This window comes from Bacillus sp. JCM 19034, from assembly GCF_001310635.1.
Lineage (GTDB): Bacteria > Bacillota > Bacilli > Bacillales > Bacillaceae_D > Halalkalibacter.
Genome location: NZ_BAXR01000002.1, coordinates 1 through 57,671, shown reverse-complemented (window position 1 = coordinate 57,671; position 57,671 = coordinate 1). Strand labels below are relative to the sequence as shown.

Annotated in this window: 54 protein-coding genes and 10 pseudogenes (1 of these 64 running past the window's edge); 20 read left to right on the top strand and 44 right to left on the bottom strand. The window is 36.3% G+C overall.

Annotation, left to right across the window (positions count from 1 at the left end):
• From JCM19034_RS03760 to JCM19034_RS03700, 12 genes are all read right to left on the bottom strand, one after another.
• On the bottom strand, positions 1 to 290 hold the start of the coding sequence (locus JCM19034_RS03760) for a hypothetical protein (RefSeq protein ID WP_062047441.1). It extends 1,765 nt beyond the left edge of the window; 290 of the gene's 2,055 nt are visible here — the first part of the coding sequence; it begins with the start codon at positions 288 to 290; its stop codon lies off the left edge, out of view.
• 134 nt (positions 291 to 424) lie between these two features.
• Positions 425 to 1,804, bottom strand: a complete 1,380-nt coding sequence (locus JCM19034_RS03755) for a metallophosphoesterase (protein ID WP_062047439.1) — start codon at positions 1,802 to 1,804, stop codon at positions 425 to 427.
• A complete protein-coding gene (locus tag JCM19034_RS03750; protein ID WP_062047437.1) occupies positions 1,795 to 2,619 on the bottom strand; it encodes a fibronectin type III domain-containing protein in 825 nt (274 codons plus the stop codon). The genes JCM19034_RS03755 and JCM19034_RS03750 overlap by 10 nt, the downstream gene beginning before the upstream one ends.
• A 627-nt stretch (positions 2,620 to 3,246) precedes the next feature.
• Positions 3,247 to 4,809: an Ig-like domain-containing protein gene (locus JCM19034_RS03740; protein WP_062047433.1), complete on the bottom strand. Its 1,563-nt coding sequence runs from the start codon at positions 4,807 to 4,809 to the stop codon at positions 3,247 to 3,249.
• Entirely contained in the window at positions 4,806 to 5,897 is a 1,092-nt protein-coding gene (locus JCM19034_RS03735) for an Ig-like domain-containing protein (protein ID WP_062047432.1), read from the bottom strand. The genes JCM19034_RS03740 and JCM19034_RS03735 overlap by 4 nt, the downstream gene beginning before the upstream one ends.
• A complete protein-coding gene (locus JCM19034_RS03730; RefSeq protein ID WP_231686823.1) occupies positions 5,864 to 6,268 on the bottom strand; it encodes an Ig-like domain-containing protein in 405 nt (134 codons plus the stop codon). The genes JCM19034_RS03735 and JCM19034_RS03730 overlap by 34 nt, the downstream gene beginning before the upstream one ends.
• A 38-nt stretch (positions 6,269 to 6,306) precedes the next feature.
• Positions 6,307 to 10,542 (bottom strand): Ig-like domain-containing protein, encoded by a 4,236-nt coding sequence (locus JCM19034_RS03725; protein WP_062047430.1) that lies wholly within the window; start codon positions 10,540 to 10,542, stop codon positions 6,307 to 6,309.
• Between the two features lie 74 nt (positions 10,543 to 10,616).
• Positions 10,617 to 11,903, bottom strand: a complete 1,287-nt coding sequence (locus JCM19034_RS03720) for a hypothetical protein (protein WP_062047429.1) — start codon at positions 11,901 to 11,903, stop codon at positions 10,617 to 10,619.
• Between the two features lie 66 nt (positions 11,904 to 11,969).
• Positions 11,970 to 12,392, bottom strand: coding sequence for a hypothetical protein (locus JCM19034_RS03715; protein WP_062047428.1), 423 nt, complete (start codon positions 12,390 to 12,392; stop codon positions 11,970 to 11,972).
• Positions 12,393 to 12,445: 53 nt separating this feature from the next.
• On the bottom strand, positions 12,446 to 12,649 hold the full coding sequence (locus JCM19034_RS03710) for a hypothetical protein (protein WP_062047427.1): 204 nt from the start codon (positions 12,647 to 12,649) through the stop codon (positions 12,446 to 12,448).
• A gap of 343 nt (positions 12,650 to 12,992) precedes the next feature.
• Complete coding sequence (locus tag JCM19034_RS03705; RefSeq protein ID WP_062047425.1) at positions 12,993 to 13,787, bottom strand: DUF2935 domain-containing protein; 795 nt, start codon at positions 13,785 to 13,787, stop codon at positions 12,993 to 12,995.
• Positions 13,788 to 13,985: 198 nt separating this feature from the next.
• The gene (locus tag JCM19034_RS03700; protein ID WP_062047423.1) at positions 13,986 to 14,543 is read right to left on the bottom strand and encodes a dihydrofolate reductase family protein; all 558 of its coding nucleotides are present in this window, start codon (positions 14,541 to 14,543) and stop codon (positions 13,986 to 13,988) included.
• Between the two features lie 148 nt (positions 14,544 to 14,691).
• Between JCM19034_RS03700 and JCM19034_RS03695 the strand changes: the two genes are divergently transcribed.
• The 3 genes from JCM19034_RS03695 to JCM19034_RS03685 are packed head-to-tail and all read left to right on the top strand — an operon-like array spanning position 14,692 to position 16,519.
• Complete coding sequence (locus JCM19034_RS03695; protein WP_197276338.1) at positions 14,692 to 15,108, top strand: VOC family protein; 417 nt, start codon at positions 14,692 to 14,694, stop codon at positions 15,106 to 15,108.
• On the top strand, positions 15,109 to 15,891 hold the full coding sequence (locus JCM19034_RS03690; protein WP_062047419.1) for a DNA alkylation repair protein: 783 nt from the start codon (positions 15,109 to 15,111) through the stop codon (positions 15,889 to 15,891).
• A 34-nt stretch (positions 15,892 to 15,925) separates the two neighbouring features.
• A complete protein-coding gene (locus JCM19034_RS03685) occupies positions 15,926 to 16,519 on the top strand; it encodes a TetR/AcrR family transcriptional regulator (RefSeq protein ID WP_062047417.1) in 594 nt (197 codons plus the stop codon).
• 4 nt (positions 16,520 to 16,523) lie between these two features.
• Here JCM19034_RS03685 and JCM19034_RS23920 read toward each other — a convergent pair whose 3' ends face one another.
• The 12 genes and pseudogenes from JCM19034_RS23920 to JCM19034_RS03635 form a co-directional block, all read right to left on the bottom strand.
• A complete protein-coding gene (locus JCM19034_RS23920; protein ID WP_062047415.1) occupies positions 16,524 to 16,874 on the bottom strand; it encodes a dihydrofolate reductase family protein in 351 nt (116 codons plus the stop codon).
• Positions 16,826 to 17,116 (bottom strand): dihydrofolate reductase family protein, encoded by a 291-nt coding sequence (locus JCM19034_RS23915; RefSeq protein ID WP_062047412.1) that lies wholly within the window; start codon positions 17,114 to 17,116, stop codon positions 16,826 to 16,828. Before JCM19034_RS23915 ends, JCM19034_RS23920 begins: the two co-directional genes overlap by 49 nt.
• A gap of 33 nt (positions 17,117 to 17,149) precedes the next feature.
• Positions 17,150 to 17,485 carry a nuclear transport factor 2 family protein gene (locus tag JCM19034_RS03670; RefSeq protein ID WP_156323865.1) on the bottom strand — a complete coding sequence of 112 codons (336 nt, stop codon included), beginning with the start codon at positions 17,483 to 17,485 and terminating at the stop codon, positions 17,150 to 17,152.
• Between the two features lie 310 nt (positions 17,486 to 17,795).
• The gene (locus JCM19034_RS03665; RefSeq protein ID WP_062047408.1) at positions 17,796 to 18,515 is read right to left on the bottom strand and encodes a 3-ketoacyl-ACP reductase; all 720 of its coding nucleotides are present in this window, start codon (positions 18,513 to 18,515) and stop codon (positions 17,796 to 17,798) included.
• A 193-nt stretch (positions 18,516 to 18,708) separates the two neighbouring features.
• Positions 18,709 to 20,067: a hypothetical protein gene (locus JCM19034_RS03660; RefSeq protein WP_156323864.1), complete on the bottom strand. Its 1,359-nt coding sequence runs from the start codon at positions 20,065 to 20,067 to the stop codon at positions 18,709 to 18,711.
• A gap of 573 nt (positions 20,068 to 20,640) precedes the next feature.
• Positions 20,641 to 21,683 (bottom strand): annotated as a pseudogene (locus JCM19034_RS03655) (glycoside hydrolase family 105 protein).
• 67 nt (positions 21,684 to 21,750) lie between these two features.
• A pseudogene (locus JCM19034_RS03650) lies at positions 21,751 to 23,738 on the bottom strand (beta-galactosidase).
• 251 nt (positions 23,739 to 23,989) lie between these two features.
• Positions 23,990 to 24,922, bottom strand: a complete 933-nt coding sequence (locus tag JCM19034_RS03645) for a glycoside hydrolase family 43 protein (protein ID WP_062047405.1) — start codon at positions 24,920 to 24,922, stop codon at positions 23,990 to 23,992.
• 115 nt (positions 24,923 to 25,037) lie between these two features.
• Positions 25,038 to 25,427, bottom strand: a complete 390-nt coding sequence (locus tag JCM19034_RS22795) for an alpha-L-rhamnosidase C-terminal domain-containing protein (protein ID WP_231686800.1) — start codon at positions 25,425 to 25,427, stop codon at positions 25,038 to 25,040.
• 26 nt (positions 25,428 to 25,453) lie between these two features.
• Positions 25,454 to 26,110, bottom strand: coding sequence for a hypothetical protein (locus tag JCM19034_RS22790; protein WP_231686799.1), 657 nt, complete (start codon positions 26,108 to 26,110; stop codon positions 25,454 to 25,456).
• A complete protein-coding gene (locus tag JCM19034_RS22785; protein ID WP_231686798.1) occupies positions 26,083 to 26,724 on the bottom strand; it encodes a hypothetical protein in 642 nt (213 codons plus the stop codon). The genes JCM19034_RS22790 and JCM19034_RS22785 overlap by 28 nt, the downstream gene beginning before the upstream one ends.
• Before the next feature lie 846 nt (positions 26,725 to 27,570).
• Positions 27,571 to 27,861 carry a hypothetical protein gene (locus JCM19034_RS03635; RefSeq protein WP_062047403.1) on the bottom strand — a complete coding sequence of 97 codons (291 nt, stop codon included), beginning with the start codon at positions 27,859 to 27,861 and terminating at the stop codon, positions 27,571 to 27,573.
• A 726-nt stretch (positions 27,862 to 28,587) separates the two neighbouring features.
• Between JCM19034_RS03635 and JCM19034_RS22780 the strand changes: the two are divergent.
• Positions 28,588 to 28,947: pseudogene (locus JCM19034_RS22780) on the top strand (IS110 family transposase); the annotation flags it as partial.
• A gap of 390 nt (positions 28,948 to 29,337) precedes the next feature.
• On the opposite strand, the pseudogene JCM19034_RS03625 reads toward JCM19034_RS22780, so the two are convergent.
• Positions 29,338 to 29,831: pseudogene (locus JCM19034_RS03625) on the bottom strand (hypothetical protein).
• A 141-nt stretch (positions 29,832 to 29,972) separates the two neighbouring features.
• On the opposite strand from JCM19034_RS03625, the gene JCM19034_RS21525 reads away from it, so the two are divergent.
• Positions 29,973 to 30,134, top strand: a complete 162-nt coding sequence (locus JCM19034_RS21525) for a hypothetical protein (RefSeq protein WP_156323863.1) — start codon at positions 29,973 to 29,975, stop codon at positions 30,132 to 30,134.
• Between the two features lie 442 nt (positions 30,135 to 30,576).
• Entirely contained in the window at positions 30,577 to 31,068 is a 492-nt protein-coding gene (locus JCM19034_RS24365) for a CBO0543 family protein (protein WP_062047399.1), read from the top strand.
• Between the two features lie 73 nt (positions 31,069 to 31,141).
• Here JCM19034_RS24365 and JCM19034_RS03615 read toward each other — a convergent pair whose 3' ends face one another.
• The 3 genes from JCM19034_RS03615 to JCM19034_RS03610 form a co-directional block, all read right to left on the bottom strand.
• Positions 31,142 to 32,164, bottom strand: coding sequence for a serine hydrolase (locus JCM19034_RS03615; RefSeq protein WP_062047397.1), 1,023 nt, complete (start codon positions 32,162 to 32,164; stop codon positions 31,142 to 31,144).
• Between the two features lie 63 nt (positions 32,165 to 32,227).
• Positions 32,228 to 32,350, bottom strand: coding sequence for a hypothetical protein (locus JCM19034_RS23910; protein WP_269431658.1), 123 nt, complete (start codon positions 32,348 to 32,350; stop codon positions 32,228 to 32,230).
• Positions 32,351 to 32,388: 38 nt separating this feature from the next.
• Positions 32,389 to 32,982, bottom strand: a complete 594-nt coding sequence (locus tag JCM19034_RS03610; protein ID WP_062047395.1) for a bifunctional 2-polyprenyl-6-hydroxyphenol methylase/3-demethylubiquinol 3-O-methyltransferase UbiG — start codon at positions 32,980 to 32,982, stop codon at positions 32,389 to 32,391.
• Between the two features lie 490 nt (positions 32,983 to 33,472).
• Here JCM19034_RS03610 and JCM19034_RS03605 point away from each other — a divergent pair, with 490 nt between their 5' ends.
• The 6 genes and pseudogenes from JCM19034_RS03605 (at position 33,473) to JCM19034_RS03580 (ending at position 37,884) form a co-directional block, all read left to right on the top strand.
• On the top strand, positions 33,473 to 34,285 hold the full coding sequence (locus JCM19034_RS03605; protein WP_062047393.1) for an alpha/beta fold hydrolase: 813 nt from the start codon (positions 33,473 to 33,475) through the stop codon (positions 34,283 to 34,285).
• 128 nt (positions 34,286 to 34,413) lie between these two features.
• The gene (locus JCM19034_RS03600; protein ID WP_062047391.1) at positions 34,414 to 34,839 is read left to right on the top strand and encodes a YciI family protein; all 426 of its coding nucleotides are present in this window, start codon (positions 34,414 to 34,416) and stop codon (positions 34,837 to 34,839) included.
• Positions 34,836 to 36,101 carry an RNA polymerase sigma factor gene (locus JCM19034_RS03595; protein WP_062047389.1) on the top strand — a complete coding sequence of 422 codons (1,266 nt, stop codon included), beginning with the start codon at positions 34,836 to 34,838 and terminating at the stop codon, positions 36,099 to 36,101. Before JCM19034_RS03600 ends, JCM19034_RS03595 begins: the two co-directional genes overlap by 4 nt.
• Positions 36,102 to 36,341: 240 nt before the next feature.
• A complete protein-coding gene (locus JCM19034_RS03590; RefSeq protein WP_062047388.1) occupies positions 36,342 to 36,776 on the top strand; it encodes a YciI family protein in 435 nt (144 codons plus the stop codon).
• 63 nt (positions 36,777 to 36,839) lie between these two features.
• A pseudogene (locus tag JCM19034_RS03585) lies at positions 36,840 to 37,180 on the top strand (DUF1801 domain-containing protein).
• Between the two features lie 251 nt (positions 37,181 to 37,431).
• Entirely contained in the window at positions 37,432 to 37,884 is a 453-nt protein-coding gene (locus tag JCM19034_RS03580; protein ID WP_062047387.1) for a GNAT family N-acetyltransferase, read from the top strand.
• 136 nt (positions 37,885 to 38,020) lie between these two features.
• On the opposite strand, the gene JCM19034_RS03575 is transcribed toward JCM19034_RS03580, so the two are convergent.
• Both JCM19034_RS03575 and JCM19034_RS03570 read right to left on the bottom strand, forming a co-directional pair.
• Positions 38,021 to 38,566 (bottom strand): cysteine hydrolase family protein, encoded by a 546-nt coding sequence (locus JCM19034_RS03575; RefSeq protein ID WP_062047386.1) that lies wholly within the window; start codon positions 38,564 to 38,566, stop codon positions 38,021 to 38,023.
• Complete coding sequence (locus JCM19034_RS03570) at positions 38,563 to 38,733, bottom strand: DUF1272 domain-containing protein (protein WP_062047385.1); 171 nt, start codon at positions 38,731 to 38,733, stop codon at positions 38,563 to 38,565. Before JCM19034_RS03570 ends, JCM19034_RS03575 begins: the two co-directional genes overlap by 4 nt.
• Before the next feature lie 144 nt (positions 38,734 to 38,877).
• On the opposite strand from JCM19034_RS03570, the gene JCM19034_RS03565 reads away from it, so the two are divergent.
• Complete coding sequence (locus tag JCM19034_RS03565) at positions 38,878 to 39,297, top strand: Lrp/AsnC family transcriptional regulator (RefSeq protein ID WP_062047383.1); 420 nt, start codon at positions 38,878 to 38,880, stop codon at positions 39,295 to 39,297.
• 225 nt (positions 39,298 to 39,522) lie between these two features.
• Here the strand turns inward: JCM19034_RS03565 and arsC are convergent, their stop codons facing one another.
• From arsC to JCM19034_RS03550, 3 genes are read right to left on the bottom strand one after another with little or no spacing between them, the layout of a single operon-like run.
• On the bottom strand, positions 39,523 to 39,942 hold the full coding sequence (gene arsC / locus JCM19034_RS03560) for an arsenate reductase (thioredoxin) (protein ID WP_062047381.1): 420 nt from the start codon (positions 39,940 to 39,942) through the stop codon (positions 39,523 to 39,525).
• Positions 39,943 to 39,963: 21 nt separating this feature from the next.
• Positions 39,964 to 41,262 carry an arsenical efflux pump membrane protein ArsB gene (locus JCM19034_RS03555; RefSeq protein WP_062047379.1) on the bottom strand — a complete coding sequence of 433 codons (1,299 nt, stop codon included), beginning with the start codon at positions 41,260 to 41,262 and terminating at the stop codon, positions 39,964 to 39,966.
• A 15-nt stretch (positions 41,263 to 41,277) separates the two neighbouring features.
• Positions 41,278 to 41,622 (bottom strand): metalloregulator ArsR/SmtB family transcription factor, encoded by a 345-nt coding sequence (locus tag JCM19034_RS03550; RefSeq protein WP_062048110.1) that lies wholly within the window; start codon positions 41,620 to 41,622, stop codon positions 41,278 to 41,280.
• Between the two features lie 647 nt (positions 41,623 to 42,269).
• On the opposite strand from JCM19034_RS03550, the gene JCM19034_RS03545 reads away from it, so the two are divergent.
• The 5 genes and pseudogenes from JCM19034_RS03545 to JCM19034_RS03530 all read left to right on the top strand — a co-directional run bounded on the left by JCM19034_RS03545 (position 42,270) and on the right by JCM19034_RS03530 (position 44,909).
• Entirely contained in the window at positions 42,270 to 42,533 is a 264-nt protein-coding gene (locus JCM19034_RS03545) for a metalloregulator ArsR/SmtB family transcription factor (RefSeq protein WP_062048108.1), read from the top strand.
• Between the two features lie 54 nt (positions 42,534 to 42,587).
• Positions 42,588 to 42,985 (top strand): annotated as a pseudogene (locus JCM19034_RS03540) (ArsI/CadI family heavy metal resistance metalloenzyme).
• 348 nt (positions 42,986 to 43,333) lie between these two features.
• Positions 43,334 to 43,842, top strand: a pseudogene (locus tag JCM19034_RS24585) (DUF3231 family protein); the annotation flags it as partial.
• A gap of 102 nt (positions 43,843 to 43,944) precedes the next feature.
• Entirely contained in the window at positions 43,945 to 44,433 is a 489-nt protein-coding gene (locus JCM19034_RS24580; protein ID WP_370621822.1) for a DUF3231 family protein, read from the top strand.
• Between the two features lie 11 nt (positions 44,434 to 44,444).
• On the top strand, positions 44,445 to 44,909 hold the full coding sequence (locus JCM19034_RS03530) for a hypothetical protein (protein ID WP_062047377.1): 465 nt from the start codon (positions 44,445 to 44,447) through the stop codon (positions 44,907 to 44,909).
• 294 nt (positions 44,910 to 45,203) lie between these two features.
• Here the strand turns inward: JCM19034_RS03530 and JCM19034_RS23905 are convergent, their stop codons facing one another.
• From JCM19034_RS23905 to JCM19034_RS03510, 4 genes are read right to left on the bottom strand one after another with little or no spacing between them, the layout of a single operon-like run.
• Positions 45,204 to 45,518, bottom strand: coding sequence for a nuclease domain-containing protein (locus tag JCM19034_RS23905; protein ID WP_197276337.1), 315 nt, complete (start codon positions 45,516 to 45,518; stop codon positions 45,204 to 45,206).
• Positions 45,515 to 46,684 carry a DUF2357 domain-containing protein gene (locus JCM19034_RS03520; RefSeq protein ID WP_062047372.1) on the bottom strand — a complete coding sequence of 390 codons (1,170 nt, stop codon included), beginning with the start codon at positions 46,682 to 46,684 and terminating at the stop codon, positions 45,515 to 45,517. Before JCM19034_RS03520 ends, JCM19034_RS23905 begins: the two co-directional genes overlap by 4 nt.
• On the bottom strand, positions 46,659 to 48,497 hold the full coding sequence (locus JCM19034_RS03515) for an McrB family protein (RefSeq protein WP_062047370.1): 1,839 nt from the start codon (positions 48,495 to 48,497) through the stop codon (positions 46,659 to 46,661). The genes JCM19034_RS03520 and JCM19034_RS03515 overlap by 26 nt, the downstream gene beginning before the upstream one ends.
• Positions 48,457 to 48,909 carry a hypothetical protein gene (locus JCM19034_RS03510; RefSeq protein WP_062047368.1) on the bottom strand — a complete coding sequence of 151 codons (453 nt, stop codon included), beginning with the start codon at positions 48,907 to 48,909 and terminating at the stop codon, positions 48,457 to 48,459. Before JCM19034_RS03510 ends, JCM19034_RS03515 begins: the two co-directional genes overlap by 41 nt.
• A 992-nt stretch (positions 48,910 to 49,901) precedes the next feature.
• Here JCM19034_RS03510 and JCM19034_RS03500 point away from each other — a divergent pair.
• Positions 49,902 to 50,989: pseudogene (locus JCM19034_RS03500) on the top strand (NAD(P)-dependent alcohol dehydrogenase).
• Positions 50,990 to 51,158: 169 nt separating this feature from the next.
• Here the strand turns inward: JCM19034_RS03500 and JCM19034_RS03495 are convergent.
• The 7 genes and pseudogenes from JCM19034_RS03495 to JCM19034_RS03465 all read right to left on the bottom strand — a co-directional run bounded on the left by JCM19034_RS03495 (position 51,159) and on the right by JCM19034_RS03465 (position 56,856).
• Entirely contained in the window at positions 51,159 to 51,671 is a 513-nt protein-coding gene (locus tag JCM19034_RS03495; RefSeq protein WP_231686795.1) for a GNAT family N-acetyltransferase, read from the bottom strand.
• A 150-nt stretch (positions 51,672 to 51,821) separates the two neighbouring features.
• Positions 51,822 to 52,255 (bottom strand): annotated as a pseudogene (locus JCM19034_RS03490) (GNAT family N-acetyltransferase).
• Between the two features lie 93 nt (positions 52,256 to 52,348).
• A pseudogene (locus tag JCM19034_RS03485) lies at positions 52,349 to 52,737 on the bottom strand (tautomerase family protein).
• A 407-nt stretch (positions 52,738 to 53,144) separates the two neighbouring features.
• Positions 53,145 to 54,029, bottom strand: a complete 885-nt coding sequence (locus JCM19034_RS03480) for a helix-turn-helix domain-containing protein (protein ID WP_062047362.1) — start codon at positions 54,027 to 54,029, stop codon at positions 53,145 to 53,147.
• A 344-nt stretch (positions 54,030 to 54,373) separates the two neighbouring features.
• Entirely contained in the window at positions 54,374 to 55,639 is a 1,266-nt protein-coding gene (locus JCM19034_RS03475) for an FAD-binding protein (protein ID WP_062047360.1), read from the bottom strand.
• Between the two features lie 413 nt (positions 55,640 to 56,052).
• Entirely contained in the window at positions 56,053 to 56,481 is a 429-nt protein-coding gene (locus JCM19034_RS21520; RefSeq protein ID WP_062047358.1) for a hypothetical protein, read from the bottom strand.
• Between the two features lie 114 nt (positions 56,482 to 56,595).
• The gene (locus tag JCM19034_RS03465) at positions 56,596 to 56,856 is read right to left on the bottom strand and encodes a hypothetical protein (protein WP_062047356.1); all 261 of its coding nucleotides are present in this window, start codon (positions 56,854 to 56,856) and stop codon (positions 56,596 to 56,598) included.
• Positions 56,857 to 57,128: 272 nt separating this feature from the next.
• Between JCM19034_RS03465 and JCM19034_RS03460 the strand changes: the two genes are divergently transcribed.
• Complete coding sequence (locus JCM19034_RS03460) at positions 57,129 to 57,488, top strand: hypothetical protein (RefSeq protein WP_062047353.1); 360 nt, start codon at positions 57,129 to 57,131, stop codon at positions 57,486 to 57,488.
• The last annotated feature ends 183 nt before the right edge of the window (positions 57,489 to 57,671 follow it).

The window sequence follows — 57,671 nt, the reverse complement described above, 5'->3', positions numbered from 1 at the left end:
TCAACAATTTCATTCGTAAACACCATTGTACGATATGGTGATGGGAAAGAAACTGGCGAACCTGTTTCAATATCAAAAAGCGTATTACCATCTTTTGTCGTTATTTTAGCAACATCGTTCGCATGACCATGACCAGTAAACACATAACGAAGACCCGCATCTGCTAATTCTTCTGCAGGGGTTTTTCCAGTAATAGGATCAACTACATCCCAATTATCAATAATGTAATCAGAAAATAATGTCTGTTGTCCATCATAATGTAAAATTACCCCATGATGTGCTAATAACATAACGGAATCTAAACGCTCGTTCGCTGCTTCAATTTCCTTTATTGCCCAATCTAATAAAGGTCTTGTAATGACGCCACCCGTCTCTTGAATATTCTGACCACTATCGGTAACATCAGCACTATGCTTGGTCGTATCTAACCAATGATCGTTAAGCCCTTTTTCCCTTCATTTTCACCAATGTCAACCCGGTAGGAATAAGATAAACTACCATGAACAAATTCCTGATTAGGCATAATTTGTTGTATATCAGCTAAATACTTTTGATATAAATGTGATTCTGCATAGTAGTTAATTTCCCCATTTCCCATTAATCCACTTTCATAATAAAGCTCTCTAAACTGAGATGGAGTAGCTGTTTCTACAGTTGGAGCTTCCCTCCAGTTATCTACATCGTCTGCTTGTGAAAAGTCCCTACCATTTAAATTAAGTAAATCATGGTTTCCTGGAACGACAAAAACGTGGAAATCTTTACCTTCTGCTTCAATTTCTTCTTGTAGCTTTGTTAATTCCTCAGCAACGTATTGATGGCCTTGTAATTCTCCATCTTTCGTTAAATCACCAGGCATCAATAAGATCGATGAATTACTTTCCTTTACATTTATTAAAGAGGCATCAAAAATCGCTTGAGACTCCGCAAACATTTTTCGGTCAGTATTTAAAGCGGATTCAAAGGCAGCATTATTGCCAACCATGCTTTCTATTAATACATGCGAATCCGAGATAACATTGATCTTTACTTGAGAGTTTGAATCAAGCTCTGTCGGTAACTCCACATTCGGAACTACCTCTCCCATTGTCCCATTTTGTTTTGAATTATCTTCTGGAGTTTCTGGTTGTTCTGGTTGTTCTGGTTGTTCTGGTTGTTCTGGTTGTTCTGGTTGTTCTGGTTGTTCCGGTTGTTCCGGTTGTTCCGGTTGTTCCGGCTGTTCCGGCTGTTCTGTTTCTCCGTCATCACCTGAATTAGGATCTTCTTGTTCTTCTTCAGGTGGTTGGAAAGAAGGATCCTTTACAATTGTATACGTATCGAAAACTTCCATCGTATCGGTTATATAAGCTGTTATAGTGAACGTATTATCTGTTACTTCTACATGTGAAAAAGTAGGAACTCTTAACTGTGAAACAAATGCTTCGTGTGGAGCAGGTGGCTTTAAAGTATAATATTTACTGCCACTAGCGGAGTTGTTCGTAATATATAACGTGCCTGTTGGATTCACAACTCTTCCCAATGAATCGTAATTTTGGTCAATCTGAGGTTGATCGCCTAACATATGATGAGATCGCGTATAGGAATGGTCATGCCCCCCTAAAACAACATCAATTTCAAGCTCATCAAAAATAGGAAACAAATTAGCTCTTAAGTCTGCTGTTGAACTTCTAGTTGAATGACTAGCAGAGCTATAAATTGACTGGTGGTTAATAACGATTTTCCAATCAGTATCTGGATGGGCTGCAATCGCTTCTTCCATAAAAGCTTTATGGCCTGCACCACTTCGTGCATTTGTATTCAAAGCCATAAATAGTGTATTTCCGTAAGTATAGTAGTAATTCCTCCAGCAACAGTAGAAATGTACTCTGGTTTATGATTAGGGGTATTAAAATGATACTGATAGTTTATAGAATTGTCATGATTTCCTTGAACCGTAGCAACTGCATAATTTTTTAATGGCTCTGGTGTAAAATAACCATCATAATGTCTTTCATTTGTCGCTACTTCTACCTGATCACCTACAGATACTAAGAAATTCGCATTTGGAAATTCTCTCACTGCTGTAGTTACAGTTTTATTCCAACCAATCGTATCTGCGGTTACATTCCCTGCACCAATTTGTGGATCCCCGAACATAAGGAAATCAAAGCCACCCTCAGTAGAATGTGTCTGAAAGTCATACACCGGGCTCCAATTCTCTTCGTTCCCATCACCTAAACGATACACATACTGTTCATTTGGAACAAGATCTGTAACGGTTACTTTATTCGAGGAAAAACCTGCTACAGCATCTGTTGCGGTGCCAGTATATGTACTTGCTGCTTCTACAGGAAACTCGTCCCCTGTCATTTCAGTTTTCGTAGCAAATTGTACAACAGTTGCCTCTGGATCTTTTGGAGAATACCATGCAAAATTAAGCTCCGACTCATTACGGCCAGGTGTAATAGCTATTCCAGAAATAGTATACTCACTAGCCTCTGATTCCGTACTTTGCACCACTATTTCTTCATCTTCTTGGCTAAATTCTATTTCTTCATTTGCTGAAACATTTAAACCACTAAAGAAAGAACTAAAGAGAATAATTAATGTTAAAAATAGGGCACTTAACTTCTTCGTCCTCATGTTTATGAACCTCCAACTTAGTTTTTGACAGAATCTAAACATTCAAATTGATAGATTTGTCTATACAATTGTAAGGTGATTCTATTAAGGGAAAATTAAACAAATGTAAATACTATGTTGAAAATTGCTAGGTACTGTCAAAATTGTGTGTATTCTTCATAATAATGAGGTAAATCCTTATCATGTAGATTATTTTCCGATGATAATACTTCTATTTGATCCTTTTTGAACAAAAATACTATTCCTGTTTCTATCGTATTACATAGTTTTTAAATTTTTTACTTCCTCTTATTGATATTTAAAAGTTGTTGTTTCTTAAACCTAAATATAATAAATTACAAAAGCCATCGTATTCCTAAAATTAGGCGACTTTCGCTTTTAAGGAGGATGATTTATATGAATATAAATCACTCAGACCGAAGACAAAACGCCTATGAGAAGTTGATTCTCAAAGGCGTTTTTACGTTAATTCGTCTATTTACTGTTCGTGATACTGGTGGATGTGTGTTTCCTCAGTGCCAGTTGGATCATAAACAAGCATCGCCTGCATTGAACTTTTTCCCTTCGGTCCACTGCAGCAAGCTGCCCTTTCTTGAGCCCCCATAACTAATCATAATAATATTGAGTCTATTCCTGTTTCGATCCCATTCGTTGCTTTCTTTTCCATAAAAGCATAACTTTACTTGCCAAGACTAAAAATAATCCGATTACTAAAAATGAGAAATATGGAGTTGCTGTTTTTGGTAATGTATCGTTATCTTCATTAAAACTCGGCAATCTATTATCCTCATTGTCTCTTCTGACAAACTCTTGATCTTTAATAGTAGGTTTATCCCCATCAGGAATAGGATCTACAGGATCAGGATCAGGATCAAGATCCTGATCACGTTCAATTGGATCGTCCTTTTCGGAAACGATAACAGTTTGTATCGCCTGAACATTATAAAGGTTCAATATTCCAGTCAACTGTTGAACGACTCCAGTGAATTGATACGAACCTGCTCTCGTTCCATCATACAGAGGCTCACCATCGTTCCACGTTACTCCTAAGTCGATTGTCTCGCCGTTGCTTAAAACGACTTCAATCTGCAATGGTAACTCTAACTCCGATCGTTGCGTTCCATTTTTCACTTGTAAATCGTCTAATTCACTTATTTCCAAGATATAAGGTTGATTAACTTCCACCTCGACGATCGCGTTCATATTTTGTGGATTTTTTATACCATTAATCTGTTCCAATGTACCTTTAAATGTATACGTACCAGCTTGCATACCATCGTATGGTGGTTCACTTTCCTCCCATGTAACTTCTACATCCAACACTCCACCGTTATTTAATATGACCTTTGCCTTCCTCGGCAATAGTAGATCTGAAATTGTTGTTCCGTTCTCAACCGTAATAACCCCCATTTTCTCTACTTCAATAATATGAGGTTCGCCAACAACGACCTCTACGATTGGTTGAAGCTGATTCAAATTCGTTACGCCATCGACCAGTTCGAATGTTCCCGTAAATCGATATGCTCCTTCCTTCCTACTTTCGTACTTAGGTTCACTTTCATTCCATTCCACAAATAATTGCAATGTTTCACCGTTGTTTAAAATAACGTCAACCGACTCTGGTAATGGCACTTCACTCTTCTCTGTTCCATTATCAACATGAATTCGGTCTAAACTTTCTACTTCTATAAGGTATGGTTCTTGAACTTCCACATCAAGCGATACCGTTAATTGATGCGGATTCTGGATTTCGTGTGATGGCTTTAATTCACTTGTAAAGATAGATGCAATTGAAGCTGTCATCATACTGAACATACCTTGTTGCTGCGATAACAGTAATGTTCCTGTAAATGTGTACGTTCCGGCTTTTTTCTCATCATATGGAGGATTTCCGTCATCCCACGTTACATCAACTTCTGTCGTTTCACCATTGTTTAATACAACTTTTACCTTTTCCGGTAAACCAAGCTCAGAACGCTTTGTACCGTTCGCCACTTCGATTATTAATGGAATTCCTAATTCCTCTAGATCAGCTACTTCGACAATGATTGGAGAATCTACAATAACATCCATTTCTGCTTGCTTATTAGTAGGGTTTTGAATTTCACCTAGCTGTTCAAGCGTTCCTGTAAATTGATAAGTTCCAGCCACCTTTTCATTATATTCTGGTTTACCGTCATCCCAGTTCACATTAACATGGCTTTCTCGCCATTGTTCAAAAGAACTTCAATCATTTCTGGTAATTCTAGCTCTGATCGTTTCGTTCCGTTTTCTACTTGTATAGGAGCTAATGCTTCTATTTCGGCAATAACAGGTTGATCAACTTCTACCTCGACAGTTGCTTGTAAGTTGTTCGGATTTACTATTTGTAACTCGCTTGACCATTCAAGCGTTCCGATAAATGGATAGGTTCCAGCCTGCATTCCATCATACTGCGGGTCACCTTCATTCCACGTCACATCGACTTTCACCACTTCGCCATTATTTAACGTAATCTCAACCTGCTCTGGTAGCTCTAGTTCAGTACGTTTTGTACCATTTACAACTGTCACTTTTTCTAAGCGTTCAACCGTTGTAATAATCGGGTCACCTACTAGTACCTTAATAGTCGCATGCTTATCATGTATATTTTCAATCTCTCCTAACTGTTCGAGCATCCCTGTGAAATGATAGGCTCCAGCCACCTTTTCATTATAGATAGGTACACCCTCATCCCAATTCACATAAATATTCGCTTTGTCACCATTGTTTAGCATAACCTCAACATACTCTGGTAAATCAAGGTCTTCTCGCTTGATCCCATTGACAACTTGAATGTTATCCAACTGCTCTACTTCAGTGATAAATGGGTTGTCAACTTCTACATCAATGGTTACTGTTACATGATCTGGATTCTGTATCTCTCCGAAATAATTCCCTTCACTTGTGAAAGTCGAAGCAATTGATGACACCAGCGTACTGAACATATTTTGTGATAATGCAAATGTCCCTGTAAACGTGTACGTACCGGCTTTTCTCTCATCATATGGAGGATTTCCGTCATCCCACGTTACAGCGATTTCGGTTACCTCGCCATTGTTTAAAACAACTTCCACTTTTTCTGGCAGCTCAAGCTCTGAACGCTTCGTTCCATTCGCCACACGTTTAACAGCTATATCTCCTAAATCTACCACTTCTACAATGACAGGTGGTTCAACGATGACTTCAACCGTAGCCTGTTTATACTCCGGATTACCAATCTCGTCTAGTTGCTTAAGCGTTCCTGTAAATTGATACACTCCTGGTTTTTTCCTTCATATCTGGGAACACTATCGCTCCATTCCACATCAACCATTGCTAGACCGCCATTATTTAACGTCACTTCAACCTGACTAGGTAATCCGATTTCAGCAAAATCTGTACCGTTTGCTACTTTAATAACTTCTATAACTTCCACTTCCGTAATAACAGGTTGACCTACCTTTACATCCACTACTGCCCGCACGTTTATCGGATTTTCAAGCTCACTTACCTGCTCCAGGCTTCCCGTGAAACGATAGGTTCCAGCTTTTACGCTATTATAGTCCGCACCTCCATCATCCCAAGTCACATTAATGGTCTTTTTCTCACCATTATTTAACGTAACAACAACTTGTTCAGGAAAACGGATTTCAGTTAGCTTCGTTCCATTTTCAACAGGAATGTCTTTTAATTGTTCAACCCTGTGATAAATGGTTTATCAACTTTCACCTCTACTTCAACATGCTTGTTATTTGGATTCTGTACTCCAGTTGGTAATTCCAGCATCCCCGTAAATAAATAGGTACCTGCCTTCATTCCGTCATACGTCGGTTCACCTTTATTCCATGTCACATCTAAATAAACTGTATCGCCGTTATTTAGTGTGACCTCTACTTGCTCTGGGAAAATCAACTCTGAAAGCTCCGTCCCATTTGCAACGTGAATAGCTTCTATCGTACCTACTTCTGTAATAATTGGCTCACCGATAACTACATCAATAGTGGCTACTTTATGTTCTAAATTTTCAATCGCTTCAGGCTGCACCAACGTTCCTGTAAATTGATACACACCGGCTGTCATCTTCTCGTATTCCGGTACACCGTTATTCCAATCTACATATACATCAAGGTCATGACCATTATTTAAGATAACATTAACCTGATCCGGTAAACCAACATCGTTAAGTTCCGTCCCATTTGCTACATGAATCGCATTTAATTGTTCAACCTCTGTTATATATGGTTGTTTAACTTCAACTTCTACTGTCGCCGTAATGTTAGCAGGATTTTTCACTTTTAAAGGCTGCTCAAAATCACTGATAATAAGCGAAGCAACAAAGTTTGTTAATTGTCCAATGATGCCATCTGAGGATTCAAAGCTCCCTGTAAACGTATAAGTTCCAGCCTTCAACTCGTCGTATAAAGGTTCTCCGTTATCCCAGCTCACACCCATTTGTGCAGTCTCACCATTATTTAATGTAACTTGAACTTCGTCAGGTAATGTAAGATCAGCACGTTTCGTTCCATTTTCAACACGAATACTATCTAAAACTTCTACATCGGTTATAAATGGCACATCGACAATAACCTCTACCATTGCAGTTAAATGATTTGGATTTTCAACATCATCTGGAAAATCAACTAAAGTACCGATAAATGTGTACGTTCCAGCTTTAGTTGCTTCATACGGATTGTCTTCATCTGCATGAGTCCATTGCACCTTAATATCCCGTAACTCATCTCCTGGACTTACCGTCACTTGTATCGTTGTTGGCAAGCCAATTTGGCCAATTTCAGTTCCATTGTCCACAGTAATAGGTTGAAACTCTTCTATACTTGAAATCTGGTATGGAAGAACTTCAATTTCATGCGTGCTCACTTCACCGAATAATTGGACAGTTATTTCTCCATTTCCCGGTGCGGTAGCTGTTACCTGCCCATTCTCATCTATGGAGATTAGATCGTCTCCTTTAGTAACTTCATATTCAGCATTACTTGTTCCATCAAATGACCCTTCTTCATGATGGGCAGTGACGGATATTTGCGTGCTGTTACCAATCTGTAACGTTAATGAATCAAGTTTCACTTCTACTGACTCCAATGAATTTTCCCATTGCAAAAATGGAAACACCTGATCATTATAGACGTACCACGTATTCGTAAAATCCCAATTAGTAAATGTACTCAGTTGTTTTAACTCCGCTTCCGTTATAGGAGTACCGTATCCATTGTCTGGATAATCACCACCATACATACTCTTATTCCAATATGAATGTTCAATAATGGCTGAATCATTAGTCAATAAACCGACTAAACCACCAACATTCTCCTCACCAGTTACGATACTGCTAGAATATGATTCACTAATCTTACTATTTTCGTCTCTTCCCAAAAAATAGCCTCCAACTAAACCGCCAATACTATTTCTACCAGAAACTTCGCCTCTAGCATATGATTTTATAATGTTCCCATAATTTATACCAACAAGACCACCACCATTGATATTACTCAATTGAATGGTCGCATGAGCGGCTGATTCACGAATCTTTCCATAATTCAATCCAACCAAACCGCCCACATTACTACTTCCCGACAAGGTTCCTGTTACAGTTGAATTTTCAATACGAGCCGAAGGATAACTATATGCAACTAAGCCACCAATAATGCTATTCCCCTCTATATTTGCGTCTACTAAAGTGACATTTTTAATCACACCCGTATTACCTAATCCGCCAAACAGCCCTTGAACATCTAAACTTCCATCGATTTTTAAACCTTTAATTTCATATCCTTCGCCATTAAACGTACCTTCAAATGCGAGCTGATCATTACCTAGAGGCTCCCAGCTCTCTCCTGAAAGAAACTCTGCTAAATCAATATCATTTCCTAACTTATAATGAGCCCCTAAATCTTCTCTTACAGCATTTAGTTGTTCTGCTGTCGTAATGATATAAGGTTGATCAACTGTTCCATCGCCTTCAGTAAATAGGTCTACAACAGTTACATCAATCGTGCTCACTTCACCATAAAGTGTAACGGTAATAACCGCATGGCCGCTTTCTTTTGCTGTTACAACACCATTATTATCAACGTCAACGATTTGCTCTCCTTCTGTTACTAAATACTCTGCATTTCGCGTTCCATCATAAGTACCTTGTTGATGAGTGGCCGTAACTGAAATGCGACCCATTTTACCGACTTTGATTTCTGATGAGTCTATTTCACTTTCAATTTTTTCAATCGGATTTTCCCACTGTAAAATGGGAAATGTCTGATCATTATAGATGTACCATGTATTTGTAAAATCCCAATTACTAAACGTGCTCAGCTGCTTTAACTCCGCTTCCGTCAGTGGAGTACCTATCTCATTGTCTGGATAATCTCCATTGTATACACTTTTATTCCAATAAGAATGTTCAATATGTGCTGAATCATCCTTGGTGCCGACTAAACCACCAACATTATTATTACCAGTTACGATACTGCTTGAATAGGATTCACTAATTTTGCTAATATTAATGCTCTTTAAATGTTCTCCCACCAAACCTCCGACACGTTGGTCACCAGAAACTCGTCCATTAGCATATGAATTTATAATTTCTCCATAGTTCAAGCCTACAAGGCCACCACTTCTGAAACTTCGTGCTGAAGTTGTAGTAGTTGCGACTGATTCGCTAATCATCCCATAATTTATTCCGACTAAGCCGCCAACATTCATACCCCCTGACACAGTTCCTGTTACAGATGAGTTTTCAATTCTACCTGTTCCTAAATTAATACCAACTAAACCACCAACAGTGGTTCTAGTAGCCTTAATATCTACATCTACTAATGTTACGTTTTTAATCACTCCAGGATCTTTGAGTGCACTAAACAACCCTGAATTTTCCCTAAATTCGTTGTCGAATTGTAATCCTGTAATTTCATAACCGTCACCATCAAATGTACCTATAAATGGAGTACCAGCACGACCTATTGGCTCCCAGCTCTCTCCTGAAAGGTACGCTGCTAAGTCAATATCAGCTCCTAATTGATAATAAGCCTCCAAATTCTCTCTTACACCATCTAATTGTTCTGCTGTCGTAATAATATAAGGATTATCAGCTGTTCCGTCACCTTCCGTAAATAGTGGTTCTACAACTGTTACATCAATTGTGTTCACTTCACCATAAAGTGTAACGGTAATAACAGCCTCACCACTTTCTTTTGCTGTTACAATCCCATTTTGATCTACGTCAACCAATTGATCTCCTTCTGTAACTTCATAGTTAGCGGTACTCGTTCCATCAAAGGAACCTTCTTGATGGTTTGCTGTAACTGTCAGTTGAGCAGTTTCCTCAATCTTCAACTCAGAAGAATCAATGTCTACCTCAACTTCTTCCAATGGGTTTTCCCACTGTAAAATAGGAAACGTCTGATCATTATAAACGTACCATGTATTTGTAGTGTCCCAATCATTATATGTGTTAAATCGTTTTAATTCTTCTTCCGTCAAAGCTGTCCCGAACCCATTATCTAAAGAATCTCCTCTCTGGACACTACTATTCCAATAAGAAGCTTCAATAATCGCTACATCATGCTTTAAACCTACTAAACCTCCAATGTTCTCATGTCCTGTTACTAAACTATTGGAATAGGACTCACTTACTTTTTTGTTGCTCCATGATTGATTTCCTATCAAGCCACCGATATTTCGATGTCCTTCTACGGTACTCTCAGCATATGATTGAACTATAGTATTTTGATTTTGTCCTACTAAACCACCGACATCTAGATTTCCTTTTACAGTAGATTTTGCAAATGATTGACTTATACCATTTCCAGTACTAAGATTCAATCCAACTAACCCACCAATGTAGTCATCACCGTTTACATAGGCTTCAGCGGACGATTGAATAACATCACCATAGTTTTCTCCAATCAATCCACCTACTCTACTAAAACCAAAAACAAGACCTTCAGCATATGTTTGGTTAACATCTCCATGGTTTCTACCAATTAGTCCACCAACATAATATCTTCCCTCAACCGTACCATTGAGCTCACTCCACTAATTTCACCATAATTAAGGCCAACTAATCCACCAATAGAGAAACCTTGATTACTACTAATATCTATACCTTCTAAAGAAACATCCTTAATCACACCGTCTCTACCAAGTACACCAAATAGTCCTTGATTATCTTGTCTAGTGTGATTTCGATTAATCATCAAATTTTTAATCGCATAACCATTTCCATCAAATGTACCATTGAAAGGATTGAAGTTAATATCAATCCCAATCGGTACCCAGCCTTGCCCAAGGCTGTATGCTGATAAATCAATATCATTACCTAATCTGTAATGAGCACCTAAATCATCTCTTACCGCATTTAACTGCTCTGCCGATTCAATAATATAAGGATTTTCCTCAGAACCATCTCCGCCCGCAAATTTCGAAGCAGCCACTACCTCAACGTCAATTGTGCTAACCTCACCATGGAGAGTGACGGTAATAACAGCATTTCCAGTTTCTTTTGCTGTTACAACTCCAGAATCACTCACGTCAACAAGACGCTCTCCTGATGTCACATTAAACTCAGCATTTTCCGTCCCATTATAAGTATCTCGCTCGTGAATCGCCGTAACAGTTAGCTGTCCCTTTTTCCCTATTTCTATTGCGGAGGAGTCGATATCAACCTCTAGCTTTTTAATAGGATCTTCCCAATGTAAGAACGGAAATGTTTGCCCATTATACATATACCACGTATTCGTAAAATCCCATTCACGAAATGTACTTTTCTGTTTCAACTGTTCTTCTGTCATTGGGTCTCCTAAAAGAGCGCCTCCCGGAATTGGATCATATACACTTGTATTCCAATATAAATGTGATTGTTCGAGTTCTTCTATATTAAAAGAACCTGCCAATCCACCTTTTCTACCTGTTGATGCCGTTGTAAATAATCGCTCCATTTTACCGCTATTGATCTGTCCTACTAAGGCTCCAATTGCAAATCCAGACCCTGATACTGTTCCTTTTGAATAAGACTGGGATATAGTGAGACCGTTAATAGCACCAGCTAACCCACCAACATATTCATTCCCTGAGACCACGCTATTAGTGAATGACTGATTAATTATGCCATTATGAAATGCCCCACCAACTAATCCACCAACAGTCATAACTCCTGAAACTGTACCACTTCCAGATGACTTACTTATTATTGAACTATTACTTACTTGTCCAACTAAACCACCGACCCACATTTCACCACTAACACTTCCTGAAATCGTTACATTTTTCAATCGTACCACCCAATTGAAATCCTAGTAATGCACCGACACTGTTATTAGCATGTATATCAACACCTACTAAGTTACATCTTTAATTTCACCGTATACTCCAAGCCTTCCGAATAAACCTTGATTATCTTCTTGCCGATTTATCTTCAAACCAGTAATCACGTAGCCTCGCCCATCAAACGTACCACTAAATTGAAAGGGAGCTCCCCCAATCGGCTTCCACCCCTCACCTGAGCTATAAGCACTCAGGTCAATATCATTCCCTAACTGATAATGTGCGGTTAAATTATTCCTCATTGCGTCTAATTGCTCTGCCGTCTCTATAATATAAGGATTGTCAGCAGTTCCATCGCCACTCGAGAACATTGTAGAACTCACACTTGCTATCTCCATGACGGACTCAGACTCATCCATTTCGGTCATTTGCGCTGTCTTATCCTCTTGTTCCTCGATAACCTCTTGTTCCTTGATATCCTCTTCCTCTACTAACATGCCATCAATGTTAAACTCGCTATCATCATCCTCGTCAATGGACTCCTCATTTTCTAAATCAAATGCAGCTCTACATCTTCATCACTAGAACCTTCTTCAACATCAACCATCAAGTCTTCTTCTTCCTCAATGATCAAGAAATCGCCTCCTCCATCTTCAGCGATGACGATTTCGATCGGGAGAACGCTTGAGTAGATAAGAAGTAGTACTAACCCAATAACGCCGACCTTTTTCATAAAATAACTTAGCTTTCTCATTTTTTCCTTTCTCCTCTCCATTATTTGCGATATAACATTTATGCCTGTAGATTTATGGATAATTGTTGTTTGAACGAAAGGCTTTCATCTTCTCGTTCCATTCAACAAACAATAGGTCTTTTGTTGTATTCATATAATCAAACCGATATATCATTCATCCTACTAACTGAAGTTTAAGTTTTGTTTAAGTTTTTAAAATTTCCTAAAAGAAAATAGCAAAGTATGTAATGAAGCATCGTGTGGTAGTTTTAAAATAGACAAAAATAAAAAGCATTCCTTAAAGTCAAAATAACTTTAAAGAATGCTTTAAATGAAAAAGGAGTTCAAAAGACACATTTTTGTTTTATGATTCTAACCTAGGCTTTGTCGGATCACATTTTGGGTCCTCCACCTCAGTTGTTTCAGCGAGCTTCATTAAATAATAGCACTGCTCTCTCATCATATGATCAGCCATTAAAGGAGCAAATGTCCCCAATGCTTGTTTACTTAACTCTAGCTCCTCGATTTCATCAACAAAGCATTGGAATAGCTGCATCTCAAATGCTACATCTTTATTAAATCGTTCCAGGGCAGGGAATTTTGAAAGGTTTGTACGAAGAAACCCTTTTAATTCCACAGCCTTTAAGTAAAACTCTTCGAATTCTTTCGTAAAAGCCATGCTTTTACCACGAATATCCTTTTCAATTCGATCCATATTATCGGTGATCGCTCCTGCATGACCTGCTGCATCCAGTAACCAAATTAAATGATGATGAAGTTCATGAAACGTCGGTGGTGACTGACCTTTAGTCAAATATTCTAATATGACGAGATATTCATCTAACTCATTCACCATATGGTTAAGAAACGTTGGACCTAACCCAATTTTCACTTTTCCTATTAAATGCTCCCCAATAATGATAAGTTTATAGTCTCTTAGCTTTTGCACTTCCTCCGTGACTATGTTGCTTAAAAGAACAGGATCCTCTGTATTGACATTCACTAACAACTGGTCAAACGCATCGATAAAATAACGTGCTTCCTTAATTTTCTCTGCTTCGCTTGGTGCTAACGCATCGTGAATGAATCGAGCATGATCTCCTAAAACTTGTAACCAAAAGCTATTTTCGAATCTTGCTACCTCTTCAAATGTCTTCATTTTATCGATCCCTCCTTTACCTTCTCACCCAAACTTATCGCATAGGTAGGGATTTTATGTCTGTCCAGGTAAAACAAAGTTCTTGTTGAAGCGTTCACTATTCACGTTCATCAGCACTTGCCCCGTAATACTTAATAGTCGCAAATAAACACCATTGACCACGGAAGTTCTAACTGTTCATCATTCCATTTTTCTAGATCATATCGCCTTATAAATTAGCAGCACGTTTCCACATTGAAATGATTCTGTTTTTACAAGTTCAATCGCTTGTGGCCTTTCTTTAAATAATGGTTGACCATCACCTAATACAACCGGATTAACGATGATTCGATATTCATCAATAACGTTATGCTTAATCAATGTTGCAGCTAGTGTAGATCCTGCAAGTAACACGATATTCTTCCCTCCTCTTTTCTTCATATCTATAACTTCATCAATAATATTTTCCTTTACGATTCGAGCGTTCCACGTTGCCTCGTTTAACGTACGAGAGTAAACAACTTTATTCAGTGAATTCATTTTGCTAGCAAAATTACGATGCTCTTTAGAATGATCCATATTCTTCTCTGCTTCCGGCCAATAATCAATCATCATTTCATACGCTTTTCGACCATAGAGTAATTCATCACATCCTTCTAAAAAATCAGCCATATACGCTTGCATTTCATCGTCCCAAATATGCCACGATATATCTTTATCCCTCGTTTCTATAAATCCATCTAAGGACATAACCATCGACAAAATCAGCTTCCTCATCCATTTTCATCCTCTCATTAATAATCTATTGCTTCCTACCTTATACTAACAAGAAACATAGATTCAGGATTTCTTATATATTGCCTATTTACATACATACTGTATGTATGTTAAAATCATTATACACGATCCTAAGGAGGTTTAAATGATGAATAGCTTTTATCCCGTAATTTTAACGAATAGCATTGAAGAAACTAGCTTATTTTATCAAACACATTTTGACTTTAAGCCAATTTTTGAAGCAGATTGGTATGTAAGTTTGCAAAAGGGAACCTTTGAACTGGCTTTACTAAACCACAGCCACCCGACCATACCGGAAGGATTTCGAGCAATAACAGAAGGTCTTATACTCAATTTTGAAGTCGATGATGTTGATAAGCTTTATGAAGATTTAATTCTCAAGCAAAAACTACCTTTACATTTAGATATCCGTGATGAATCATTCGGTCAGCGTCACTTTATTACGAGCGATCCAAACGGTACATTGTTAGACATTATTAAAGTGATACCACCAGATGAAACGTATAATAAGCATTACAATGAAAACATTTGGGATGAAAAATAAATGGCACAATCAATCGCATTGAAAAATTATTTTAATGAAGACCTTGCTCACCATCTTTCAACGCTGATTGTCGCACATCACCCTTCATTTCCTGCGAATTCTTTTATTCGATCCGTTGAGAAGCAAGTCACTCCACTCGAATTAAAAGGAAGGGTAGCTGTTATTAGTCAAGCATTGAGGGAACATTTACCTCACGAATATCCAGTTGCACTATCGATTTTGTTAAACATCCTTGGACCGGAAAATGAAACAGAGGAAGGGATGTTTACAAATGGTTATTTTCTTATGCCTGTTGCTCACTTTGTAGAGGTCTATGGTCTTAATGACCAACATCAATCACTACATGCACTCTATGAAATTACGAAACGACATACATCCGAATATGCGATACGACCGTACATTACAAACAGTCCAGATCAAACGTACATAGTGTTACAACGCTGGCTAACCGATTCAAATTCGCATGTACGGCGTCTTGTAAGTGAAGGAACTCGCCCACGTCTTCCTTGGGCCAAGAAGATTAATGTGATAAAAAATGATGTTACTAATCATTTCCACCTACTAGAGCCATTACTAAATGATCCATCGCCTTACGTCCGAAAGTCAGTTGCAAACCATATAAATGATTTATCTAAAAGCCATACAGAACAAACAGTAAACTGGCTTGAGACAATCATCAATGGAGACAAGCCCTATCATCACAAAATAGTACAACATGGTTTAAGAACTCTCATAAAACAAAAAAATGACAAGGCCCTTGACTTCTTAAATAAACTCATGTAAATCATAAGTAAGTTAATTAAAGGAGTCTCACCCCATGAAAAGAACAAAAGAAGAAGCGGAAGTAACAATAGAGAACCTCATTTCAATTGCCCGCAAACAATTTACGTTACGAGGCTATCACAAAACGTCTTTGGAGGATCTTGTAAAAGAGGCAGGTGTAACGAGAGGAGCACTTTACCATCACTTTAAAAATAAAAAAGGACTTTTTCTCACCGTTTTTGAAAGAATACAATTGGAAATTGCAGAACAGGTTGAGAGCGAAGCAGCCAAAAGTACTGATGTCTGGAGGCAATTATTAAATGGATGTCAAGCGTTTATTATGTCTGCCATAAAAGAAGACAACCGGCAAATCTTATTAATTGATGGTCCCGCCGTTCTAGGTTGGGAAACATGGCGACAAATGGATGAATCGTATTCAATGAAGTCTCTATATGAGCAGCTTCATTTGATGCAAGCAGCAGGTCACCTAAGACCAACATCGATTGAAGCTCTTACTCATATTCTATCTGGTGCAATGAATGAATCAGCCTTATGGCTAGCTCAGCAGTCAGATTACAAATCAAAGCTTGAGGATGTTATGAACGTTCTAACTCAAACAATCTACACATTTAAAAAAGAGGAAAGCTAAAATCTTACCTTTCCTCTTTAACCTGTTTCTTTCTTATCGGAGCATAGCGAAGCATCATGACAGCTTGATCAAATACCTTTGATTCCAACAGCACTAAATTTGTATTTGCTTGTAATCCAGGAAATAAACGTCGTCCATCCCCTAGTAAAATAGGATGGATATATAGGTGATATTCATCTATTAAACCTAGTGAGATAAACGTTTTAGCAAGTGTCGCACCTCCAAGTGACATATCCTTCCCAGATTGCTTTTTTAGCTTTTCAATTTCTGTTTGAACGCTATCGCGAATGAGTATACAATTTCCTTCTACATTTTTAATTGTAGTAGAAAAACAACTTTTTCGATATTGTTCCACACCTCGGAAAATTCCACTTCTTCTTTTGACGCTTCCGGGTTATCTGCTCGTTTTGACCAATAATCTCTCATATTTTCATAAGTTCTTCTTCCGTATATGTGGGTGTCAATATTATTGTCTTGGTCATTAAAATGTTGAAATAGTTCTTCACCTGGCTTTCCCCACTCGATGTCTTGATTGGGACCTTCAATATAGCCATCAAGTGAGACCATTTGCGAATAAATGACTTTGCGCTCTGTCATGCTACTCTTCTCTTACTTCTATAGCGTATGATGTCATTTTTGAATCTTGCCACCTTTGTGTTTGTTCAACTGATAAACATCACAAAATTCATATACATAAGTTGAACCCGATTGATCGGAAGTTTCCATCCTGCCATTTGCCGAAGCAATTTTCCCATGTGTGATAATATAATCAATCGTCAGCTTGTATACTTGTCCATCATCCATATCTTTCAACATATGTATCATTGCTTCTTTTCCAGAAACCGTTCGCTCTCCTACCATTTTCCAAACAACATCATCAGTCACACTATTGGCAATAACGTCTAGATTTTTTTGTGCAAATGCTTCATTAAATGTTTCAATAAATGATTGAAGTTGGGTTTTCATTTCTATCACTGATCCTTTTCTTTTTTACCAATTATAGCATTTGAACAAAGATAGATTTCTTATCAATTGCTTTATTACTATAAAAAAAGCTCTCCAGTGCTTTAAAACGCTGAAGAGACAATTTTTCATAATAAATAGGTAGAAGTTGTTATTTCCACTTAATGTTTCTTTCTCCTGATTTCATATATAATTTTAGAACGGTGGTAACAATTTGCTTCTGTAGTTCCAGCATGAACAAAAAAGAGGTAAAAGAAAAAGATGGTTATTGCGAATATTAGTAACACAATAACCATCAAAATGATTCATATATTTACGGATTAGTTGACCATAAACCTGCTGACTTGATGAATACACGTGGATGTAGCTTCAATTGAGCTACGATAAACTCTGCTAAATCCTCCGGTTGCATTACTTTCTCAGGATTGCCATCTGTCAGGTTTTCTTTATAAGCAAGCTCTGTTGCTACAGTGCTTGGCGTTAGTGCTGTTACCCTAATATTATGTTTACGAACTTCTAATGCTAGTGACTCCGTTAAACCTAACAAGCCAAACTTTGACGCACTATAAGCGCTTGTAACAGGGGCACCCTTTTGTCCAGCAGTAGAAGAGACATTGATAATATCTCCACCATTCTTTTCTATTAGCTGTGGTAAAACAGCTCTCGTCACATAATAGGCTCCGATTAAATTTACATCTATCATTGACTTCCATTCATCTGGAGAAAGCTCTAGAAATCCACCAAACTTCCCGATGCCTGCATTATTAATTAAAATATCAAAAGTTCCTAATGTATTTGATAGCTCTGCCACTGCTTTTTCTACTTCTTCTAACGAGGCTACATCTGCTGTTGCATAAGCCACGTTTACACCTAATTGTTTTAGTTCATCAGCTACTTTAATTAAATCAGTTTCTGTTCGAGCGAGCAGTCCTACATTTACACCTTCTTTAGCTAGAGCGATAGCGGTTGCTTTTCCAATCCCTTTACCACTTCCAGTAATGAGTGCTGTTTTTCCAGTAATTGATTGAGCCATCTCTACATACCTCTTTTCTCTCAAAAAATCTATTTGTGTAATACACCTTTATTATTGTACATTTGATCTTTTCTCATGTGAAGGAATTTGCCCTTGCCTCTTTCATTGCGTGATGGAAATAAACTAAGATCGTAAAAATGCTCCGCTAATCTAATTGTATTAACGGAGCATTACATCAATATCTTTTATAATATTATTGTACAAAACCACCTAGCAAATATTCATCTTGCATTAACACGTGATACGAACCAGTATCATCACGAAGAACACTAACAGTGGCTTCTGTTGTTTCTCCTTCTACAAATTCACCATTATACGCATCGATCATTAATTCAACTTGGTACTCTATCCAATTATCACCATCTACAGTACCTTGTTCGATTTCTTCAATTAGTTGATTTTCTATATCTTCCATGATTGTCGATTCTAGCATACCTGTAATCGATAATGTCACCACAAATTGTTCGTCAGATATTATTTGAGAATCAATCACTTCATAAGAAGTTTGAGAGATGGCATGCATAAAAGCATCTGTTAATTCATCAATTAACTCGTCTGAAACATACTCACCCATATTCATCTTCGTATTTTGACGATAGAACTCTACAAACATATCTCTTTGCATCTCCCCACTAGCTTGTTTTTCTTCCACCGAATGTGATCCAGCTACTTGATCACCAAAACCATCAGCATTCTGAAAAACAGTCGCTTGCACTAATGCATCTACATAATTTGCTGCCTCTTCTTGCATCTCTTCAATTTCTTCATCAGATAAATCTATAGTGACCGGAGTTGCTTCTATCTCATCTAACTCCTCTATCCCACCTAATGAACTTTCTGAAACAACAGGCATGTCAATTTCTCCAACCGAATCAAATTGAGAATAAGACGTAGTTAAATCCTCATCAAAGTAAAAGTGATCAGTGAATAACTCTTCATCATCCTCTAGATGGATTTTTATCCGGACTTTTTGTTCAAACTCCGCAACTAGATTGGACTCCTTATCAATTGTAATGACAAATTCCATATTTTCAACTTCTGCTTCTGACATTTCAACACCTTCATATACTAAGGTGATAATTTCACTAGACATTTGATCAGCTAATTGTTGCTGCTGTTCCTCATCTCCAATATACGTGATGATATAATGTTCGTCTTCAACCTCAATCTCAAACACTTCATTTACATCTTCAACATAATTGTCAAACCTCTTCAGTAATTGCTCATATTCAGCGATGACTTTGTTAATTAAAAATCCTACGGTATACTCGTCAAGTGCTTCACCATCAAGTGAACCAATAAACGTATCTTTATCCTTATAAATTTCTAAAGCATTATCATATTGTAACGAATATATGCCTTCACTCATATTCATCTCAGCAACCCAATTTAGATCAAATGAATCTGTCTGTCCTGATGTTTCTAACACCATAGAATCTACGGCTTCCTGTGCCTCTATCCCTCTTTCAAACACTTCCTCTACCGTGACCTGCTGTGAACAAGCTCCCATGAATAAAATAATAATAAATAGCCAAATCCATCTTACTTTCATCACATACTCACTCCTTTTCCTTTTGGAACAACTTACTTATATTAACATTTATAAGCTCCTTTATGTTGATGATCACGATAAACATGACTTAATGACTGTCTAAAAACTCAATCATTAGACAAATTTACCTATGTTTGTGTTCCAAAAAGAAAAAGAGCTAGTTTATGTACCATCCTGAAACTAACTCTTTTTTTCTATAGTTCTTTACCGATCCATTCGGCTTCAATCCACACACTCATAAAGAGTGCGACGACTGGCGATGATCTCGAAGCATTACGGGATATTGCATTTCAATCCACGCACTCATAAAGAGTGCGACAGCGAAATCCCTCTAATAATTAGGGAAAACGCACTAATTACTTAACAAATCATTACTTTACTTGAAATAAAGGGGCAATAGTTTTCCATATTATCACATACCATTACACGTATACACATAATTAAGTTGATTAATGGTGCGGGTCCCCTAGTGCTTTTTATGTGCACTTAGGGTTCGCACCAGCATATTACAATAACGTGACACCAAATCACTAAACTGAACTACAACATTTATCATAATTTGAATGGTTGGTTTTACATAAACTCCTGCAAATACTCTGCCAACGCCAATACAGCTAGCGATTGACCGTACGGCATCGGTGTAATTTTAATTTCCTTATAAAAATCTAGTGTATCGCCCATTCCTGTACCGACGGAAACCTTTTGCACAGCACCATCTTCAGCAATTTCATTGATAAGTCCTTGAATGGCTTTTAAGCCAACTTCCTTATAGGTCTCGGCAATATAACCTTTGTGCACTGATTTTAAAATACCGTAAGCAAATCCAGCTGTTGCGGATGCTTCTAGATAAGAAGTCTGATCGTTAATTAGCGTATGCCATAATCCACTCTTATCTTGATACTTCGCCAATGCTTCGACCTGTCGATTAAGCGTGTCGATTAGGAAGGCTCTGAAGCCATCACCTTCTTCAAGCTCTAATATTTCAATGATTTCAGGGATAGCAATTGTAATCCAGCAATTCCCTCTTGCCCATAACGCTTCCGCATAATGATGATTTTCTTCAAACGTCCAGCCGTGGAACCAAAGACCTGTTTTTCGGTCGCTTAAATACTTTATATGAATAAGAAATTGCTTTTTCGCTTCTTCGATGTAGTCCTGACGATTGAAAAGCATACCAATTTTGGCTAACGGTAATACAGTCATCATTAACGTATCGTCCCAAAGCTGATTTTTATTTTCCGGACCATAAGTCATATGCTGCAAGCCATCCTCTTTCGTTCTCGGCATGTCATTCATGACCCATTCTGACCATTCTTCTAAATGCGGAACAAGCTCCTTGTCATTTGTATCCTCATAAAGAAAAGCTAATGTTAAAATGGTGCCATCGTATTGACGTTTTTAGGAGGGACGCCTTCTGCGAACCGATCTTTAAACCAATCTGTCACAATACGTAGTGCCTTTGCATCCTTTGTTGCTCGCCAATATTTATAAATTCCATAAAGTCCGACTCCTTGTGGCCAATTCCATACTTTCCAGCTCTTATCATCCACGATTAACCCATCAAAGTTTAATAGGAACTCACCAGTATCATCATGGATCGTTGTTAAATTCGTCATTAATAGATCAATTTGTTGAATGACTTGCGTTCGGTTCATCCTTTATCATCCTTTCCCATAATGGTTACTATAAAAACGAAATAACACGGTATTCATAAGGTCCAACCTCTAATCGGTCCTCAGAAACCTTTTCTTCTGTTAAACAATCTAGTGCCTCACCTGGAATCGTCACACTCCCGCCTATTCCGTTCATATTGACAATCACCCACGTCTGATTTCCTTCTTCATCAATTCGCGGTGCGACAATCGTTCCTTCTGTTACATCCGTTCTAATACTTACTTCCGCTTCTTTTGCGTAGTGATCGATGAGCTTCATTAATAAGGCATTCCCTTTTTCTCCAACAGGTAAAGAACCTAAATGTACGATCTTTCCTTTCCCTATTTTAGATTCTGTGATAAACGCTTTGCCATCTGAATTACCGCCTTCAATTGTTCCGACAGTCGTCTTTTTATCATATTCAAATACGGTACTCCACAACCCTAAAGGGGCACTTTCTCCGAACGCTTGACCAATTGCACCTGTACCATCGAGCGGATATGTGTACAATGCTTCTACATCAGAAATTTCTTCAAGCTCTCCAAGTGCTGCATTTGTATGAATGGTATGCTCTTTCGTTCGTCCACCACTTAGAGGTCCAACAATCCACGTTCCACCTTCTTGCACAAATTCAATTGCCCTCTTCCGGTATTCATCCGAAATGTACGGTAAAAAAGGTGTAAACAGTAGCTTATATCCTTGTAAGCTAGCTTTTTCCGGTATCACATCACGATGAACCCCTAGATTGACAAACGTATGATAAAAATTCGTTACTAACCCTCTAAAATCCATTTTCTGATGGGGCTCTGTTTGAAAAAAGGCTTTTGCTTGATCAGAATATGTTATTGCGATTTCTGCTTGTAATGGCTTTGTTGCTATCATTAATGGCTCAATTCTCTTGCGCATCTCTTCGACTTCTAGCACACTTTGAAAGCCGATCGTCGGTTTTCCCCACGCACTAATGACCGATCCGTGTGGCTGTTCACAACCCGCACGCTGCTGTCTCCATAGCCAGTAACAAAATGCCTCCCCGCCTAGGGCATATGCAGCAGCGGCTTCTGCTCGTAAATAACCATTAACATGTGGGGGTGCATAGCTTTCAAGAGAAGCAGCATAGGATGTACTCGTTTCCATAATCCAAAAATCGCGACCCTTTTTAAAATTACGCCAGAGGTCACAGTTCATTAAATACGACGCACGGTTTTCTTGCGTTGCATACGTATCAAAGGAAGCAAAGTCAAGTTGTTCAAATAGCCGTTCATTGTCTACCGAAAACGGAATATTACTATTGTGCGTAATCGGTGCATCTGAATATTGACGAATGATCTCAGCTTGACTATCGGAAAACTCTGCTATCTTCTCCATTGAGAACTGACGATACATCGTGCTTAACGATGAGTTATGTAAAAATGGAGCCGGACCTGGTTGCGGAACTTGATCGAAGGAATGGTAATACTCACTCCAAATCTTCGTTCCCCACGCTTCATTTAATTGTTCTATCGTTCCATAACGTTCCTCTAACCATTGATGCCATAACCCCCGACATGTTTCACACATACACTCACTAACATGGCATTTAAACTCGTTATCAATTTGCCAGCCGATTACCCCTGGTAGTAATCCGACTGCTTTGGCAATATGCTCTGTAACCTCACTCGCTTTTTTGCGAAAATAAGGATGGTTCGTGCATGCATGCTGACGTGAGCCGTGTCCCATCACCTTTCCATCTCGGTTTACATACATTCGTTCAGGATGATTATGAGTAAACCAAATAGGTGGAGTTGGTGTTGGAGTACACATCACCGTCTCGATACCGTTCTCATAGAGCTTGTTAATGATCTCTACGAAAAAGCTAATATCAATTTCCCCTTCTTCTGGCTCCATCGTATGCCAAGCAAATTCACCAATTCGTACGACATTAATACCTGCTTTCTTCATTAACTCAATATCTTCTCTAATCACCTTCTCATCCCACAGCTCAGGATAATAGCTGCCCCATGATATAACTTATTTGCCACCTTAACCACTCCATCCGTTGTTCGTTATAATTGTGAATACCCTTACATAATGAATTGACCCTCAAAGACCTTTAACTTATATGTGTATACGCTTACCTTTTCTTTTAGTACTAAGTAAACGTAAACTTCGATTTGATAGTTTTTAAGATTAACAACGTTTTCATTACTTCCTGTAGCCTTCCGTATCTTTAAAAAGATTATCATATGATGTCCATCGTGTCTAATTAGTAAGCGTTAAACGTTCTAGACCTTTAAATACCATACCTTTCAACTAACCCATCATATTCGTCCTTCGTGATAGGCATTACACCACCATGTTTTGAATCAACGGGTATATCTAATCCTTCTTCCCTTTTCGTAAATTGTCCAGTTTGAAGGTCAGTAGTATAGTATGGGAAATACTTTTTCTCCACCGAATAATGATCTAACAAAAGGCACCACTTATCTTCGTTTTTTAACTTAAAGCATGCAGGCCCCTCTACTCCATAAACGTCTTTTAAATTCGTATCAATTGCGGTAAACTCCCCGAGCAAAGAGTTAGAAACTTCAACAGTAATGCTCTTAACCGTCTCATCCTTCGAAAAGCGATAGAACAGGCCACCTTCTTCAATTATCGTCGTGTCAATAATATGATTGTCTCGTTCAATATATATTTCTGATTTTGTAAATGATTTAAAGTCATTCGTTTTCGCGTAATAGATTCGTTGCTTTTCTTTGCCAAACTGTTCTCTTGATGCCCAGAATACGAGAAAATCTCCATTCTCTTTATCATATATTGCTTCTGGTGCCCAAACACAGCCTGCTGTCTCTGGTCCAACCTTCACTAATCGTTGATCTGACCAATCAACTAAATTATTTGATTCCCAAACGACGATATGCTGACTACCTGACCTTTGCACTTCTTCCCAGTCTTTCCGGTAATGCATCGATAAATCAGTTCCGATCAAATAGAATTTCTGTTCCTTAGGAGAACGTATAATAAAAGGATCCCTTACTCCCTTATCTCCTAACGTTGATCTAAGTACAGGCTTCTTATCATGTAACGTTTGCCATGTGATTCCATCCTTACTAACAGAAAAATAGACTTGCTCTGAATCAGAGCTGCCCACTTCTTGATGAATAAAATGGACAAATAAATAGGCTTCGTATTCTTTGGGCTCTTTTACTTGATTCGTCCGCGTCACTTCACAGTCCTCCCCATTACAATATAGTAGTTGCCTTAATTAAAACGTTATCATTATTTATATTGCGAAACAAGATGAAAATCTTAATATAAATGTAAAAATAGAAAGTTACACATTAACCCTTTATGATTATTTCCTTTGGTGCTTCGATTGTAGAAGATACTTTTCCTTCTGTATTCTTTTCATGTCTAATGAAGATTTCACCATATGGAGTAGGATATTTCCCTTCAACCCAATCTAAATCACCTAATTGCGGTTTAATTCGAATAACCTTACAACCTGCTTCCATAATCTCAACCCCTAGCACATAGCGTGATAACCAAGCAGTTGGTCCAGATGCCCAGCCGTGACACAAACTATGGCGGTACCCATTATAACAATAATCACCATATGTTCCATGAACATCGACTTTATTTAGCGGTGTTAATTCATCAATCCTAGAAGCGTTTTGTAACCAATCAATATTGAAGTCTTCCCAGAAAGTCGTTGCACCTAAGTCAAGCATTCCTCCCCAATATTCACGGATACAATCTAAGCTGCCTTGTATATCTCCCGCCTTGGCTCTCGCTTGTAACATGTAATATCCGTAAAAGGTTGAAACCCTTTTGAGCCTCCTACTGCAAGCACATTTTCATTTGCCTCCTTGGCATTCATGTATTGGGTAAGTGCTAATAACGCCGCTGCTTGCTTACTATTAAAATGATCTGGCTGATAGTTTCGTAGCCTTTGCTCATAGTGATCACAACGCTCTGCAGCAGCTATTTCCCCTAAATACTCACATAAAGCTTTTCCTTTTGTAATTGCCCATGTAAAAAGAGCATGGATACCAGCCTTAACGCCCTCCTTATTCTCGCTAGATGGCCAATCTAAAAAAGGATTAGGTGCTGTATTTGTTCCATCTTGTTGGATACAGTCTCCAATTTGATCAAGCAACGAAAGCAAGTAGTCTTTTTGCTCGTGTAAATAATCTAAATTACCATTTTGCATATACCAATCATGTTGGATAATAATCCACCATGCTGAATAGCTTGGAAACGTATTCATCCAATTCGGCAACTCTGTCCGGTCTCGTACAAAATCTAAGCTCCGTGCAACTATATCATCGTGACCAAAAACCGCTTGAATCGTCTGTACCTCTGGATGCATATCCCCGACCCAAATCATGCGATCTCTTTGATCCCGTCCCATAAATAATCTTGCATATTTAAATAAACGGTATAGGCTCCTGTATGCCAAATTTCATTTATTAATGGATCGCTGCATTTAAATGCTCCTTTATACTCAATACCCCGATGTACGAAAATAGCACGTATCGTATTGACTTGCATCATACAATGTTCCTCAAGTAAATCAATTCGAACAAAGCGAAATCCTGTATTACCAACCTCAGTCGTCCCCATGAAGCTTACATTTAAAATTTGATCTCGCATCGCATGATCATTCGTAGCATTCGTCTCTCCGCCAATTTCACTCATAGCCTCCATTGCTGACTCTCCGAATCGGATCCGCATCTTTGCTGTTTTTATGATTTTATTATCACGTACACAATTCCAAATCGACAATTGAATCCCGCCATGCAGTTCAACGCCAAAGTCTAATAGGATACTAGCTGGCTTTCCTTCGTTAAATAGTAAGACAGGTTCTCCTGGATTAATAAGTACTTGACTATCACGGGTTTCAAGTAATAGGTGTTCATTTTCAATTTTTGATGAATCATTTTCCGATTTCCATATTATTTTTGAAGGTATGACATATTCTCTTAATCTCGGCTCTTTCAATGAATTGTTACGATGGTTAACCATTTGAATCCTCCTTATGTAAAGTGACAATATAGTTATTTAATTATACAACCTCAATCAAGTATAACCCATACTAAATTTAGTACAGGCTTAAAATAGTTGTTTAAATTTCTATTGTTGATGATAAACTTTTATTGCAGAGTATGGTTGAACTGTTCAGTATTACTTTTATTTTTTCACATAAAAATAATTCTTTTTCGGTAAACTATTTAATAAAAAGGATGGTTTAAATCAATTGTTAATAAAAACAAATTTCTCCTTTTAGTGGTTTTGCTTTCGTTGTTCTCTATACCATTCTTAGGTTTAAAAACAATAAAAAGGTATATCCCTTCCGTAACATTTATATCACTAGTTGTCGCTATAGAATTTTTGATTGCCGAAAAAAGAAAATGGTATAGATTTCATTACAATATTCCCCCTAATGCTTTAGCAGCCTTCCCATTAATTAAATTTTTTCTGGATCTCTTTGGATATTAAAATACACATTTGGGAACTTCATACTGTATTTATTAATAAATTGTAGATAGTCTATTTACTTTTTTATTATTAGATTGGCTTAAGAAAATCGTTTATCTGTCTGTAGTAAATATGTCAAAAGTAAAAATCTTGCTACTATTCTTAGTAGAAGCTATTCTGCTTTACGTCTTCCAAGTATCAGTTGAGAAAATCACTAAATCAATAAAACCTACACCCATCTAAGAGCGAGTTGCACTTGCTCTTGTTTGCTTCACAGTTTTCTTCTACAAAGATATAAAACTGGCATTTTTGCTATCTTTACTTACGTTGAGTACGAAGGAAAATCATTCTGTAGATAAGCTCCCGTTGTTAAATAAGAAATTCAACAGTTTTTCATAAATCGAAAAATGTAATTATGCCCCAAACAAACAAACAGATAAATATTATTAAGAATACAATGTCTTTGATGTTTCTCTTTGTATTATAAAAAAGGAGCTTACAGACCGAGTAAATTACGCCTAAAACCGTTACTGTAAATACAACAATAAATCCAATCATTTTATCAGTTCCATTAACTTGTATTAAGAATACAAAAGTAGTAAATAATATAGCTAATATCTTTTTAGTTTTTGCGTATTTACTATCATTGAAAATAACATCTTTAAGTTGTCCGTTTTCTCCCATACAGTCCCCCTCTAATTCTTTAACATGTTTTGTTCATTCACCATAATAAACCAATCCTCTTATTAAAGATTACTGATCGTTAGTTTCCGTAATGCTTTACACCTATTTAGATATGATTTGAAGCACTACATACTAATGTGTGCCAAGTGATTTAAATCCATTGTAACAGATAATATATTCAATATTCTTTTAATTAATTGTATAATAGCAATACCGATGTACCTTTGACTTAAACGTGAGATTACTAATTTAGTGGAACCCTATCGTTAGTTTGAGGACATTGTTTTTTTATGGTTAGAAGTGATGTAAAATTATGTTGTGCAGTGACCTTTATAGTGATTCCGACTTACTGGATTGGGGCTATAAATTAGACCTCTAATATTGATGTGAGGCACTCCACTTATAATAAAACGGCACTGCACGCCAATTTAATAGTCAAAATTAATTCCTGTATTTTTACAGGATTTTTTATTTTCTAAGGAGGAATTTGAGATTTTATGTCGTATTTTTAATTTTGTTTAAAAGACTATATTGGAGAAAACCAAAAACAATATAATATAAAGCAGTTGAAACTCTACCGTTGGTTGGAGCTAGGAAACTAGACTTTTGTGTTAAATATGAGATTTAATATCTGGCGATATAATCCTGACATACTACATTGGGCACAAAGCTCCCACGGAAACTTGGATTGTCAGATATGTCATACTGCGACTGGGAGGAGAAATGATGAACACTACCATTACTCCATTTAGTTATGGAAATGACACTCATAACAGCCGTAAAGGACAGCGTAACTTTTATTAGTTTTTTGTCGGTATTGATATTGGAGCGAGCTTTCACGTTGCATCCTGTATTCCGTTTGATGCATTCTTAGATCCTAAAGGAATTGCTTGGAAACGGACAAAGACAATGAAGTTCAACGCTGATAGTTCTGGAATCGCTGAGTTTTTAGCAGCTCTTGAAAAAATTGAAATTCAATGTTCACTTACCAAAAAAGACTTTTTAATACTATTAGAACCCACAGGCGGACATTATTCTTACCTGGTACAACAAGTTCTATTAAACGAGGACTATGATTTATTTCAAAACTAATAAATTGAAAAAAATGTCGAAACACAAAAACCCTAAGTGCTTTAAAAGACCAAAAACCGCCTAATTATTTGTAAAACTTCAGGCGGTTTTGAACTTATAAAATACATTATTTTTTTCAAGCACTACACTACATTTAAGTGAAAAACTTCACAATATCAAAAATCTCCATACTAAAATCATACCAGATAACGAATTCCTGTTCATATTTTCACATTTATGTAAATCTTTATTGCGCAGTATTTAGTCTACTGTTCAATATAGAAAAAGCGAAAATCTTTATTCAGCTATTATGCTCATAAAATTAGTATAGCGATTTATTACCCACGATAGTGAGTAACGGAAGAGTTGGTCACATTTCTGGCCATCTCTTCCTTGTTAATAATATTAATTCGTTTGTTTATCAAACTTTCGCTTCGGCTTAAATCCTTCTTCAAGTAAATATTGCTTCGCTTCATTATACGATGGAAACGTTCCGTCTAGTTGTTCACCTGCATAGACGTTCCACATGTCATCTTCAAGAATAATAGTAAGCTTATGCCCTTCTTTGTCCATCCAGATTTCATCAAAATTTTGAAGAGTTTCCTCTACTTCTCTAACTGCGTTTGATTGCAGAGAGTTAATTGAGCGTTCAATGATCGAACGTAATTCTTCTTCCGAAAAATCACGGATATTAACCATCCCTTTAGGATCTTTTTTCGGCACTTTAAGTGTTGCAGCATAAACAAACCCATTGCCGTTTGGATGCAGATGGTATACGACATTTTTTTATCACTGGCGCCTCCCAAATAATGAAAATTAACACGATTTAGCGATACATCGTGGCGTTCTAATTCTGGGAAAGACTCGATAATTGCAAGTTTTTGTTCGAATGTAAGCATAGTTCCTCCAAATGATTCTAATTTAAAAATTAATTATACCATTAGTAGATATTAACAAAAAATACACTTACTTGTGCATTCCATTAATTTCCAGATGTGTTTAGTAGTGGCTGCTCACGAAAGAAATGGAGTTATGAAACGATGGCTTTTTATTGGTATTCAATACCAACACAAATGGGAGTACGGATTTTCCCTTTAATTAAACCAACGTTTCTTCTTTATGTATTACCTGGGATTGTCGAAAGTATTTATTTCGTAATAACTTTACAACACTTCGAACTATTTTTAACAACTTTTTTGTAACCAAATAAAAAAGTCAAACTAACAATTCCTTCATTATTTCACAGTTTTCTTAATCTCATGATCAAAAAAAGCCTTACTATCAGCACCTCTTTTATAATAAAAGTTTAACTTTATTGCGTAGCATTTAGTCTACTACGTAATATAAGTTATTCATCAATCTGATCCGATTATTTAAGAATATGAATGTCATATTTAAAGAACTTTATTATAAATTATACAATTTTATCATCTCAGTACTCCTTATTCGTTTATAAACTTTGTTGTATCATACCACTTCCACATAAGAACTCAATGAGATTAAGGAAAAAGGATGAGGTTTACAATACTAAAATTGCAAGTTTTGTGCGATTATTCTATTTATAGCTAAAACTGTAAGGATGAATATTCCTTTGCAGATTGGACAATTTATAAGCAGGAAATTTCATTTATAAAAGGAGTTCATATGAAGAAAAATCAGTCAAAGGATTACACCGCTTTAGTCATTGTTTGGTTAGCTACAATTATCTGTTTATTCATATTTGTCCCTCGTGCGAAAATTAGAGAGGCAAGCTTAATTTTCCTCTTTAAACAACTATTAACGTGGTCTTTGGGACTAATCGTTGTCAATTTAGGCCTCATACGATACCCCAATAGATTCTTTAAAAATGTCAACGGGAGCAGCTTTACATTCGAGTATTTTGTATTTCCTAGCATTTGTGTATTTTTCAATTTATACTATCCAACAAAAAGGAAATTTCCAATCAGATTTCTTTATTACTGGCTTTACTCAGGTATTCTGACAGGAATTGAAGTACTTTTTGAAAAGTTTACTTCTCTTATTCAGTATAGAAAATGGCGATGGTACCATTCCTTTATTTCTTTCGGCATTACTTTTTATTTATCGAGAGTTTATTATCAATGGTTTTATAAAAAAACAAACCCCTTTAGTATTTAAACATAACTAGTTGGACTTATGAATTATGACATTAACCAAATAATAATGAAAGTGAGCACTGAAGAAGAAAAACTCAAATGAGTATTTCTTCCTCAATTTCTTTCATCATTTCATAAGCACCTTCTGATTTGTTAGAACATATTACTGCTTTGATTGACTTTTGTGGATAAAATGCCGAGTGGAAACTAACGCCTGGGTCATAGCCCATGACATGGTATTTGAAGATATCATGATCGTTTTTATCGATCCATATTCCATAGCCGTAAAAACTACCTATTGTTTTCGTAGAAACATGTGGAGTAAGCAGCTTATTCGTGTATTCTTCAGTCAGTAATTGATTGGAAATGAGTGCATCCCATAAATCATCCATATCATGTACCGTTATATAGGCTCCCCCATCTGCACCGCCTTTTACTGGCAATGAGTAAATATTTGTTTTCCATTTTCCATTTGGTAGTTCAATATAACCAAGGGCTGTACGTTCAGGGAGAGAATCTAATTCAAAATAACCTGATTGTCCCATTCCTGCTTTATTAAAAATATATTCCTCAACATAATCGGAAAATGTTAGTTGACTTACTTTCTCCACAATTAAACCTAGTAAAATATATCCTGCATTGTTGTAATGAAATCGTTCTCCAAGCTGTAATTTCATTTTATTGTTTTGAAACAGTGGCAAAAAGTCTTCTAAAGTTCTCATATGATACATAGGATTCTTAACCCATAATTCCTCAAAATCATCCATATTCTCTTCATCAAAATAATCAGGAATTCCTGACGTATGTGTTAAAAGATGATGAATGGTAATATCTTCACTAAAATGAGGGAAAGGATCAGTTAGACATTCTTTGAGCTTTGTGTCGAATGAAAGCTTACCAGCTTCCACTAGCTGACAGATAGCTATAGAGGTGAAAAGTTTACACCCTGATGCGATGCCAAATCTTGTATGTGAGCTAATCTTAATTTGTTCAGAGCGATTCGCATAACCATAGCTTACTTCTGCGAGAGTTTGGTTATTGCCCTTGACGAGAACGGCCCCCGAGAATGTAATCTTTTCTTGAATCTCTTCAATACGATGCAATAGACTGTCTTTCACTTTTATCCCTCCAATAGTTAATAGAAAGAAGTCTTAGATTTCACCTAAGACTCCTTCACTTCATTACTTCCGCCGTGCGATCATCATGATTTCTATATCAGCTAATGACAATGGTTTTGCACTAAAATGACCGGCCGTACATCCATATGCAGCCTCGACTTCAAAACCTTCATTTTCCAATAACATGTTTAATTCACGATATGTGAAAGCGGTTGTATATAACTTTACTTCTTTCGTTTTGCCTTCAGGCTTATGATCGTTTCTTTATCTACTTTAGTGCAAGTATATATATCGAATATAGTCTCATCGGTTATATTTCTCGCAACATGTAAAGCATTTATAACGGTTAGAACAAGTAAACTATTTGGACGCAATGCATTATATACACTTTTTAAAACTTTGCGATGTTCATCAACACCCCCTACTAAACCAAAAGCACCTTCACAAAGACAAATCGCCCCATCAAATTCTTTATTAAACTGCAAGTTCCGAGCATCCGCAACATAAAAATCTGCTTCTATTTTTTCATTTGCTGCTACTTGACTAGCATACTTAATAAATTCAGCTGATATATCTACTCCAACCGAATGAAATCCACTTCGTGCTAACTCCAGAGAATGACGTCCTGGGCCACAACCAATATCCAGAATGCGAGATTTTTCAGGGATATTCAATGCTTTAACCAAAAAGTCAACTTCCTGTAATGTACCATTAGTAAATTCATATTCTAAATAATTTTCTTTAAGGAAATCACCAATTTCTTCGTAATAAGCACCACTATATTCAAGTGGTTTGTTTATTTCGTTATTAACTTTCAATTTTCTTCTCCTCCGTTGCTTTATTAATAAGCACGGAAGAAATAACAAATTTCAACTATTACTCTTCCATGCTTCTATCAAAAATGGTTTGGTTATTATCTGCAATCATCAAAATCACTCGCTCTCATCATTAATTGGTTTAACTATACAATGTATACATAATTATGTATATATTATTCCATATACTCCAAATCGTTTAAAAGGGCTTTCTCTACTTCATCATTATTTTTTCCTAGTGTAACTACCCCAATTAATGAACTAGCACCTAACAATCAACCCTTTTTTAAAGGATATTATTACACAATTGTAGTATATAAGATGTAAAGAACAATAATGTATGAATGATTCGATATATATAATCAAAAAAAGTTTTAAAGAAATGTCGATTTAACATATCGTTTTTCGTCGTCTTAGTAGAAGCAGAGATAATAAGTCATTATTAGAACCAAAATATCTAATAAATCATTACACCGACAAAGGAGGAAAATGTATGTATTCAGTTACATCGAAAGACGGTACTAAAATTGCTTATGACAAAGTCGGCCAAGGACCTGCCCTCATTTTGGTTGGAGGTGCATTTAGCTACCGCAAATTCCCACAGCAAGTTGAGTTAGCATCCCTGTTGTCAGAGTACTTTACAGTTTACAACTATGACCGAAGGGGCCGAGGAGATAGTGGGGATACTCAGCCATATGACATTGCACGAGAAATAGAAGATCTTGAAGTATTAATAGACGAAGTTGGTGGGTCTGCTTATATGTGGGGATTATCGTCGGGAGCCGCTCTGGCACTAAGGGCAGCAGAGAAAGGCGTTAACATTACCAAATTGGCTCTGCACGAACCGCCTTTCGTGGTAAAGGAAGATGATCGCAAGCCGCCAAAAGACTTTACAAAGTATACTACTGACTTAATCTCCAGTAATGACCGGACTGCAGCCATTAAGTACTTCATGACTAAAGGAATGGGAGCTCCTTCTTTTGTTGTCAGCTTGATGAGGATAATGCCAGGCGTGTGGTCTAATCTGAAGGCAGTTGCACATACGCTTCCTTACGATGCTGCATTGTTAGATGGATATATGGAGGGAAAGAAGTTGCCTCCTGAATGGAAGAACAGTGTCAAGGTTCCAACACTCGTGATAGAAGGGACAGAGAGCCCTGCTTCTTTACGTAATAGTGCTCAAGCATTAGCAAACGTTCTACCTAATGCCCAACTATTGAGTAAAAAAGGTCTCGGCCATACAAAGAAACTGAATACAAAAAGGATATCACCGGAGCTTACATCATTCTTTTTGAGTAAACATTAATTAATATTTGAAATAAAATTACGTATTTGTGTCGATATAATTAACACGTACTCGTTGTATCAATAGAAGCTTAATTATTCGTACCATTACGATAGGAAGCTTCACTACAATATAGGAGGTATTTATTTATGAGATTTATGATGATTGTAAAAGCCACGTCAGATTCAGAGGCAGGAATCATGCCTAGCACCGAGCTAATTGAAGCGATGCAGAAGTACAACGAGGAGTTGGTGAAAGCTGGTGTTTTACTAGCGGGGGATGGGCTTCAGCCTAGCAAGAATGGGATAAGGATTTCCTATCCGGAACCGGGAGGTAAACCAAAGATTATGGACGGTCCATTTACGGAGGCTAAAGAAATAATTGCAGGTTATACATTGATTGATGTTAAGTCTAGAGAAGAAGCGATTGAATGGGCGTTACGTATGCCAGATCCACATGGATTGGGACAGGGGGAAATTGAGCTTAGACAGGTATTTGAGCCAGAGGATTTGACGGATAATCGAGATTTGTTGGTAAAAGAGGCTGCACTTCGAGAGGAGCTTAAGAAGGCGTGAGTTTCCCCCTTGCACATCGAACGATTGAAGCGATTTGGAGGATAGAGCGGCCAAAGCTCATCGCAATTCTTACTAGATTGGTAAGGGATGTTAGTCTTGCTGAGGACCTTACACAAGATGCATTGGTGATCGCTCTAGAAAAATGGGAGCAGGATGGGATACCTGAAAATCCTGGTGCATGGCTAATGACAACGGCTAAACGGCGTGCAATTGATCTGTTACGCAGAATGAAAGTACAGGATCAAAAGTATGCTGAGATTGCGAAAAATACTGATTTATTTACTGTGGAAGATATAGAAGCAGTTGAGGCTGAGGAGATTAATGACGATCTCCTCCGTCTAATTTTTATGACCTGCCACCCACTATTATCACAAGATGCAAGAGTTGCCTTGACTCTGCGCCTACTATGCGGACTTACTACCGAGGAAATTGCACGATCATTTCTCGTCGCAGAATCCACTATTGCTCAAAGAATTGTCCGTGCGAAAAGAACCTTAAACGAAAAAAATGTCCCATTTGAGGTTCCTGTTGGCGAGGAACTCATTAAACGCTTATCTACAGTCCTTGAAGTAATTTACCTTATGTTCAATGAAGGTTATTCAGCAACTGCTGGTAATCAATGGATCCGTCCTTTGCTATGTCAAGAGGCACTAAGATTGGGACGTGTTCTAGCTGAAATTGCACCGAACGAACCAGAAGTTCATGGACTTATATCCTTAATGGAAATTCAGTATTCAAGGTTTAAAACGCGAGTGAATTCTAAAGGCGAACCAGTTCTTCTTATGGACCAAAATAGGGCTCAGTGGGATCAATTATTGATTCGCCGTGGCTTAGCAGCACTTGAACGCAGCAGGAAGCTAGGTTGTTCACTTGGTCCGTATTCATTACAGGCATCCATCGCAGCTTGCCACGCTCTGGCACCGTCTGCAAAAGAGACAGATTGGCCCCGAGTTGCAGCTCTTTACGAAGCTCTTTCGAGAGTAATGCCTTCACCAATCGTGGAATTAAACAGAGCAGTTGCTATTTCTATGGCATTTGGCCCCGACTTTGGTATCCAAGTTGTAGATGAGTTATATTCTAATCCATCTTTAAAGAAATATCATCTATTACCGAGTGTCCGAGGCGATCTCCTATTGAAGCTAGGAAAGTATGATGAGGCTCGAAGTGAGTTTGAACGTGCTGCTTCACTTACCCAAAATGAACGTGAAAGAACACTTTTACGAAACCGAGCTAGGAATTGCGAAAAAGGACACTCTACATAAAGTGAAACATCGATCAGCAAGCTTTTTACACAAAAGACGTGCTAGTACAAACGTGTTATAAGTCGTATTCTTAGTGTGCTACATCTTATACGGTAGAGAATGCCTTCTGACCGTTAATATCGGATAAAATTTATACTCTCCTTGTCGATAATATCGTTTCTAATTCGTTGTATTCGTAAGGGGAGAATTGCCGCAGTCAATACCGCTTATGATTCTTCCACCTATAGAAGGAGGGAAAAAATGAGATATTTATTAATTGTCAAAGCAACAGAATACTCTGAGGCAGGGTTAGTTGAAGAAAAGGATTATCGAGAAGCATTCAAGGAATATAAGAAGTCACTTGCTAAAAACGGTGTATTTCTTGCGGATGAAGACCTACAAACAAGTGCAACAGGATTAAGAATTATGTACACAAATAAAGATGAAAAACCAAAATTATTGGCAGGCCCGTTTCCAATAAATCAAGATCTCATAAATGGATTTATTTTAATTGATGTGAATTCGGAAGAAGAAGCTTTAAACTGGGCACTACAAATGCCCGTTCCACATGTAGGAGGCAAGTTTGAGATAGAATTAAGAAGATTGAAAGAGCAACCATTCTCCGTACAAGATTCTGGGATTAAATCAATGGAGGCTGTTTTACAGGATCAACTAACTATGTTGAAAAATTTATAGTTCATTCAAAGAAAGTCTTTTTTCAAAATTAAAAAACCCAATGATATGGAGAGTGTTGAAAAAATGGACAGAGAAATCACAGATTTTATTGATACAATAAATGAGCCTGGCAGAGGGAAATCGTCACTAAACTTTGGGAAGTTGTTAACCAGGCCATCCCCGATGTACATCAACGCATTCAATACAAAAAGCCACATTTTTTAAAAAACGGAAAGTACGCTGCAGTTATCTCAATTTCTAAAGCAGCAGTCAGTTTTACTATTTTCAACGCCATAACATTGGACCTTCCAGAGGGCATGTTTAATGGACCTCCAGAAAGAAAGACATTGAAGATCCGTAAAGGGGAGACACTTGATTTCGAACAGCTTGTCACATTGGTTCGTCATGCCTCGGCTCAGCTTTAAGTATAAGCTTAAATAGACATAGTATGTGGTTCTAGGAACATACTCTTTATTAGTTACTTTTTCTAAGTAAGGGGATACTGGGTGGTGCTGAAAATGGAATGGAATCTATCTCTACTCAAATAGATTAGTATTATATGTTTTATTATAGTTTCAACTCTTTTCCCCATTATCCAATAATAAGTAGGATGAGAATCATTCATTAGTAAAATTATGTTCAAATTAAGAACCAATGAAACTAGGGAGCGATTAATATGTATTTTCGACTAGCTAAAAAAGAAGATGTTCCAGAAATTGTACGTATGCTGTCTGATGATGTATTAGGTTCTCAACGCGAGAAGTATGAAAATCCTTTACCTAACGTGTATTATGAGGCATTTGAAGAAATTGAAAAGCAAGCAGGTAATCAAATTTTATTAGCTATTGAAGGAGAAAAGATCGTTGGGTTTCTTCAATTAACAATAATACCAGGATTAGCAAGGTTAGGGATGAAAAGAGCACAAATTGAGGGCGTTCGTGTTGATCGTCATTTTAGAGGTCAAGGGATAGGAGAAGCACTATTTAAGGAAGCTATTACGATTTCAAAAGATTCCGGGTGTGGTCTCGTACAATTAACGACAGATAAACAAAGGAAAGATTCACACCGGTTTTATGAGAAGCTTGGATTTACAGCTACTCACGATGGTATGAAATTGATATTTTCATAACTCGTAACCTTCTCCGTCTGTTTGAACTAGAACAGTATAGAAAATAACTTCATGTAACAAAAAGTTAATAGATAAAAAATCCGAACTAATTCAACTTAAGAATATTAAATCATCGTTCGGATTTTCTGAAACAACTTTATATCCTTTTCAAAAGATCATTTGTCGATAACACATTAGCAAACTCATTATGAAGAGTAGCAAGTGATATATTGTGTATAGTATCCGCATCCACATAAGTTCCAGTTTGATCAGTTAATCCAAATGCAGCAGTTGCATCAGATATTACATACGTTTTAAAACCTAAGTTTCCACTCATTCTAGCGGTCGTCGACACACAGTGGGGAGTCGTTAAACCAGTGATCACAACTTCCTTAATATCCTTGTTCTTTAAGTGATTTTCCAAACTAGTCCCTATAAACGCACTATTTACGTTTTTGGTAAATATCCTCTCCGTGTTCACTGGCTTTATGATATCTTGTATATTGCATGATTCATTATCGACGTAAAAAAGAGAATCCGGTTTTTCAGAGATATGTTGAATAAAGATCACTTCAAATTCTCTTCTTCTCCACTCCGTTAGTATTGTTTTGATATTCCTTTCCGCATCGGGATTGTTTCGGTTGCCCCATTTAGCATCAAGAAAAGCATTTTGTACATCAACAATTAATAGTACTTTGTTCATATACTTTTTCTCGGTCTCCTTACTAACTCTCCATTACAATTTGGACATATATTAGACATTTCCTGAGTGCATGCTTCGCAAAAAGTACACTCATGAATGCAAATGTAAGCATCTGTTTGTAATGTTATTCCACATTTCTCACATTTCGTTTTCATTTCTAATCCCATATAAAAACCTCCCATAAATGATATGCCACTATTTTAGTTCATTTCAACACCTTAACACATGCTTTTCTTAAGGTGTTTAGCTTGATATACTTAATAAAAAAAGAAATTTAAGGAATTTGAAATAATAAATTAAGGTGTGACATTATGGATGATATAAATCGAAGAATATTAGATGCATTACAAGAAGAAGGAAGAATTTCAATGACGGAATTAGGAAAGAAAATTTCATTGTCTGTCCCTGCTGTCACAGAGAGAGTGAAAAAGCTAGAAGACCAAGGGATCATAGAAGGATATAAGGCAATCATTAACCCCGTAAAAATAAATAAAACAGTTAAGGCTTTCGTCTTAGTAAAAACTCACAAATGTACAGCATTTCGAGAATTCTGCAAGGAACATCCGAATGTCATTGAATGTCATAGATTAACAGGAGAATATAGTTATTTAGTTAAAGTGATAACAGAATCTAATGATTTGTTGGAGCAATTTATTGATTCAACAATGGAATATGGTGAACCTTATACGATGATGAATCTTTCATCGCCAGTCCCTAGTAAAAACATTTAATACTATTACAGCTTTACACAAACCTAATGTTCCATTTCCGACTAGACATTCTCACAATGTATTCTACCGTTTCGTCTTGTTACTACTAGCATACTTTAGCTCTACATGTTTACCAACTTTACTCAATTCATATACCTCCCTAATAACATTAAATAAGCATATACTTATATTTCGGTGTAAAGGAAGCCAAGAGTAAATCTCTCTTGGCTATTCTATTGTTTTATATTATTCTCCAGTTTCTTTAAAGCGATGAATTCTTTCACCAATTTCATCTCGAACACGCTCAAAAAATGCCCATTTCTCTTCCTCTGTTCCTCCTGCTTTTGCCGGATCATCAAATCCCCAATGAACACGTTTCACATGTGGAGGTGTAACTGGGCAGTGATCTGCTGCATGCCCACAAAGCGTAACTACTAGATCCGCTTTATGTAGGATTTCTGGATCAATTGTATCTGATGTTTGATTAGAAATATCAATTCCAACATTTTTCATTGCTTTTACAGCATTTGGATTAAGACCATGTGCTTCAAGACCAGCACTTTTAATTTCCCACTCGTCTCCTAAATGCTTTTTTGCCCAACCTTCCGCCATTTGGCTTCTGCAAGAATTTCCTGTACATAAAAAGTAAATTGTTTTTTTAGACATAACAAATTTCTCCTTTTCTTTTTAATGAATAATGATTAACCACATATATAATCCGACGAGAGTAATAAACAATGTTGGTATGGTTAGAACAATTCCTACTTTGAAATAGGTTCCCCATGAAATTTTTATCCCTTTAAGAGATAAAACATGTAGCCATAATAATGTAGCAAGAGAACCGATTGGTGTGATTTTAGGTCCTAAATCAGAACCAATTATATTTGCATAAATGAGTGCTTCTCGTGTAATTCCAGTAGTATTCGTATCTGCAATCGCCAATGCGTCGATCATAACGGTTGGCATGTTATTCATCACAGATGAAAGGATAGCTGCGATAAACCCCATTCCTATCGTAGCTGCAAATAAACCTTGGTCTGCAGTTAGTTGTATAATATCTGTCAATACATTAGTTAAACCTACATTTCTTAAACCATACACGACTACATACATTCCAATGGAGAAAAAGACGATTGCCCAAGGTGCCCCTTTAACGACTGTACTTGTATTAACGGCTGAACTTCTTCTTGCCATGAATAAAAAGAATATAGCCACAATCCCCGCAATAATAGAAACAGGTAATCCAATAAACTCACTAGCAAAGTACCCAACTAATAATATCCCTAGAACGTACCAAGATAGTCGAAACATCTTTTCATCACGAATGGCTTCAACTGGCTTTTTTAAATGGGACAAGTCATACTGTTTCGGAAGATCCTTCCTGAAATATAGGTATAATACCAAGATACTTGCTGCTAATGAAAAGAAGTTAGGGACAATCATTCTTGAAGCAAATTCTACAAACCCGATTCCAAAAAAGTCAGCTGAAACAATATTAACTAGATTACTTACAACCAGTGGTAAAGAGGTTGTATCCGCAATAAATCCACTTGCGATAATAAACGGAAAAACCATCTTCTCTTCAAATTTCAAATTACGAACCATGGCTAATACAATGGGTGTTAAAATGAGTGCTGCCCCATCGTTTGCGAAAAAAGCTGCTACTAGTGCACCAAGTATGGATACATATACAAACATCAGAACGCCATTTCCTTTAGCTGCTTTAGCCATATGAAGGGCCGCCCACTCAAAGAAACCTATTTCATCTAAAATTAAGGAAATGATTATTATTGCAATAAATGCTAACGTGGCGTTCCAAACGATGGATGTTACGTCAATTACATCATTAAAATCAACGACCCCTACAAGTAAGGCTAAAACAGCTCCTGCACAAGCAGACCAACCGATTGACAAGCCCTTTGGCTGCCAAATGACTAAAACAAGAGTTAATATAAATATCATCGATGCTAATATTACTGATGTCAATGCTCTTACCTCCTATTAATCACAAGAGATACGTAATCCCTGTTCCTCTAACTCCTGCAACTTATTATCTTGATTTGGTATATGTTCTAATAAATTTCGAATTAATGGATAATATTCGCTTTCTTTATTTAAAGAATAGATAATCCACTGTCCTTTTCGTGTTTCACGAACAACCCCAGCATCTTTTAATTTTCGAACATGTTGACTAATAGCAGGTTGGCTTGCTTTAAATATTTCAACAAATTCACAGACACAACAATCATTTGATTCTAATATTTTCACCATAGTTAGACGGGTTTTATCACCTAATAATTTTAAAATTGTTGCAGCTTTCTCTATTTCTACCATCAATACTTGCATGCCAACACCTCCTAAGTTCATCCAATTATTCACATATAACAATTCGCTTATATTTTCATCGAATCCATATTTGCCCATCTTTTAAATATCACCAATTTAGTGATTCGCATTCCTCCTTCTCTCGATCACACCAAATGGAATTTTTTAATTCAAACGGATTCAATTTTAAAGCAATGGAAATCTTTTCAATAAAATTGTCCGTTGGATGTACCGTACTCTTTCTAGGCTAATAACCATCGTTTCATTTTTTCTATCATTATGGCGAGTTGAGAATGGGTTATTCCTAGCCTTTCCCGAATCGTTCTTATTCTTTTCCATTTGAGCAGAGGTATTTAACACATATAACCCACCCTTATTAATAGATCCATATATAAACATTTACTTATATAATATTTTACTTATTAACTAGTTTCAATATATATATTGTAAAGATATTGTTAAGGTTGTTTGAAATAACGTTTCACTTACTTATCTTGCAAAACGTATTTTGTTAAATTTTAAATACAAATTAATCAAAAAAAATTGATTAACTATAAAATATATGTTACTATTTAATTAAACAAAATAAATTGATTAAAGGAGGGGAACCTCTCGTGCATCAACTTGCTAATAATACATTATCAAATGAAGAGCTAAAATCATTTGAAATGCAATTTAAAGCATTAGCCGATTCAAGGAGATTGCATTTATTGAACTTATTAAGTATCAGGGGAGAAATGTGTGTTTGTGATTTAACAAAAGAATTGGATATACCACAATCCAAGCTTTCTTATCATCTAAAGATAATGACGGATGCAAATTTCCTTCATAAAGAAACGAGAGGTACTTGGAGCTTTTATAGTATTAATGAAAAGCATGTTGATAGTATTTTATCCGAACAACTTTGTTGTATCTTAAAACCGTCTAAATAACGGTTTTAATTTATAAATTATAAATCAAAAAAAATTGATTAAGGAGTGCTTGTCATGATTAATGTACACATTGGCTTGAATGTAAGTAACTTAGAGAAAAGCAAGGCGTTTTATCAAAGGCTATTTAGTATCCCACCGGTTAAAGAGAAGGATGATTACGTAAAATTTTTAACAACGGAGCCAAACCTTAATTTAACTTTAACTAAGGTTGATGAAGTCAAAGGAAATAATATTAATCATTTAGGTGTACAGCTCAATTCAAAAGAAGAAGTAATAAATCATAAAGAGCGTCTTGAAAAGGAAGGTTTTTTACGAAAGAAGAAATAAATACGACTTGCTGTTATGCTGTACAAGATAAATTCTGGGTTACTGACCCCGACGGTAACGAATGGGAGTATTTCTACACGATAAAAGATGTTGAAGTAAAAGATTCATCTTGTTGTTCAAGCTAATCATTATTTCATTCATACAGTAAGTGTAAAATTTAACTTGGTTAGGTTTTATTTTAAACACTTTAACACACGATCATTCTGTTATCCATGGAGACCATTGTCCATTTTGTCTCAAGACATATCAAGGAGCGTTCCTGTTAGGAAGGCTCCTTTTTTAGACATTTCAATGGCTCGAGTCAATACTTTTAACCGCATTCGTAGTATACATGATTTTACCTATCTCACTTTCATTCTAAAGCATAAAATCAATTAAACCGCATACTTTTAAATTTCATAAGCAATCATCAAACTCCCGTATTTAGATACCCATGATAATAGTAAGAACAATCGTTCATTCCCCAGAGCTTAATGCTCTGCTACCTAACTGTTTCTAAGGTCAGGAATAAACTTTTAGAAACTGCAAATGATAACAGTAATTACCTTATAAGGAGAGTGAGTGTTATGATAGAAGAGCATGAAACCAAACTAACTTCTTCTGAAATTTCAACACTTTGGAGTGGTTTCCAAAACAATAGCATGTCAATCTGTGTTTTTAAATACTTTTTGGAAAATGTCAAAGATGAAGAAATCAAAGATGTTTTAACTGACGCACTACATACATCAGAAGAGAGCCTCATTCAGATAGAAAGAATTCTTAAAGAAGACAAACAGTCCAACCCTGTAGGTTTTCAGATGAGGATGTGAACCCCAACGCCCCACGTCTTTACTCAGATTCATTTTATTTATATTATATTAAGAATATGGCAAAGGTAGGATTATCCGTTTACAGTGTGGCTCTTGCCACTTCAGCAAAACCAAGTGTCCGTGAACTCTATAGTAATGCACTAAAATCATCAACAGATTTATACAACAAAACTAGTGATGTTTTATTATCTAAAGGATTATATCTCAGACCACCTTATGTTTCAACAACTAATGAAATTGACTTTATCAATCAAAAAAATTATAAAAGTGGTCTATTGAATTTTAAACGTAGACCAATTAATCTTATTGAAATTTCTCATCTTTTTGCCAATATTGAAACCAACTTAGTAGGACAAGTATTATTAACTGGACTTACACAAGTTGCAAAGGCTAAAGAAGTACGTAAATATTGCAATAAAGGAAAAGATATAGCTACTAAACATGTTAAACTTTTCTCCACCATTTTAACTGACGATGATATTTCTGTACCAATGCCATCAGATCTTACAGTATCCAACTCCACAATAGCACCATTTTCGGATAAACTAGTCATGTTCCATACAGCACTATTGATACAATCAAGTACCTCTAACTACGCAACAGCGGCTGCAGCTAGTTTAAGATCAGATATAGGAACAACGTACGTTCGTTTAACGACAGAAATCACTGCCTATGCGAATGATGGAGTAAACATTATGATTGATAATAGCTGGTTTGAAGAACCACCTCAAGTAATAAATAAAAAAAATTATTCTAATCAATAACGTGTATTAAGATGGAAAACAAAATTGAAAAATTGCTATGGAGTATAGCACTGCCAGGGTTTGCTCAAATTCTTAATGGGAAATTGATAAAAGGAATTGTCTTTATATCTCTAGAACTGTTAATAAACGTACAAGCTAATTTGAATTTAGTTATTATTGATAGCTTTCATGGCAATATGTTAAAGGCTATTGATTTAACTGATTATCAATGGTTAATGTTTTACCCATGTCTCTATATGTTTTCTATATGGGATGCCTATCGTGATGCAGGAGGAGGTAGAAGCCCCTTCTCCTTTTTACCCTTTGTGTTTGCAGCCTTTCTATCAACCATAGGAGTTATTTATTCTCCCACCTTGGAAATATTTGGGTTATTGTTAGGACCAGTTTTTTCTCCTATAATCTTTCTTCTCATTGGTGTTATAATTGGGTGGATAATTAAAATATGTGTACTTAGTATAAGCAACCTCAAACAGTAAAAATAGCTTGAGATTGCTTTTTTTGATTGTTATTTTATTTCCTCAATTACATCCACATTTGCAAGGTGCCACCCCTTATTAGACCTAAACCAGCCCTTCAATCCTTGTTTCGAACAGTAATGAAGGAAAGTTTCATTAAACGTCCAATTAACTCGACGTTAGAACCAGGACCAACATTACTCATCCTGATTTAAATAAAGCTTTTAAGAGCCTATCTAGCACATCTATGTAGAAGTTAGTCTTAGCGTTCCCTACGAGATTTCATATGAAGGAAGCCACCGCGACCTGTGTTAGCTATCGGTTAAAAACCTTTAAAATCCACTCTCTAAACACAACATTATTAGTACCAGGTGAAAAGCAAAACGCACCCATTTGGTATCTATTATGATTTTTCACATCATAAAAATTCTTGGAACTGTTTGAAGTATCTTCCTTTGGTGTTAAAATATAAACCTCTTTTACTACCCTAGAATCATCTCCTTTATGAAGGATTCCATCTCGATACTTATGCATTTCACCTAAAGCTATGGGGATATTAGATGCAACACGATACTTTGGATCAAGTACATACATACGATCATGAAATTCGATAGAAATATCCGGAATCATTCGATGAGTATAGGAATAAAAGGACTTGTATTCCATTGGATGATTCTTTGATAGACTAGCTTCCCTCCATCTTTAAGCTTAACAATACTTTCTTTATTTTCAGTTAAACTTAAAAAAAAGAATTCATCTTTCTTTGTAAACAATCCACTATAATCCTCAATTAAATCCAATTCTCGTAGTACTTTAATAATTTGGATAAAACACCACATTTCATAAAGCGAAAATGTATCCTTTACCCCTAACTTTTGTTGAACATCAAATGAAAGATGCTTAAATTGAAATAGAGATTGAAACCATTGATACCAAAGCCTATAATAAGGATGCTTTCTAAAAACCTGAGATATCGTAATCATCCCATTATGTAGTTGGACATCCTTTAAGAAAGCAGCTTTTTTCCATTGAGTCACCCAATTAAGATAATGTTTGGCCTTCATTTGGATTTCAGCATCATCGATTAAGCAATACGTAATCAATAAGTGTTGAAGGTCATTTAGGTTTAATAGGAGCACTCGGTTTTCATATACATCAAATGTTTCCTCTACTTTAGAGGATTGTATGTGGCTAGGTAGCTTATCAGGTGCTGCACCAAATGTTTCCCCAAATCTCTCCATCCAAGCTATGGTCCTTGGGGTTATATGCTTTACACTTTCCCGCTTTTGTACAATTTCTTCTTTCCTCAAGAACCTTTGTGGATGAGCTTCTATTTGCCTAAATACGTTTCGAAGCTGATAAATGGACGATTCAATATAATTCCATTGAAGTATAGAATACTCTCGTTTATACCCACTAGATAAAACAGAGAGTTCTAATCCAGATCGAGCAAAACAGATTGTAGCCTCTTGAAATATTTCATCTAAAAGTATTTTGAACTGCTGCTCCGTTAACTTACGGCTATCTGTGTATACGTGGTTCTCAATCGTTTTTCCGTTTGCTTTAAAGGTAATCGCTCCACTTTGGAATGGGGTTTCAAAGAAGCCCTCCCACCCTTTGGCTACTTTTGTCATAGGTAAAGGAATTTGTTTCATTTGAAATTGAAAAGGTTCGTCTGTTAAGCATCTCCACCTATAACTTTTGGCCTCTTCTAAATAGACGTCTTCTAAAGGAATCCACGACTGAAGATCTTCGTCCCATACAGTGATACTAGCGCCAGAACTGAGTAAATCCATAACGCTCTAATTCCTTTCTCATTCTACCTAGATCCTTATAGGATTCGGATTCATTACCGAGGTGATTGGATATCAGGTCTAATAAATGCTTCAGCAAGTCATTTAATCTCTCATCGCCTCTAATCTTTGGGATGATCTTTTCTGTAATAGCTCGATCTAAAGCAACCTTACGTTCCATACGGAAGTCTTCTGGAAGTAAACTATTTTTATACAATTTGCGAAGAACTTCATTCATCGTTCGGTAACCAAAGTGTAGGTTATACTCCACTAACCTACTATGAATGGTGACTAACAACTCCCATTCCTCATAGACTTCCTTCTTGATCTTCTCCTCTAGCTGTTCCCAGAAGCTCGTAAAATCAACGTCAGAAAGAGTCATAACAAAAGCACGGTCCAACACTTTATCTGAAATACTATGAGTCGTTTCATCGACATTTATCGTACCAATCACATAGAAATTATGAGGAATCTCAATAGTTTTAGGTATATCTGTGACTTCCTCTATATTGTGTAATTGTATAGGTTTTCTGGACTCCACCGCACTTAAATAATCACTTAAGTAGTACTCTACTCTTGCAAGATTCATTTCATCTAGGACAATAAAATGAGGCTTGTCCTTTTCTTTGTTTGCTTGAAGAAGCATATCCAAAAACTCGGTTCTCATGTACTTCTTTTCAAACGAGCTATAGTAGCCGAATAAGGATGTAGCATCCATCCAATCAGGTCGAACAGGTATGATTTTTAGATAAGGATTATCGGCTGAATATTCAAGCCCGTACACGGCATTTGCAAATACTTTACATAACTGTGTTTTACCTGTCCCAGAAATACCATTTAAAATGACAAAATGTTTATCATCTAAGCTAGTCAAATTTAGATAAAAGTCTCTAATGATATCTAGTCCAAAAGTGAAACCGCTTTGGTCAACTAAATCTAGAATGGTTGCAAAGTGGAAAGAACTTGTGTATGTTTCAACATCTAACCCTTCCTCTCCATCATCATCTCTACTATGCGTTTCAACCGTACCTTTTGGAAATGTAAAATGTCCTCTCACATCCGCAAATATGGCAGCTGCTATAATCAGTCTTTCCTTTATTGTTGACAGTGGCTCAGTAAATAACTGATTTTCACCTTGATAGTTACCTACATAGAAAGCATTAGACTCGCTTAATAAAAATCCATGATTCTTCAATTCCTCTATCGCCTTTTCTTGATAGAGTTGATTTTCATTATTCTCATTGTATTTCCCTCTTTGATAAAAAGCCTTCTTCAGATACCAGTCATAGTTCGTACAAGAGGCTAGCTTTCTTAATTGGTAAAAAATAAATCCCCGATTATTAATAAAGATTCCTATCGATTCATGAGGGTCACGAGTATAGTAAGCAATATGCCCATCCGTAATGAGTTGATCTTGTTCATAGATGTGGAACATTTGTATAAATTTATTCGTCTTTACCTTTTTCACCTCTTCATCAAAGATCACCTGATAAGTTTTTGAATAGAGGTTCATCGTGATCGGTGTTGTGTCATCCTGAATACTTTTAATTAGCCCCATAGACCGACTATGAGCTAATCCTTCCTTCACTAGTAAGCTTCTAACAGGCGTTAGTTTTTGAAACGTATCCCATAGTTGGTCCACTAGCTGCTCTTCCTCAATGTTGCCTTCTAATGGAAGGATTGTACCGAAGTGGATCTTAGGTGTACGTTTGCTCTTAACATATTGTCCAACAGTCGAAAGGAACTCCTGATGTTCTATGAAATTCTTTTTCTCTTCAAAGGTAAAAATGCTTACATCTGAGTTTAGCTTGTTCACCATGCTCTCTAATTCGGGTAGGAGTGTTTTTTCGAATAAACCAAAACGGATAGAAGTCAGAGCTCATATACATCCTGATTTCGCGTGATGCCAGATGAAACTCTAGCTTTAACACAAATAATGGGCTCTCATACATGGATTCATCAATTAATGTAATAAAACCTTTGAGCCCGTAATGCTTTTTCTTATCTGCATACTTAGGATTTTTTAAATCAGTGATGGTGGTTTTAATGGTTTGTTCATGTGTATGGATCTTAAGCTGACGTAAGTAAGGTTCTCTATCACTGTATTTAGCTATGAAAGAATCTATGATTCTTCTCACGAGTGGTTGCACCTCGTCAAGGATTCGCTGATTTCTAGTTAGAGCATCTTCTTCATGTATTATTTCAATTAGGTCAGTTGCTTGGATCAATTGTTTTTCACTCCCTTAAAAGCTGGTATACTAATCTATTTGAATGCTCCCAAACTGTTCAAGTAGAATCTCCAATAGTTTAAGAATGATTTCTACCTATTAAGAAATTTACAATTACTTTGACCTCGTTTAAAATTAAAAGAATAAAGCCTATAACCATAAAAAATAATACTTAGGCTATATGGGGTATTAACCCCAATTTTATTTCGTGCTTGTTGAAACTTTCCTGGTAAATCGCTAAAACCATGCATGCTTGAGATGTAATTGGCGATTGCAAGATGTACTAATCCAAATAATAATGTTCCAGCAATAAATAATGTTGCACCCAATAAAATTTGTCTTTTAATTTCAAACACTCCTTTAAAATTCTAATACCCACTGTTCAACTCTTCTGCTCTTTAGTTTATCATTATTTTCCTTTTTATTGACATAGAAAAAAGCATTCCTTGTTAAAGGAACGCCCACGTCATATTTAGTACAATTATTTAATCCGTAATCAAAATCCCCTATTGTTAAATCAAGAAGTGACTACCGAGGTTTTAGTTTTCAAAAAAGCAGATTCCTCCCTTTACGGCTGGTACACGTTATCCAGCCCGAAAACTAATTAATTCAAACAATACGGTTAGACATTCCGTTCATCTCATTTAAAAAGATAAAATAATTCATCCACAATCCTGCCCTAGCTTAGAAAAAAACAATAGGAATAACCATTCTTTTACTGTTCCACTAAAATGTTAGTTGAATAAGACAATTTACTGAGAGTTTGACTTATTGACAGTTCCTTGATAAAAAAACTTTTGCCATTTAATAATTTAAGAAATATTACACGAAAAGAAATAGAATGGTGAAAGTTCCAAAGCACTTCCATAAATCTGATTATTTCTGTATAAATTGCCTTTTTCTGAGGATTTTAAAAGGAGACACAGTATTTACTCCTTTTATAACTATGTAATAGCGATTTTTAATTAAAGATTTAGGAGGGAAATTAGACAATGCAAATAAAAGGTGCTGTTATTCATGAAAAAGGACAGGATTTTACCATTGAGGAATTGGAACTTTCTGAACCAAAGCAAAATGAAGTATTAGTTAAAGTTGTCGCAGCAGGTGTTTGTCATACTGATGCTGTTGCGCGTGATCAAATGATTCCAGTACCACTCCCTGCTGTACTTGGTCATGAGGGGGCAGGTATTATCGAAAAAGTTGGGTCTGGTGTTCAAACGGTGAAGCCTGGTGATCATGTTGTTTTATCTTTCTCATCTTGTGGACATTGTGAGAACTGTCTGACTGGTCACCCTGCTTCATGTATATATTTAACTGAGTTTAATTTCGGTGGTAGAATGCCTGATGGTACGCACCGTATTCATCAAGGAGATCAAGAAATGTCTACCTTCTTTGGTCAGTCTTCTTTTGGTACATATGCTGTTGCTAATGAAAGAAACGTTGTAAAGGTAGATCAAGACGTAGACCTTAATCTTCTTGGACCGTTAGGATGTGGAATTCAAACAGGAGCTGGGACAGTAATAAATAAATTACAACCAGAATTCGGTTCAACGCTTGCAGTATTTGGATGTGGAGCTGTAGGATTAAGTGCAATAATGGCTGCTAAGATAATAGGTTGTTCGAAAATCATTGCAATTGATGTGCATGACAGCAGACTAGAACTCGCAAAAGAATTAGGTGCAACTCACGTTATCAATGGTTCGGAAGTGGATACTGTGGAAGAGGTAAGAAAGGTTACAAACGGTGGAACAAATTATGCAGTTGAAACGACAGGAGTGTCTCCGGTTGTTGTTCAATCTGTACAATCATTGCGTAGTTAGGTACTGTCGCCGTTGTGGGAGCAACTGGAGAAGTAACATTAAACGTTCAACTTGACCTATTGAACGAGGGAAGATCGATTGTATCAGTAGTTGAAGGAGATTCAATCCCTCAATTATTCATTCCGAAACTTATCGAATATTTTAAAAAAGGGCAATTTCCATTTGACAAGTTAGTAAAATTCTACAACTTAGAGGAGATTAACCAAGCATTTGCAGATTCTAAAAAGGGAAGCACCATTAAACCAATTTTGAAAATGTAATAAAGATGAAAATGTGCTAACCCGAAAAGTTAAAACTAAAAATGTAGCGAATTGGCTGGTGGAAAACCTGTATAAACTGGCCTTACACCAGTCTATTTCAATAAGATTCTTCATATTATTATATCCCCAAGTAAATTATATGTATTCGTTAGTTTAACATTTAATATACTTAGTATTGGTACCAATCCCTTTTTAATAAAGAAAAGGAATGATGGTCATAATATTTACCCCTGAATAAATGCTTTTCTCTATATACTCCTTCATTTACAAATCCTAGTTTTTCTAATAACTTCATAGAGTTAACATTATTTAAAGCAACATACGCGTTAATTCTATTCAATTTCATATGAGTAAAGCCACTTTCAATTGCACCAATTAATGCTTCTTTCATATATCCTTGTCCCCAATATTCGTGCCATAAATCATAGCCTATTTCTGCAATATTGTTCATTCTGTCCCAATTATCATATCCACATGTTCCAATTTGTTCTTGGTTATCGTCTTTTTTGACTAGTACCCAACGATTGTATCCCTTTTCTTCTGGATCTTTATTCCACTCAACAAACTCTATTGCATCATTTTTACTTATAAATAATTCTTCATCATACAAAAATTCACATACTCTTTCATCAATAAAAAGTCTATAAATAAAATCAACATCCTCAATATTTACATTTCGCAAGAGCAACCTTTCTGTTTCAATATTCGGGAATTTTTTTGTTCAATCATTTGGACGACCCCTAATCATTTATTTAAATTATCGGAACAAGAAAAAGGACCACCGCAGCATTCTCATCGATAACGCCGGTTAGTTATTCACTTTGCTTATCAACTATGATTTAACATTCAAGTCCTTTTTTAAATAATAATGTTCAAAATCTCTACCTACATTATCTATGCTACCAAACACTTGATAACCATTCCTTTTATAAAAATCTAGCGCCTGAAAACTCAAGGTATCTACTTTTATGAAATCACATTTTTTATCTATAGCCATTCTCTCTAACTCTAATAATAATTTAGTCCCATACCCTGATTGTCTAATGTCCTCATCTAAATGATAGTATAAATTTCCAACCAATTCCAACATACCGCACTTAGAATTCCACCACGAATATTGCCGTTTTCATCCTTAAGAACTAAATTGATTTCTTCATATCTACCACCCAAATCTTTTGGAAAATGCTTTAAATTGTACTTGTAAAGTTCGTCGTCTATATGTTGTTTATCGTATTTATTTAATTCTTTACTAATATGTAATGTCATTCTATATCTCCCTCGCTTTTTAATAACTTAATACTTCAATAAACCTTCATACTAAAAGCTAAAAAGGCAGTAACTAGTCGACTGCCTTTTTACTTATATATTCACTTTATAATTCAGTGCTAACTCATCTCCAAGTAATCCTCTTATTCCCCAATTATGTTTAGGTGTTTCGAATATTGTTATCTCTACATCTTGTGGGGAAATATTCAATTCAGTATATATACGTTCAAATAACAACTTTAGTAATTGTTTTTTCGTCTCAACCGTTCGACCTTCGAACATACTAACCTCAATTATAGTGTACGTTTCAGTTCTTCCATTTGCATAATAAAAATCTTCTTTCTCCATTGGGAAAAACGATGGAACTTTTTATCTGAAGGAAATTCAAGTACTTCCACCATACACGAATGAATCACGTTCGATAGTGTTTCTTTCATTGGATTTAACCTGTCCCTAATTCCATAAACTTTAATTTGTCCCATATCCTTATCTCACCTTTCTCTTCTCAACTAAGCTAATCTCGGTTTACTTAACAAATATTCTATTAAGAGGTTAGAAACTCCTTCTTTTCAAATGAAGTTTGATGATATATCATTATTATCTCTTAATACCAATGCGCAGATGGTTTAGAGTAACTTGTGGTCAACAGTCCACATCCTAATGTATTATTCCCCAGAGACATCCTCTGCGTTCAGTTTATCCTGTTACAGTGCCGATTGCGGTATAGTTAAGCAACATTTTCACCAAATTTCACCAAAACTTCAAGTAATGAATAAGCGTATTAATTCCTACAAATTTCACTGCCATAATTGCTATTATAACTATAATACTTAATACTACCCCAGGAGATCTTTTACCGGAACCTGCCATGTTATCAACCTTCCTTAAATCATATTTCTTCGTCAAACGATAAATTTATTGGGTCATCGAGCAGTTCACCATGAACCTCTAAATTAGTAGTTGGAATACTTTCATTCACTTCTTCAAAAGTGAACTGATCTGCCCATACAGTTCCTTGTCCAGACAGAATGATACCAAACGAAATAACAGCACTTTGGGCTGGAACATCTAAAATAATAGAGTAATGGTTCCAGTTTGTTGTTCCTTTAATAGGGCGATTACTCATATTATCAAATTGAAGTACATCATCCATTGTGTCATCTACTCGCATCCACATCCCCGCGTACGTACTTACATCTTCTGTACGAATAAAACAAGAAAGTCTAATGCGCTTTCCAACAAACTGGTTAGCCTTAAAAGCTTGCATCATTGTAGCGAATTCAGTTGAATCTAATACCGTTTTGGATTTTAAATACCCCGATGCTTTCCCCTGATGAACAACTTCATGGTCTATTCCCATCTCGTAATTAAATGGATTTGACCCACTTAAAAACCATCCTTTCACTTTTGAATCCATAGTTGTTTCCTCCTTATTTTTAATCACGTCTGACATCATTCTGCGATATTTGCCAGGTGGAAGCTTATAAACCTCTTTAAATGCTCTTGTAAATGATTCTTGTGATTCAAATCGATAATGTAAAGCGATATCAAGAATGCGTTCATCTGTATAAAGCAAGGCGGATGAAGCATTTGCTAATCTTCTTAGCCGAATGTATTCAGTTACCGTCATACCAATCAAGGATTGAAATATTCGATGAAAGTGATACTTTGAAAAATTTGATTTCGATGCAATAGTTTCCAAGGTAAGTGGTTCATGTAGGTTTTCCTCCACATACAAAATGATTTTTTTAATTATAATCTCATGGTCAAACATCGAGGGCACCTCCTTTAACTATAGGTTATCAAGGTTCAACATTTGATTTTTGATATATCTTGCGAAGTAATCGCTGCATCCTAAAAATCACTAAAAAGAGGTTGATGTATAGTCATATCAACCCTTTGTATCTCTGCTATAATATGGCCCGATTGTTAGAATCCAACTAGATTCTCCTGTATTCAACGTAAATAAAGTTAGCAAAAATGCCCCGTTTTCTATCTTTGTAGACGCATTATCTCCAGTAAGTATTAATCATTTTCAACGTATGCAACGAATAGATAACTCTCCTCAACAAATATTAATTAGTACATTTCTCTTTATACTAATCTCGTAAAACGGTTTCACTCAACCTCATTAAAAATATATCTACTCAAAAAGCGATTACGAAACATCCCATTCGGATCATACTTATTCAGCAGCGACTGAAAAGAAGGCATCTTTTCATAAAGTGACTGTATTTTTTCAGGTGAGGCCGTAAACAATTTCCCCCAATGCGGTTTAGCTTGAAAAGGTTCCAGTTTGGCTTCAATAAGTGGGAGCACCTGCTTGACGTCCGCCCATTTATCTTGCCACGTGAAGTGAATGGCAACCGAATCCTCCTTATAAGATGGGCTCATCCAAAACTCATCTTTTGCAATGGTCCGTACTTCTGCTATGAGTAAATGCGGTGCAATGTGTTCACGGATGTCACTAATCGCACAAAGAGCTTCATAGGCATGCTCGCGTGCAAAAATATATTCACTTTGCAGCTCTTGTCCCTTACTTGGGGTGAAATTCATTCGGAAATGTGGCACGCGATCGAGCCAATCTCCTTGTACACCTAGCTGTGCTGTACAATTTTCTGCTCCGACGCCAGGTACGGGATGGAGATTTTCTGTAGCCGCTTTTGCTCCATAAAAATCCTTACCGAGTGCAAAAGGTTGACCATCTGTCACTTTGCTTTTCAACCACACCTGATTAAACGTTTCGTCCTTCCAATCCGTGAATAAACTAACACTATACGCACTGGAAAAAATCCTATCAACATCATGAGCTAGATGTGCTAACGGTAGATTTTCGTAAACATCTTGCCTCATTTGATAATTTGGAACAATATCTAATGTTAGTTTTGTGACAACACCCAATCCACCTAGTCCTACAACCGAGCCATAGAATTCTTCATCTGAAGCTTCCTTCGAAAACGTGACAATGCTTCCATCAGCAGTGACCACTTCCATTTCAGAAACAGCTGCAGCTAAATTTTGATTATGATTACCTGAACCATGTGTGGCTGTTGCACAAGCACCAGCAACCGAAATATGGGGAAGGGAAGCAAGGTTATGTAAAGCATAGCCATGTTGGTGAAGCTCATGACAAAGGTCTCCATACTTAATTCCAGCCTCCACCGTTACGGTATTCTTCTTTTTATCAATGGATAACACCTTATTTAGCTTATGCAAGGATACGATATTCTCATCCGAATCGGCGATGCTATTGAACGAGTGACGCGTTCCGACTACACGTAGTTTTGTTACCTTTGAAACTAGTTGTTGAATATCTTCAATCGTTTCAGGTTCATGCCAGTTACTTGTACTATATTGTAAATTACCTGCCCAATTTTTTTGCATTTAGGAGTTCCTCACTTTCATATTTTTCTAGAAAAATGTTTCAATTAAAATATATACTTCTCTAAAATAGCACGCGCAGAGTTGAAAGGGAACACCCTCCTTACCATAAATTAAATATTTCATTCATGAGTATATTGGCATGGCACATATTGTAAAGTGACAATAAAGTTATTTAATTATACAACCTTAATCAAGCATAACCCCGTACTAAAATTAGAACGGGGCTTAAAATAGTTGTTTAATTATTTGAAATACTTCACTTTATTTAGAAAATAACAATAATATTGTTTAAATTTCTATTGTTGATGATTAATTTTTTATTACAGAGTATCGTTGTACTGTTCAGCAAAAGAGCGGCTGTAAAAGATAGTTCTTCTTCAACTTAAGCCCCTTTAGCTGAATAACTCTTCTCATTATTCAAATGCTATAAATTTTTCCTCTCTCTCGTTCACCACAGTTAATTCTCCCTTAATCTTATTTATACCTATTAGAATATAAGAGTTCTCCTCACCTGAAACCTTACTTACTTCTTCGACTGAAATTGTTGTATTGTTATTAGAAACGTCTGCCCCTGTAAACTCCAGAGTTTTGTCAGTCGAACCAGTTGAAACAACTACCATCTTCTTTCCTTCTGATATTGTAAAGACTCTATATCCTCGAAATTTTGTTTTTTTATTTTGCAATTGCCACACATAGTTTTCTATACTTCCCACTTCACCTAATCTCTCTTTTTCCAACACCCAAGTATTAGGACCGCAAGCACTCAAAAATGTTATCCCTAAAATAAATAGTATTATTAGTAATATTTTTTCATTACAAAGACCTCCTTTTCTACTTTTCAACATAGAACCTCCTGTCTCTCCAAAGCGAAAGCTCTGTTCTGCTAACCTGCCCTATAGTTGAGGAAGGAGTTCAATTCCTTATTCAAGAAACGCTCCCGTTACTTGAATAACTGCTTATGCTCCACCCATTCCAAATCCAAGTAGGAGAAGATATGCTATTGTGATAAATGCTAATAAGTTAAGTATTATAATTATCCACTTACCAAAACTATTTTTTGCTTTTAACCCCACAATCGCCCCTAATAATGGAAATAGACACATCGAAATTATTGCTATCCTTCCTAATGAACCGGAAGATACATCATTTATCATCATAAAGAATAAGATAACAAATATTCCTAAACATAAACTTGAAATAGCGTTGTATTTATTCATTTTCCCCTCCTATTTTTGGCATTACTTATCTTACAACGTAAAACAGAATTACAAAACCATATTCAACTCTTCTGCCCTTTAAAGCAACAGGAGCTACCGCATTCGACAGCCCCTTGTTCAGCTATTGCACCCGTTAGTGCAACAAGAATCAATATGGTGAATAATATATCTTATCTTTACAGGTGTCCTATTTGGAAAAAATAGTAGGTACTCACCACTTATGAATAATGCTTCTATTTGTTGGGAAACTATCTTTTAAGGAGGTAATTGTAATGAAAAAAAATTATTTCACCACTTTTACATTATTTATAATATTGTCACTAGTAGTTTCATCAGTGTATGCTGAAGAGCCCTGGAGTAAATATCCTGATAACTCAGATAAGGAGTTTATGGATGCTAATGCCTTTTATGAGACAATAGACAAGAACCTATACACAGAGTACGAAGGTGCAAAGGTAAACTCTAGAGAAAAAGTATCTTATAAAGATATAAATAAAATATTATCAAAATTTGACGATTATGGAAAAGCTAGAGTTGGTGGTAATGGATATCACCCCACAAGGCAAGTTTACGTATTTGTAACTGTTTTTGATGCAGAGAAACATCAACCCATAGCTATTTCAGGACCTTGATAAGAAGACTTTTTTAAAAAAATTACGTATATCAAACAGACTTCAAATTTATGGAAATATATTTATTGCATTTAAGTGCAATCGCCACTATTCTTCTCCGTTATAGTTAAATAAGGCTTATCTTAATTAGAATGATTTTATCGAATAAATCGCTTGTTCAGCACCAAATCTGATAATGTTACA

Excerpts from the sequence above, each read along its gene's own strand:
- JCM19034_RS03600 (WP_062047391.1), top strand. The coding sequence starts at position 34,414 with ATGAGATTTATGATGATTGTAAAAGCCACGTCAGATTCAGAGGCAGGA.
- JCM19034_RS22785 (WP_231686798.1), bottom strand. The coding sequence starts at position 26,724 with ATGGTTAACCATCGTAACAATTCATTGAAAGAGCCGAGATTAAGAGAA.
- JCM19034_RS03570 (WP_062047385.1), bottom strand. The coding sequence starts at position 38,733 with ATGGGATTAGAAATGAAAACGAAATGTGAGAAATGTGGAATAACATTA.
- JCM19034_RS03460 (WP_062047353.1), top strand. The coding sequence starts at position 57,129 with ATGAAAAAAAATTATTTCACCACTTTTACATTATTTATAATATTGTCA.
- arsC (WP_062047381.1), bottom strand. The coding sequence starts at position 39,942 with ATGTCTAAAAAAACAATTTACTTTTTATGTACAGGAAATTCTTGCAGA.
- JCM19034_RS03660 (WP_156323864.1), bottom strand. The coding sequence starts at position 20,067 with ATGAAAGTAAGATGGATTTGGCTATTTATTATTATTTTATTCATGGGA.
- JCM19034_RS22790 (WP_231686799.1), bottom strand. The coding sequence starts at position 26,110 with ATGGGACGGGATCAAAGAGATCGCATGATTTGGGTCGGGGATATGCAT.
- JCM19034_RS03520 (WP_062047372.1), bottom strand. The coding sequence starts at position 46,684 with ATGGATTTACTCAGTTCTGGCGCTAGTATCACTGTATGGGACGAAGAT.
- JCM19034_RS03670 (WP_156323865.1), bottom strand. The coding sequence starts at position 17,485 with ATGAAAACCCAACTTCAATCATTTATTGAAACATTTAATGAAGCATTT.
- JCM19034_RS03565 (WP_062047383.1), top strand. The coding sequence starts at position 38,878 with ATGGATGATATAAATCGAAGAATATTAGATGCATTACAAGAAGAAGGA.
- JCM19034_RS03685 (WP_062047417.1), top strand. The coding sequence starts at position 15,926 with ATGAAAAGAACAAAAGAAGAAGCGGAAGTAACAATAGAGAACCTCATT.
- JCM19034_RS23905 (WP_197276337.1), bottom strand. The coding sequence starts at position 45,518 with ATGATTCCGGATATTTCTATCGAATTTCATGATCGTATGTATGTACTT.
- JCM19034_RS03605 (WP_062047393.1), top strand. The coding sequence starts at position 33,473 with ATGTATTCAGTTACATCGAAAGACGGTACTAAAATTGCTTATGACAAA.
- JCM19034_RS03480 (WP_062047362.1), bottom strand. The coding sequence starts at position 54,029 with ATGTTTGACCATGAGATTATAATTAAAAAAATCATTTTGTATGTGGAG.
- JCM19034_RS03750 (WP_062047437.1), bottom strand. The coding sequence starts at position 2,619 with ATGAGGACGAAGAAGTTAAGTGCCCTATTTTTAACATTAATTATTCTC.
- JCM19034_RS24365 (WP_062047399.1), top strand. The coding sequence starts at position 30,577 with ATGAAGAAAAATCAGTCAAAGGATTACACCGCTTTAGTCATTGTTTGG.
- JCM19034_RS03700 (WP_062047423.1), bottom strand. The coding sequence starts at position 14,543 with ATGAGGAAGCTGATTTTGTCGATGGTTATGTCCTTAGATGGATTTATA.
- JCM19034_RS03755 (WP_062047439.1), bottom strand. The coding sequence starts at position 1,804 with ATGGCTTTGAATACAAATGCACGAAGTGGTGCAGGCCATAAAGCTTTT.
- JCM19034_RS23910 (WP_269431658.1), bottom strand. The coding sequence starts at position 32,350 with ATGTTATTGGAAAATGAAGGTTTTGAAGTCGAGGCTGCATATGGATGT.
- JCM19034_RS03690 (WP_062047419.1), top strand. The coding sequence starts at position 15,109 with ATGGCACAATCAATCGCATTGAAAAATTATTTTAATGAAGACCTTGCT.
- JCM19034_RS22795 (WP_231686800.1), bottom strand. The coding sequence starts at position 25,427 with ATGCTTGACTTAGGTGCAACGACTTTCTGGGAAGACTTCAATATTGAT.
- JCM19034_RS03545 (WP_062048108.1), top strand. The coding sequence starts at position 42,270 with ATGCAATTTAAAGCATTAGCCGATTCAAGGAGATTGCATTTATTGAAC.
- JCM19034_RS23915 (WP_062047412.1), bottom strand. The coding sequence starts at position 17,116 with ATGACAGAGCGCAAAGTCATTTATTCGCAAATGGTCTCACTTGATGGC.
- JCM19034_RS03580 (WP_062047387.1), top strand. The coding sequence starts at position 37,432 with ATGTATTTTCGACTAGCTAAAAAAGAAGATGTTCCAGAAATTGTACGT.
- JCM19034_RS03710 (WP_062047427.1), bottom strand. The coding sequence starts at position 12,649 with ATGAGAAAGCTAAGTTATTTTATGAAAAAGGTCGGCGTTATTGGGTTA.
- JCM19034_RS03695 (WP_197276338.1), top strand. The coding sequence starts at position 14,692 with ATGAATAGCTTTTATCCCGTAATTTTAACGAATAGCATTGAAGAAACT.
- JCM19034_RS03635 (WP_062047403.1), bottom strand. The coding sequence starts at position 27,861 with ATGGGAGAAAACGGACAACTTAAAGATGTTATTTTCAATGATAGTAAA.
- JCM19034_RS03665 (WP_062047408.1), bottom strand. The coding sequence starts at position 18,515 with ATGGCTCAATCAATTACTGGAAAAACAGCACTCATTACTGGAAGTGGT.
- JCM19034_RS03590 (WP_062047388.1), top strand. The coding sequence starts at position 36,342 with ATGAGATATTTATTAATTGTCAAAGCAACAGAATACTCTGAGGCAGGG.
- JCM19034_RS03705 (WP_062047425.1), bottom strand. The coding sequence starts at position 13,787 with ATGAAGACATTTGAAGAGGTAGCAAGATTCGAAAATAGCTTTTGGTTA.
- JCM19034_RS21525 (WP_156323863.1), top strand. The coding sequence starts at position 29,973 with ATGGCTTTTTATTGGTATTCAATACCAACACAAATGGGAGTACGGATT.
- JCM19034_RS03465 (WP_062047356.1), bottom strand. The coding sequence starts at position 56,856 with ATGAATAAATACAACGCTATTTCAAGTTTATGTTTAGGAATATTTGTT.
- JCM19034_RS03715 (WP_062047428.1), bottom strand. The coding sequence starts at position 12,392 with ATGTTAGTAGAGGAAGAGGATATCAAGGAACAAGAGGTTATCGAGGAA.
- JCM19034_RS03530 (WP_062047377.1), top strand. The coding sequence starts at position 44,445 with ATGGAAAACAAAATTGAAAAATTGCTATGGAGTATAGCACTGCCAGGG.
- JCM19034_RS03575 (WP_062047386.1), bottom strand. The coding sequence starts at position 38,566 with ATGAACAAAGTACTATTAATTGTTGATGTACAAAATGCTTTTCTTGAT.
- JCM19034_RS03475 (WP_062047360.1), bottom strand. The coding sequence starts at position 55,639 with ATGCAAAAAAATTGGGCAGGTAATTTACAATATAGTACAAGTAACTGG.
- JCM19034_RS03550 (WP_062048110.1), bottom strand. The coding sequence starts at position 41,622 with ATGCAAGTATTGATGGTAGAAATAGAGAAAGCTGCAACAATTTTAAAA.